Consider the following 57,503-nt stretch of genomic DNA (forward strand, 5'->3'; position numbering starts at 1 on the left):
GTGATAGAAAGCAGGAGATTTTTATGACTGCGGTCGAAATTCGCAAAGAGGGTGAGGTCGCCCTTGTCAAGATCGACAGCCCTCCGGTCAATGCCGCCGGATATGACGTACGCGTCGGGCTGGTGAATGCAATTCAGGACGCGGCATCGGACGACGCAATCAAGGTCATCGCTCTTTTTGCTGCGGGTCGAACCTTTGTGGCCGGTGCAGACATCCGTGAGTTTGGCCAGCCGCCGAAACTGCCCGGCCTGCCCGAGGTTTGCGACCTGCTGGAGGCAAGTGCCAAGCCGATAGTCTGCGTTTTGCACGGGACGACACTGGGCGGCGGTCTTGAGATCGCTCTGAGTTGTCAGGCGCGGGTCGGCATCAAGGGCCTGAAACTGGGCCTGCCCGAGGTTAATCTGGGTTTGCTGCCCGGCGCAGGTGGGACTCAGCGTTTGCCCCGGCTTGTGGATGGTAAGACGGCTTTGACCATGATCACCTCGGGCAAGCCGATCTCGGCCGAAGCGGCACTGGAAGCTGGGCTGCTGGATGATTTGCAGGATGGTGACCCCGAGGCGGTTGCCCTGGCTGCTGGTCAGCAGGTTCTGGACGGCACACTCAAAACCCGCGTTACGGCTGAACAAGACAACCGCATCACCGCAGATGAGTTGAACACGTTCCGCGCCAAGGCAAAGGGCGAATTGGTAACCCGCGCATTGAAAGCGGCAGAGGCAAGCAGCCTTCCGCTGTCCGAAGGGTTGCAGGTAGAGCGTGACCTTTTTGTCGAAGCATTGGGCAGCAATGCTCATAAGGGCCTGAAACATGCGTTCTTTGCGGAACGCGCCGTGGCGCATATCCCCGAAGCCAAGGCGGACGCACGTGACCTGAAGTCTGGTGGTGTGATTGGTGGCGGTACCATGGGGTCGGGCATTGCAACGGCGATGTTGCTGGCCGGGATGCCTGTTACGCTGATTGAAATGGAAGAGGACCGCGTTGCTCTTGCCCGTGAGACCATCACCAAGAACCTCGACGGTGCAGTCAAACGCGGAAAACTGACCGAGGGGCAGCGGGACGCCGTTTTAGGCATGCTGACCTGCACCACCGATATGGCCGCTCTGGCGGACGCAGATGTGGTGATCGAAGCGGTATTCGAATCCACGGACGTAAAACGCGAGGTTTTCGGGAAGCTGGACCAGATCTGTAAACCGGGGGCTGTTCTGGCGACGAATACTTCGTATCTGGACGTCGATAAAATCGCGGCGACAACCAGCCGGCCTCAGGACGTGATCGGGTTGCACTTTTTCTCGCCCGCCCATGTGATGCGTTTGCTGGAAGTTGTGGTAGGTAAAGAGACCGCGCCCGAAATCGTCGCCACCAGCTTTAGGCTGGCCAAGAAACTGCGCAAAATCGCCGTGCGGTCAGAGGTTTGCGACGGCTTTATCGGCAACCGTATTCTGGCACATTACCGCAAGTCTTCCGCCTATATGCAACTGGACGGTGCGCCGTTTGAACAGATCGACGCCGCGCTTGAGGGTTTTGGCTTTGCGATGGGTCCCTTTGCTGTATCGGACTTGGCAGGGCAGGATATCGGCTGGGCCACGCGCAAGCGGCAGGCAGAGTTCCGCCCGGCCGAGGAGCGCTATGTCGAGATCGCCGACCGGGTCTGCGAGCAGGGCTGGTTTGGACGCAAGAGCGCTAAGGGTTTCTATATTTATGACGGCAAGACCCGCAGCGTGAACCCTGCCGTGGCCGAGTATGCGCAGGTCGAGCGCGAGGCCAAAGGTATCTCGCCCCGCAAATTTACCGATGCCGAGATCGTGGATTGCTATATGGCCGCGATGGTGTCCGAGGCCGCGCGAGTGGTCGAAGAAAAGATCGCCCTGCGCCCCATCGACGTGGATGCGGTTTTCCTGTTCGGTTACGGCTTTCCGCGCCACTGGGGCGGACCATTGCAATATGCAGACATCACAGGGCTGGATGTTCTGGTTCAGCGCATCGAGGAATACGCGAAAGAAGACCCGTATTACTGGCAGGTTCCAGCCCTGCTGCGTGAGCTGGCCGAGGCTGGCAAATCCTTTAACGATCTCAACAAGGAGGGCTGAGGATGGACCTGAGCTTTACCCCAGAAGAAGAGGCGTTTCGCGCCGAAGTCAAAGCGTTTCTGGCCGAAAACCTGTCCGAGGCACTGGCTGCCAAGGGTCGCAATGGTGAAGAACTGACCAAGGCGGATATGGAAGGTTGGCACGCCACGTTGCAAACACGCAATTGGCTGGCCGCTACCTGGCCAGTGGAATACGGCGGCCCCGGCTGGAGCGCGGTCGAGCGCCATATCTTCGAAGAAGAATGCGCAATGGCATTTGCCCCGCGTATCGTGGCTTTTGGCGTAAGCATGCTGGGGCCGGTTCTGTTGAAATTCGGCTCGGACGCGCAAAAGGCCGAATTTCTGCCGCGCATTCTGGACGGGACCCATTGGTGGTGTCAGGGATATTCCGAACCGGGTGCCGGGTCCGATTTGGCCAGCTTGAAAACACGCGCGGACCGTGATGGGGATCACTATGTGATCAACGGTCAAAAAACCTGGACCACGCTGGGTCAGCACGCCGATAAGATCTTTTGCCTTGTGCGCACCTCTTCCGAGGGCAAGCCGCAGGAAGGGATCAGTTTTGTGTTGGTGGATATGAACACGCCCGGTATCGAGGTTCGCCCGATCAAACTGTTGGAAGGCGGGCACGAGGTGAACGAAGTGTTCTTCACCGATGTCCGTGTGCCGGTGGCCAATCTGGTGGGCGAGGAAAACAAAGGTTGGACGATCGCCAAGTATCTGCTGACCCATGAGCGGACCAATATCGCCGGAGTGGGTTTTTCACTTCGTGACTTGGACCGGCTGAAGCGGCTGTCGAAGCAGTTGCACCGGATGGGCAAACCCTTGGCTGAAGACCCGGTTTTCGCGGCTGAGATCGCCGAGGTGGAGATTGATCTGGAAGCCATGCGGGTGATGAACCTTGCGATGTTGTCCGCGGCCAAGGAAGGCGCTGCGCCGGGGATGCAAAGCTCGATGCTTAAGATTAAGGGAACGGTTATCCGTCAGCGCATCCACGGCCTGACCAAATCCGCGTTGGGGGCCGCCGCTGCGCCATTCCCGGCCACCGAGCTGTCGGACAACGCCCGCACAGTGCCCGAAGAAGCCACCGCATCGGCGGCCACGTACTTTAATAATCGCAAACTCTCGATCTTTGGCGGATCGAACGAGATTCAGCGCAACATCATCGCCAAAGACATGTTCCGGAGCTGAGCCATGGATTTCAAACTGACCGAAGACCGGCAGATGCTGTCGGACACGTTGCGCCGCTACCTTGCGGACCAGTACAACTTTGAAACGCGCAACGGCTTGATCGAAACCGCGCCGTATCATTCCCCAGCGAAATGGGCAGAGTTGTCAGAGCTTGGCCTGATCGGCGCCTTCGTTCCCGAGGATCAGGGCGGTTTCGGCGGCGCTGGTTTCGACATCACAACCGTGTTCGAGGAACTTGGCCGCGGCCTCTGTCCTGAACCTATTCTTGCCACGCTCATGAGCGTGCGTGCCGCGGCTGATTGCGGTGCCGAGCAACTGGTCGAGGACATGATCGCAGGCACAAAACGTTTGACCTTTGCGGTGTTTGAGCCGGACGCGGACAGCTTGCCGCTGATCCGAACCAGCGCAGACAAGTCCGGCGATGGTTGGGTGCTGAATGGCCGGAAATCTGTGGTCTATGGCCTGCCGGGGGCCGATGGCGCTCTGGTCGCGGCGCGAACCGAAGCCGGGGTTGGGCTGTTTCTGGTCGATAGCCCCGAAACCATCGACTATGCCATGATCGACGGCGGTGGCGCGGGGGAGTTGATCCTCGACAGCGCGGCGGCCACCTGCATCAGCGAAGATACCGGGAATATCATCGAAGCTGCACTTGACGCTGGCCGTCTGGCGCTGTGCGCCGAGGCTGTGGGTGTCATGGAGGTTCTGGTCGGCATGACGGTCGACTACCTCAAACAGCGCAAACAGTTCGGTCGCCCAATCGCAAGCTTTCAGGCGCTGCAACATCGCGCGGTGGATATGGCAATCGAGATCGAACAATGTCGGGCGATCACCATTCTGGCGGCAAGCAAGCTGGCAACGGATGAGGCGGGTAAATATGTCGCGATGGCCAAGAACCTGATCGGCCGCACCGGACTGCTGATTTCGGAAGAAAGCATTCAGTTGCACGGCGGCATCGGCATGACCTGGGAATATCCCGGCTCGCATTATGCCAAGCGGCTGTCGATGATCGACCACCAACTGGGCGACCGCTATGCTCAGTTGCACCGAGTGATGGCGGCCTGACCCATGAGCGAAGCTGTCTTGTTCGAGACCCAAGGGTCAACACTGATCATCACCATCAATGAGCCCGAGCGCCGCAATGTGCTGTCGCGCGCGGTCTATGAGCCTGTAGAAAAGGCCCTGAGCGATGCGGTTGCACCTGACTCCACGGTTCGGGCCGTGGTGATCACCGGTGCCGGGCAGTTTTTCTCGGCTGGCGGCGATTTGCGTATGCTCAAGCAGCGACGCGAAATGCCTCTGCCGGACCGAGAAGAGCAGATTGAGTTTCTGCACAGCATGATCCGAACCGTCCGTGCCTGTCCGCTGCCGGTGATCGCGGCGGTAGAAGGCGGAGCTGCGGGGGCGGGGGCATCCCTTGCTTTTGCCTGTGACATGATAGTGGCCTCAGAAGGAGCTAAATTCACCCTGGCCTATGTCAACGCGGGGCTGGTCCCGGATGGAGGGGGGTCGGGTTTCCTGTCGATGAACCTGCCACGCCAGTTGGCGTCCGAAATGTGTTTGACGGGCCAGCCGGTCTTGACCGAACGGCTGTACGCCATGGGAGTTGTAAACCGGGTTGTTGCGCCCGGCGATGCCCTGAGCGATGCGTTGGACCTGACCGAAGCGTTGTCGGGCGGCCCACGTCAGGCGCAGGCTTCTATCAAATCGCTAATTGCGGCGCCCGAACGGGAAGCATTCAACGCACATCTGCTGCGCGAGCGACGCCTTATGTCAATTGCCCTTGGCAGCGACGAAGCGCAGGAAGGTATTCGCGCGTTCGAGGAAAAACGCAAACCTGTCTTTCCTGATTCACACGGGTCTTAGGTTTGCTTGTTCCTGTTGGCCAAGGGTGGCGGAGTCCACACGCACTGACCTGCCGCCCTAACTGATTGCAGTGGCGAATATTTGGAAGTCTATCATCAGCTCCCGAGCCCGCCTGCGCGCCTGAGCGAACAAAGTTAAGGGGCGCGTTGGCCCGTACAAAGCCGGGTCTTGGTCCCTTAGCGATGTATGGTGAGCAGCGGTTCTATTCGCCTGCTGTTACGCCGTCAGAGTTCGGGCGGCCTTCGGGCAGCTCGGAAATGTTAGGCCACAGGCTTAGTATTTGTTGAGTGGTTACCGCCCAAGAGAAGTTCAGCCAAAACACCGCTCCGAGGAATTTGGCGCCATCTTCAAATAGGATGCGATACTGGCCGAGGTAGACCTGAATTGACTTCTGAAAGAAATCTATTCCGATCGAGGTCATAAAGAACAAACCCGCGATAACAAGGTGAATACTGGCCAGCCGTCCCAGATGACGGCGGTAAAGAACGACAGTACCCGCCAGGAACAAAGCGTACCCTCCAAAGAAAAACTTTTCACCAATGGGGAGCCGCTCGTGCAGCAAGAAAAAGTCATCGAGGCAGAACGCGGTCGAAAGAAATGTCAGGGCCAACAGAAATCTTCGTGACGCCATTGTATGTGGCGAGCCACTTAATAGGGCAAAGCCAAACGCAGTTACGGTCGCGCTGGCCATCCAGAACAGAACGCCCATATTCGAAAGAAACCCTGCATAAGACGGGGCTTTGAATTGTTGCGCAGGATCGCGGGTCAGGTAGCCAAAGTCTGACCCGGTCGTCCAAGAGATGCCGAAGACGATCAACAGGCTGATCAAGCCTACGGCAATGCTGAAAGGTGCAACGTCAAAAGCCGATACTTGAGTACGGTCCTGCATCAGATCAGAGCCATCTGGAAAGGCAGGTCAAATTTCGCGTTGTCATCCGATGTGGCATCGCCTGCGAAATTTATCCCTAGGTTCTTTTCATGTTTCAGCAGGGTTAGGGGAAAGAAAAACCTTGCTCGGCGGCCATTGTGAAACTCCGACCATCCTGCAAAGGCGTATTGCCAACCCAATCTTGCAAGACCCATCATACCAAAATAACCCAATGTGATTCTGTCTAAAACTGAGACTGATTTTTCAATAGTTCGCTATTTTCGGCAATATCCCTTAGCTTGTGAAAATTCACCTTACAGTTCACCGGTCGAAACCACCCGGGCAGGGGGCTCATCCGGCAGGACGTACGAACTACGCAAAATTGAAACCGCGTAACAGATGGTACGCTAATGCGCTTACTCCGCGTCTTCCATTTTGGTTGCGTTGAGTTGAGCGAACAATTCAGGCCCAACACGGTCATACAATTCCAGTTGGGTTTCGAGAAAGTCGATATGTCCTTCTTCGTCCGACATCAGGTTTTCAAACAGGTTCATCGAGACGTAATCGCCCGCATCCTTGCAGACATCTCGGGCCTCCTTGTAAAGGGCGCGTGCGCTTCTTTCGGCGGCTAGATCGCATTCCAGTGTTTCCCGCGGATTTTCACCGATCCGCAACGGGTCGAGTTTTTGAAGATTTGGATGCCCCTCAAGGAAAATGATCCGCTCGATGAGTTTGTCGGCATGTTCCATTTCCTCGATCAACTCTTCGCGGCTTTTCTTGGCCATGCTGCCAAGACCCCAGTCGTCCTGCAATCGGTAGTGCAACCAGTATTGGCTGACTGCTGTCAACTCGTGCCGCAAAGCCTTGTTAAGGTATTCTATTACTTTCTTGTCACCCTTCATCGCGGGTCTCCCTGAATCTGTCTGAAAAATGGTTTTGAACAATTCGTCTGAGTCGAGACTGTAACATCGGGAACTGCAATCTCCAAAGCGGTGCAAACCCCGCAATTTAACTGGTCGCAGGCCCGCATCGCTGAACTTAAATTAGGCACATCTTTTGAAATACCTGTCTCAGAACCCGTCGGGCAAGTTTCGGCTGGGTCAAACTGTTGCGCCCTTGATGCGAATAGCAGTTCCCAGCATGCCTGCGCATATCCCAATGATCACAGCGATGACCAGTTCGGTCATTTCTACATTGGCAAAGGACCAGTGTGCGAAAATCAATGTCTCGATCACGCCGACAATCCCACCCATCGCAGCGCCAAGCATCAGATTTCGGGTCATCATCCCCAAAGCAAGGCCAAGGATTCCGGGCAGGCCGATAATGTTGGCTCCGATGGTTCCAAGTAATTCAAGCATGTCTTGTCCCCTCTCACTCGGCCTGCGTGGTCAGGTACGACCGGATTTCAGCGCTACTGTCAGCCAGTTGACCCTGAACGGAATTCTGTGGTGTGCCGGCAAGTGTCTCTGTAACTTCTTGGTATCGTTCAAGGTATCCGGGTGGAAGGTTATGGGCGATGCCCTGATGACAGTCGATACAGGTCATGTTGTTGTCGATCGCGCGCTGATGTTCAGACGCTGCGCGTGCTTCCTGAATCGTAAAGTCCATATAATCGAAGTTGTGACAATTGCGGCATTCGCGACTGTCCGAGGCCTTCATCTTTTTCCAGACAGCCGATGCCATACTCAGGCGGTGTTCCTCGTATTTTTCGGTTGTGCTGATGGTGCCGACCATCTCGTGATACACGTCTTTGACGGCCATGATCTTAGCTTTGATCTTGTGGTTCCACTCATGAGGGACGTGGCAGTCCGAGCAAATTGCGCGGACACCAGAGTGGTTGTTGTAATGTATCGTTTCCCGATACTCGCCCAAATTGGTTTCCATCGAATGGCACGAGGTGCAGAATTCCTCGGTGTTGGTCAGTTCCAAGGTCCAGTGGAATCCGCCCCAAAACAGGATTCCAGCAAGAAAGCCTGCCAGCAGCAAAAAACCAGAACTGAAGGCAACTGCCGGTGTCCAGATTGCGTTCCATACTCGGCCTATCCAACCGCGTTTTTCAGGGGAGTCTGCCATCTCGGTGCTCCTTTCAGATCAGCTTTGGATCAGTCGGTGGACGACGGTTGAAAGAGGTTGGTAACCAGAGGTTCCGTATCCGCTTGCGGGACGTGACACTGGTTGCAGAAATACCGGGTTCCGGCGATGTGATCCAACTCGGTCCCGTCGCGATCCAGGTAGTGCGTCATCGAAAGCGTCGGCGCATTCCGCTCACCGGCCTTTGTCCAGTCGTGGCAGGATAGGCACTGATTGGTTCGCAGATCAATCTGGTACTGCGTGATGGAATGCGGAATCAACGGCGGTTGCTGGCGGTAGTTTCGGACCATTCGGCCCTCTCGGCCTTCCCATTGAAGGCTCATGTTCACAACGCTGGGCGCATCTGGCGGGGTTCCGCGCAGGTCACGAAGTTCTTGCGCAATCGCAATACTGCCAAGCGCGATGAGAAGGGCTGCTGCGGTGGCGACTATCTTGTTCATCTTGCATGTTCCTTCTTTATTGGCTGGATGACCGCCTTGGGGCGGTCATCGCTGCTTCAGGCACGCTCGACTTTGCAGGCGCATTTTTTGAAATCTGTCTGCTTGGACAGTGGGCAGGTCGCGTCAAGCGTCAGCTTGTTCGTCAACTGGCCTTCATCGAACCAAGGCATGAAGATCAGCCCCTTGGGAACCTTGTTTCGCCCCTTGGTGGATACGCGACTTGTGACTTCACCGCGCCGCGTGGAAACTTTGATTTCCTGCCCATGTCGCAAATCGCGGGCTGCGGCGTCTTCGGGGTGCATGTAGATCACGGCCAGAGGGAAGGACCGGTGCAACTCAGGAACACGGCGTGTCATGGAGCCCGAATGCCAGTGTTCAAGGACACGACCCGTACAGAACCACAGATCGTATTCCTCATCCGGCATTTCCGGAGGTGCCTCATAGGGTGCGAAGATGATCTTGGCCTTCTTGTCGGGGAACCCGTAGAACTGAACTTCGGATCCGGCCTCGACATAGGGGTCGCTGCCTTCGCGATACCGCCACAGAGTTTCTTTTCCGTCCACGACCGGCCAGCGCAAGCCGCGCTCTTCGTGATAGCGTTCAAAGGGTGCCAAGTCGTGGCCGTGTCCACGCCCAAACTCGGCGTATTCCTCAAATAGGCCCTTCTGAACATAGAACCCAAAATGGTTTGCATCGTCATTTGGGTGCCCTGGCTGAATTTCACTAAGCGGAAACTTGTCGACATTGCCGTTATTGTAGAGAACCTCGTACAGGGTTTTCCCGGCCATTTCGGGTGCCGTGGCGACAAAGTCCTCTCCCCATGCTTCTTCGACGGTGAACCGCTTGGAAAACTCCATAAGCTGCCAGAGGTCCGACTTAGCGTCGCCGGGTGCGTGAACCTGTTGCCGCCACATCTGAGTGCGGCGCTCGGCATTGCCATAGCAGCCTTCCTTTTCAACCCACATGGCCGTCGGCAAGATCAGGTCGGCAGACATCGCCGTTACGGTCGGGTAGGGATCGGACACAGTGATAAAGTTGTCGGGATTACGGTAACCCGGCCAACCCTCTTGGTTCATGTTCGGGGCCGCCTGCATGTTATTCGTGCACTGGACCCAATAGGCGTTCAACACTCCATCGTTCAGCATCCGGTTTTGCTGAACAGCGTGGAAGCCGACCTTTTCAGGAATTGTGCCCGCGGGCACTTTCCAGATTTTTTCGGCCTTCGCGCGGTGTTCTGGGTTGGTGACCACATAGTCGGCTGGCAATCTATGCGCAAAAGTTCCCACCTCACGCGCGGTACCGCAGGCGGACGGCTGACCTGTCAGTGAGAATGGCGAGTTTCCGGGCTCGGAAATCTTTCCGGTCAGCAGGTGAACGTTATACATCAGCGAGTTCACCCATGAGCCCCGCGTATGCTGGTTGAAGCCCATCGTCCACAGGCTCATGACCTTGCGGTTTGGGTCGGCATACTGCTGCGCGAGGTGTTCAAGTTTCTCGGCCGGAACACCAGACAGCTCGGCCGTGTATTCTAGGGTGTAGGGTTTCACCGACTCTGCGTATTCGTCAAAACTGATCTCGGTCAGCTTGCCAGAGTTCGGATTGGCCGCCGCCTCTTGCAGTGGATTGTCGTCCCTCAGGCCGAAACCGATATCAGTGTCAGTTTTGGTGATATTGACATGCTTGGACAGGAATTCTTCATTTACCGCGCCCGTTTGGATGATGTGGTTGGCGATATAGTTGAGGATGGCCAGATCCGTCTGCGGATTGAAAACCATCCCGTTGTCGGCCAGTTCGAAGGAGCGGTGTTCGAACGTGGAAAGTACGTGAACCTCGCAGCCTTCTTTTGTCAGGCGTGTGTCGGTCAGACGCGACCATAGGATCGGGTGCATCTCGGCCATGTTCGATCCCCAAAGAACGAAGGTGTCCGCAGCTTCCAGGTCATCGTAACAGCCCATCGGTTCGTCAATTCCGAAGGTTCTCATGAACCCAACAACAGCCGACGCCATGCAATGTCGCGCGTTGGGATCAATGTTATTTGACCGGAACCCCGCCTTCATCAGTTTGGATGCGGCATACCCTTCCCATACAGTCCATTGACCCGAGCCGAACATTCCAACGCCCTCGGGGCCTTTGTTCTTTAGGGTCTCTTTCCACTTTTCGGCCATGATGTCGAAAGCGTCGTCCCATGAGATCAGTTCGAATTCTCCATCCTTGGCGTATTTACCATCTCTCATACGCAGCATCGGCTGGGTCAGGCGATCTTCGCCGTACATGATCTTGGACAGGAAATAGCCTTTGACGCAGTTGAGGCCGCGGTTCACCTCGGCTTTCGGATCACCCTGCGTGGCGACAACACGGCCATTCTTGGTGCCAACAAGGACGGTGCATCCGGTCCCGCAAAACCGGCAGGGCGCTTTGTCCCAGCTTATGTCTGGAATGCCAATCTGCGCATTGGCCTGACCTCCGGCCAGGGGAATACCAGCGGCAGAAGCTGTTGCAGCGGCAGCAGATGCCTTAAGGAATGTTCGGCGAGATTCTGATGTAGTCATAGCTATGGCCTCCGACTGGTGGTTTGGCTTGGGGCATCAGGACGCGAAACGTTGTCCGCAATATCCTCAAAATGATGATAGGTAAGAGTGACCGAGAGCACCCCCGGGATCTGATGCAGGTCCATGATGATCTCGGATGCTAGGCGCGCGGGCGTGTCTTCGACAACAACGACGAACCGGCCTTCGGCTGTTTGCGCATGTACTTCAACGCCCGGTATCTCATTCATCACCAGCGCCGCAGCATCGGCCTGAGCCGGGGAAACATGGGTAAGGCAGCCACAAATATTCATTGAATCGGCTCCATCTGAACTTGGGTGCGCCGTTCCAGCATAATCGCATCGACAGGGCACAGCGCCACGCAGGACCCGCATCCGTTGCAGGCATCGGAATCCAGCGCGGGTTCGGCACGCCCGCCTGTCTGTAGTTTGAACCGAAGCGCATTCTGGTCGCAATTGTCTTGACAGATACGACAGCTTACACCGTTCATGGACAGGCAGCTTGAAGCCTGCACCGCAGCCCGCCAGGGCCAGTCGGCCAAGCGTTCGATATCCAAAGCATCGGTCGGGCAGGCGCGCGTGCACTCACCACAGAACGTGCAGGGGTTATCGTTTGGTTTGAAAACAGGGTAGCCGCCGGGTTCCATTGAAATCAGGTCTTCCGGGCAGGCTGACACGCATTCTGCGCATTTTGTGCAGGCATCGGCGAAACCGCTCACACAAGCACCCGGAGGTCGGACGATGTTTCCGTCCTCCCTGAGAATTTTGGCACTCAGAAACCCACGTCGGCTGGTCACTCGATCCATACTGGTTGACCTGGCTAGAGACGATTCCCTAATGCCAGTATTCCGCTTATTGTCTCAAATTGCAGCAATTTTTCACCCAAATCGCATTTCAACTACAAAAAGAGGGTCTGCGCGTTGGATTTCAGAGGATGAGCAACGACGTAAGACTTGGCAGCGGGGCTTATGCTGGCGCGCCGTTGCGCAGAACGGCTGCACACATCGCAAAGCAGACCAAATCGCCAGAGACTGTGACAAGCCGGAAAACGGCGACAGCTACGATCAGCCCGCCTGCGGGCATTACATTCGAAAGAAACAGTAGCAGTACTGCCTCGCGCGGGCCTAAACCAGCAGGTGCACCGGGTGTTACGTACCCAACCAGCCATGCACAGATGCCCGCGACAGTTGCGACAAGGAATGGGCCCTGACCCACTACCCAGACGATTGCTCCAAAAATTGCGCCGAGCCCCAGCATGAACAGCGCGCAAATCGGCACCACAATGCAAAAAGTACGGGTCAGTTCCTTGCTATTCCCCGCTATTCGCGAGGTGATGAACAAACCTGCGATCAACAAGGGAGCAGAAATGAGTGTGAGAATCCGCACTGTGTCTTCCGACCAGCCAATTGTTTGCGCGATTTGATCGACCCCCGGAGTGACGAGTGCAGCAATCAAAAGTGCCAAAACAGCGCCTGCTGGCATCGCAATTAATTCTAACAGCGTCGCCAGCCCCAATTGTTTCGCGCTTAACGGGCCGTCGCGCAGGACCATAGCGCGCCCGATCAGATGGGCCACATTACCCGGCAAATAGCGTGCAATCTGCGCCAACCCGAAAGAGCGCCACGTTCGCCGCCGGGGTTCCGCGCCGTAGACGCCAACCAGTTGGTGCCAGGTTTCGGCAGGCAGGGACAGCGTCAAAATGTAGACAAGCGTCAGGCCGAATAGTTGGACAAGTTCCGTTGAACTTGGGCGCCAATGCGAAACCTCTGTCCAATTGCGCTGAACTTCGAGCGCGATATAACCCAGTGACAAGACAAGCAACACGACCCCAGCCACACGAATTCCGCGCCTGAACCATAAGCCTGCGCGCAAGGGCGTGTTCTCTTCCATCGGCAGGCTCAGGTATGAGCCGTCAATATTGACGTCTCGTCTGAATAGGGCAGCGACGGGGTAAGCCCGGGGTAGCGATTGACGGAAAGCCCGGACTGACTGATAGCCTCGCGATATCGGGCACGCTTTGAGTTGTCGAAGACAATCATTCCACCCGGTGACAGCCGGTTTGCAGCGTGGCGCAAGCAAGCTTGGCGTGCGCGACCGTCGATAATTATCAAGTCGTATGAGCCATTCGCCTTGTCAATTTCCGATGCATAGGATGTAAAGTTTAGGCCGCGCATGTCTTGTTTCTGAGACAGGTAGATAGGGTCCGAAAGTGCGGCGTCTTTTGCGTTCGAAGGAGGTGCTAAACGCAGGTCGACCGGGCAGATATTGGTCTGACCCTGGACCCGTTCCAAAACGCGTGCGTACCAATCCGCATCATGCTCAACGCTCGTTACAGAAGCCGAGCGTCGCGCCGCCCAGATCGTGCTGGCCCCCGCGCCGTATTCAAATACACGGGCAGGTCTTGTTTTTAGGAACGCGTCGACGACTTCAATCGCATCATAGGTCCACCAGGGAACGTCCAGGGCGATCAGCCCATCTATGTCATGGATTGCCATAAGGCTTGACGCCCAATGATACCCCCTGCCGCGATGATGCCGGCGCGAGAGCCAGTCTGTGACGCTTGTTTTGTTCAGGCCCCAAGCGATGCCTCGCATCGTTGCGACGTAGCCGGATTTTGCTGCCCTCGAAAGGGTGGCGCGTGGATCGTTTGTCATACGGCGTCCTCAAGCGAAGAATGCGACCTGCAGGTTTTCGTACCTTGTTCGACGGTAAGACCAATCTGGGCCGCGCGCTTCAGGCAGGCGTCTTCGGACCACTTTTCAAAGTATTCTCCCGGCCTTTCCCTGAGCGGAGAAGCATATTTATACACCGACGCTGTCGTTGTTGCAGTTCCGACAATAAAAGCCGTCGTACCTAATCCAACGATCCAGGCTTTTGCAGCTATGCCCGGTTCGCGTCGCATACAGAAAACAGCACCCATCAGCGCCAGTGTTGCGATAACTGGCCAAAGATCCAAGCGGTATCGGAAGGTGATCGTGCCGTAGGCCAATGTCACAATAGCCGACAGCGCAACCGCAACCACAAGCCCTGCCATTTGTGTGTCGCGCCAAGCCGCGCGAATACCGAACAGCGCCAGAAGGCACCAAAGCGGCCATAGCATAACCAATCCGGTTCTTGGGCCGCCAACTCTGATATGGCCTAGAATCGGCTCCGTTACCGCCCGGTAAAGACCGAGAATCGAGTCGGACAGGCCGGTCAGGAAAGATGCTGAAGGGACGTCGAACAAGTAAAACGCTGCATTGGGAACAACGCGTAATGGGTTCAGACGACCATGCTCTTCGAAGGCTGCCGCGCGGATCGAGTCCTTGGTTTCTATTCCCCAAAAGACGTTGCCATATACAACGCGCGAGCCTTCATAGCTGCCATGGGTGATCAACGCATCCCCAAACCGCAAAGCATTTAGCCCGAGATATCCGAACCCGCCTGCGGCCAAAATCCCCATGGCGATGATCGCGGGGATGAGAAAGGCTGAACGGTCGCGCCACAAACCGTGTCCAATTGCCAAAACGACACCGGCATAAAGCCCGATTGCCACATTTGGCCGCGCGTGCACGGCGACCATCGCGCAAACGGCAAGCAAAACGACTGCCACTGACATTGGTGTCACGCCGCGCGCCGCGCGTGTCCAAACGGCAGCAAACAGCCCAGACATCGCAAACGCCACTGCAATCGGTTCGTGATAAAACGAAAGGTTGATGACCAGGGCGGGGCCTGGCCCGGCGACCCACAAGGCGGCACAAAGCGCCAGCACCAAAACGCGGCGATCCGCAGAAACTCCTGCTGTCCGGGCCAAGGTCACAAGAACATGCTGCCAGCCCAGCGTTCCGACCACGGCCCAAAACCAGATCGAAAAGCCGTTCATGGGGAAGGTCTCGAACGGCCAAGCCCAGCCAAAGGCAAAGCGTGTCAGAAGCGGCGCAACGCCATGATAGAGATAGCCCGTTCCGTCTGCGGTATAGTGACCTTCGTAGCGAAGCACGCGGGCGGGCAGGTCAAACCGACCATCCAAAATCGCAGCATAATAAGCGTCATATATCTGCCAGCCAAAAGGTTTGAGGTCGAACAAGGTCCACGAAGAAATCACAAGAAAACCGAAATAGACGGACCCCAAAACTGAAATCAGCCATAGAATACGTTTGCCCCCGGCAAACGGGGCGTTTGCCGCGCCCATATCCGTCACGTCGATCCATTCCCACGATTATTTGTGTCGATACGCAGTTCCAGTTCCCGCATTCGGCTCAGGACTTGTTCCGTAAGGCGCCGGTTTGTTGCAATCGCGTCGCTGAGAAGCGCGATGATCATGGTGATATAGCCGGCCAGAATAAAAACGCCGCCCAGGATCAAGGACTGTACGCGGCCCTCTCCGTCACCGGCGAAATAGTAGAACAGAAACCGCAGAACCGGGATTGTTCCGATGATCAACATCACCAGGCCGATTGTCAAAAAGGCGCTGAGAGGTCGATACATCGTATAGCTGCGAAGGATTGTTGTCGCCTGCTTTCGCAGAAATCCACCCATCGACGTGAACAAGCGCGAGGGGCGCTCGACGGGATTCACGTTGACGGGAACGGACGCTATTTTCAGGTTTGTCTGCCCTGCGTGGATCAGGGTTTCGGTGGTATAGCTGAACTTGGTCATGACGTTGATCGTCAGGGCAGCTTCACGGGTGTATGCGCGAAATCCAGATACTGCGTCAGTGACGTCAATCCCGGCAAGCCGCCGCACGACCGACGTTCCGAACCGCTGCAACAGGCGCTTCAATGTGGAAAATTCAGCGTTCTCGCCGGGTTTGCGATCGCCGACAACAATGTCCGCTTCCTTGCGCAATATCGGCGCCACGAGATCGGGAATGGACAAACCGGAATACTGGTTATCTCCGTCGGTGTTGACGATGATATCCGCCCCGGCCTGCAGCGCGTGATCAATTCCAACCTGAAAGCTTCGGGCAAGGCCCTTGTTGCCGCGGTTTCGCAGCACATATGTCGCCCCGTTTTCGCGCGCAATCTCTGATGTTCCGTCGGTGGACCCGTCGTCGATAACCTGAACTTCAATGCTGTCTACGCCGGGAATTTCCTTTGGGATATCGGCAAGGACCGCCGGCAGGGTCTCTGCCTCGTTGTAGCAGGGAATTTGAACTATGAGTTTCAAACCGATTTACCTTCACACTAGTCACAAGAACCCGCAGAAACTGGGCTAACCGATGGAGGAGGAAGTGGTGTAAACTTCTCCATTGATTCTAAAATTCACGCCACAATCAGTAGCAGATGTCAGTCAATGCGTTAAACAAAACCGTTGTTTTGCTCATGCTGGTCGAATGACACAGGGTTGCCAATCAGCCTTTCACCTGCCCTTGCCTTCACCTGAATGGTCCGACAGTTTATTAGAACATTAGAGGCAGGCGGAGGTGCTCTGGTCTACCACTGATGTGTTAAACGCCTTCAGAACACGGACCTGTTTCCTTGCTTTGCATAAGAAACAGCCACTTTGACCTGCTTGAAATCAACCAAATGCACGCGCTGTTTATTTGGGCCAGGTGGCAACTGTGCCAGAACAGCTTCGGAAAGTGCACTGGCTCGGTCTCGGGTTCTTCCCGATTAAGCCAAGAAATGCGCCGGCGAATGCGCGATGAACGATACGGCGCTTTTGTTGGTGCCCGTGGGTTGGGCAGCTGCAAGGGCGCAATTGATATCTAAACGCCCCATTTTGGCAGTTCCGGAACGGGTCAGGCCAATATAGGCTTATAGGTCTAGGCCGAAGTCTTTCAGCTACAAATACAACGACTGCCGCAGAGGTCATGTCCAGTTGATCAGCGGGCGACACAAGGGCGAATTGATGAACTGGGATGAATTTTCGCATTGGGGGCAGCACATTTCGAAATGGGCTGCCGATTATCACCAAACCCTGTCGGATCGCCCAGTCCGGGCGCAAACAAACCCGGGGGATATTGCCGTCCAGATTGACGCGTCGCCGCCAGACTCGGGGCAGGCGATGGAAACCATCATGGCCGATTTTGAACGGATCGTCATGCCGGGAATGACCCATTGGCAGCACCCGCGTTTCTTTGCCTATTTTCCAGCCAACGCCGCGCCACCCTCGATGTTGGCCGAGATGTTGGTGACCACAATCGCAGCCCAATGCATGTTGTGGCAAACCTCGCCCGCCGCGACCGAGGTGGAAACCGTGATGGTCGATTGGTTGCGCCAGGCGCTTGGACTGCCTGTTGGCATGACAGGCGTCATTCAGGACAGTGCGTCTTCGGCCACTTTGTCGGCGGTGTTGACCATGCGAGAGCGCGCCACCGGGTTTACCGGCAACCGTGAAGGGTTGAATACTAAAGGCGCGTTGCGGATTTACTGCTCGGATCAGGTGCATTCGTCCATTGACCGGGCCTGCTGGGTTGCCGGGATCGGGCAAGACAATCTGGTCAAATTGCCGACGCTGGGGTCAACTTACGCGATTGATCCCAACGCGCTTGAGGCGGCGATCCAAAGCGACTTAGTCGCCGGGCACGTTCCGGCCGGGATCATCGCGATCACCGGGGGTACGGGTGTAGGGGCCTGCGATGATCTGATGGCCGTTGCGGATATCGCGCAGAAGCATGACCTATACACCCATCTTGACGCTGCCTGGGCCGGGTCCGCCATGATCTGCCCCGAGTTCCGTCAGGCGTTGTGGGCCGGAGCGGATCGCTATGACAGTGTTGTCTTTAACCCACATAAGTGGCTTGGCGCCCAGTTCGATTGCGCGATCCAGTTTCTGAGGGACGCAACACCGCAACTCAACACTTTGAAAATCGAACCTGAATACCTGAAGACCACAGGGGCCGAGGTCACGAACTATTCCGAATGGACCATTCCGCTGGGCCGCAGGTTCAGGGCGTTGAAAATCTGGTTCCTGCTGCGCTCTTACGGTTTGGATGGCCTGCGCGAGCGAATTCGCAACCATGTTGTTTGGGCAAATGAGCTTGCCAACACAATCGGTGCAATGGACGGGTTCGAGATCACGACGGGACCCATCCTGAGCCTGTTTTCGTTCCGCTGCCCGGGTGACGACGTGATGCAACAACGTCTGGTGGATGCGGTGAATGACGATGGTCGGATTTATCTGACGCAGGGCATGTTCGACGGCCGCAAAATCATCCGCTTTCAGGTGGGGCAATTCGATACGACGCGGAATGATGTGTTGATGGCTGCTGATGTGATCAGCGAGGTTTGGGAGGCTTTGAATTGAAGCTTGCGACCTTGACCGCGGGCGGTCACTGGAAAATCACACGCTGGATTATCAAGGCGAGATGGCGAGTGTGATAGGTCAGGGTGGGCGCAGAGCTTCGCAATGCGGACAGGGCGTTGAGCCCGGCCAAATGCCCTCCGGGAAGTAAATTCCATGCTGATTTCAGTCCATTCGGCTCAGCCGATATTGCGTTTGCCTGAAAGCACAGGCGAAGCCAACGCCACACCCCTCAGGCGTGCAGGGCGTCAATGATCTGCCTTGGCGTCATCAGATCGCGTAAAGCGCGGTGGATGCTGTCATTAGCTTCGCTCAGGGGGGCGCCGGCGACATCAAACCCCAAAAAGCTATGCGGCAAGCTGAGTGCCAGATAGAACCGCCTGCCAGAAAAGGCCGCAGCGCAGTAATCCTTCCCCCCCCTGAAACCGTCCTGCAATGTCCGTCAAGGTGTAAGCGAATTGAGGTTTAAGATACTGACCAAGTTGGGCCGGGTCGTCAGTGTAGACCTCAAAAACCTGTTCGGCATCTTCCAGACCCAAATCCCAGCGATGGGTTGGCAAGGTATTACGGGACGCCCAGGAATAAAGCTTATTCAGGGTCTCGCCAAAATCCTTGACGAACACAGTGCGTGGCATGTCGACCGGGCAGTCGATCTCAAGCACGATTCCGGCGAACAGGGTTCTGTATTTCCGGTCGTCATTGTGATCGCGATAGCTTTCAGAGCAGCTCATCTTCAGCAGCTTGTAGTTTGTATCCCGCCATGTTCCGGTGATGGCGGTATCCTCGCGTATGCGCTCGGCTTTGGGTAAAATCTGCAGGGCAACAAGACGGCCTACTGGCATAAAGTCTGCGGGAATGAGCCTCCCCCACTGAACTGGTCCACCGTTATGTTTAGGAAACGGAGGACCACGAATGGCAAACAAGAGACCAAAGCCCGAAGAGATTGTCTCGAAGTTACGGCAGGTTGAAGTTCTGATGGGGCAAGGCATGTCCCGTCTTGATGCGATCAGGCAGATCGGCGTTGTTGAACAAACCTATTACCGCTGGAGAAAGAAGTACGGTGGAATGGGTGTAGATCAGTTGAAAGAACTCAAGCGGCTTCAGAAAGAGAACGAGCGACTGAGACGCGCGGTTTCAGATCTGACGCTGGACAAACTGATCCTGACGGAAGCCGCAAAGGGAAACTACTGAGCCCCGCTCGTCGTCGTGCCTGCATCGATCATGTTCGTAGCCATCTGAACGTTTCCGAGAGACGCGCCTGCCGCGTGCTTGGACAACACCGGTCCACGCAACGGCGTGTCCCAGAAGGTCGCGCAGACGAAGACCGATTGGTGGCCGACATGATCGAGCTGACCCGTCAATACGGTCGATATGGCTATCGCAGGATCGCTGCACTGCTGAGAGAGGCTGGCTGGTCTGTCAGTGATGGGCGGATTGAACGGCTTTGGCGACGGGAGGGGCTGAAAGTGCCAGTGAAACAACCGAAGAAAGGACGGCTCTGGCTGAACGATGGGTCGTGTGTTCGGCTACGGCCAGAGTTTCGCAACCATGTTTGGTCGTATGACTTCGTCCATTGCCGAACCGATGATGGAAAAGCCTTCCGAACGCTGAACATCCTTGATGAATACAGTAGGGAATGCTTGGCAATCAGGGTCGAGCGGAAACTGAACTCGACCGATGTAATCGACGTTCTGACGGATCTGTTCATACTTCGCGGCGTGCCGAGTTTCATACGTTCTGACAATGGGCCGGAATTTGTCGCCCAGGCTGTCCGAGACTGGATTGCTGCCGTCGGCGCCAAGACGGCTTACATCGAACCCGGCAGCCCATGGGAGAACGGATATTGTGAAAGCTTCAATGGCCGGTTCAGGGATGAGCTACTCAACGGAGAGATCTTCTACAGCTTGCGCGAAGCACAAATCCTGATCGAACAATGGAGAAAACACTACAACACAAAACGACCCCACAGTGCTCTGGGTTACCGCCCGCCAGCGCCCGAAACCATCATCCCGATGGATCACAGGCCGATGATGCACTAACAATCAACTTGGACCAGTCAGTTGAGGCTGCTCACCCCAAGAGGCTCTGGCCGAAATCCGCGAGTGGGAGAAGGGAAACACCGACAGGGTCAAGTTCGACAACCACTTCAAGCTGATGATGGATGGTGCGATCTACAGCGGCCTCTCGCAATACGGGTTCCCAGGCTACAAGGACGGGCATCAAGGCCAGTGGATGAACGAGCCTGAGGATATTTTGGAATGGGCCCGGTTCTTTTGGAACGAAGGGTTCCAGTTGCACGCCCACACCAACGGCGACGGGTCCGCAAGCCTACTGATCGAGATCGTACGCGACCTGCAGGAGGAAAAACCGCGTTTTGACCACCGCACGACGCTTGAACATTTTGCTTATGCCACGCGGGACCAGTTGCGGCAGATGAAGGCGCTGGGTATGGTGGTGTCGGCCAACCCTTACTACCAATACATCCTTGCTGACGTGTACGCGGATGTGTGGTTGGGGGCAGATGTGGCGCGCTTTATGGTTCCCTTGGGTAGTGCTGCGGACGAGGGGTTGGTAATCGGGTTACATTCCGATAGCCCAATGGCACCTCTCAGCCCGCTAACGCTGGCACAAAATGCGATGGAACGCGTGTCGATCAACGGCAATAACAATGCCGGGTCAGAACGACTGGACATAGATCAGGCCCTGCGCGCAATCACCATTGATGCCGCGTGGTTCATGCGAATGGAGGACGAGATCGGTTCGATCCGCGCAGGCAAGAAGGCAGATTTTGTTGTGCTTGAGCAAAACCCGTATGAGGTCCAGACTGCAGACTTGTCCAAGATCGGAATATGGGGAACGGTTTTCGAAGGCCAAAAATACCCGATTGTAAAGGAAGCCAGCATGAAGCCAAACAACGACCTTGTGAAAGTCCCAAACCCATCGGCTGTGTTCTGTGAAGAAAGCGGCGGGACCTATGAAATCCGCGATGGTGCTAATGGTGGAAAGACCGGGATTTGTATTCTTCCATCAGGTGAAGAAGTCGACGCTTGGGAGTTTTTCCGAGAGAACGCGCCGACTGACGGATAATATCAACATTTAGAAGTTGGCGCTGAGGGAAAGCCATTCCCGCGATTTAACTGCCCAGATACCCGGTTCGTCGCACGGAGTCTGAGTTCGATCGCGCGACGCCCAAGTCTAACCTCTTGATAAATGAGCCGTCGATAGATCATGTTAACGAACAAGGCCTATCTGATGTACTGAACACGGAGCCCTGAATGCGGCTGATCAGGATTTTGTTGACTGTAGTGGTGGTGATCACAATCGCCGTGGTCGGGCTAAAGCTGGCATTTCCACTTCCTGAGAAAAACTATTCTGAGCAAACTCTCAAACAAGATCCCGACTGGGACGGACCTTTAGGCGCCACTATTAAACAAGCGATCGAACGAAACCCCGGCCTTGACGGGGTGCGGCCTTTGGGCAATGGACGCGCCGCCTTTGCGGCCAGGGCTATATTCGCAAGGCAAGCGACGTCTTCTATCGACGCTCAGTACTACATTTGGCAGGACGATGTTACTGGTCTGATGCTTCTTGATGAGCTTAGGGCCGCAGCCGAGCGTGGCGTGCGGGTCAGATTGCTGGTCGATGATAACGGCATCTCGGGGTTGGATGGCTTGCTTGCTGAACTGGATGCTCTGCCCAACGCGCATGTGCGCATTTTTAATCCCTTTACGCTGAGAAACCCCAAACTTCTGTCTTATGCATTCGACTTCAGTCGCTTGAACCGTCGGATGCATAACAAATCAATGACTGTGGATGGGGTCGCCACGATAGTCGGAGGCCGCAATATCGGTGACATCTATTTCGATTATGGGGCTGGCACGCACTATCTGGATGTAGATACGATCGCCATTGGCCCAATTGTCGATGAGGTGTCGCAGTCATTCGACGCGTATTGGAACAGCTCATCATCCTATGACGCGGCCTTGTTTCTGGAGCCCACCGCGGGAAAAAGCCTGCAATCCAAGGCGGATGCCGCACGAAAAACCGCTGTTGGTGCAGGCTATCAAAAAGCGATCCAAGACAATGAACTTGCGGACCGGATGGCTGCGCGTGATCTGAAGGTCGAGTGGAGCGAAGTTACCCTTTTCGTGGACGACCCAGCCAAAGGGTTGGGCCAAGCAGACAGTGAAAATCTGATCGTCGAGCAACTGATAGCATTCGCCAACGACTCTCAAACCTCACTGGACCTTGTTTCAGCATATTTCATTCCCGGCAAACGCGGTGCCGAAGTTTTGGAAGGACTAGCCAGGTCTGGGGTTAAAGTCCGTGTCTTGACCAACTCATTGGACGCGACCGACGTTATGCCGGTTCATGCGGCCTATATGCGCTACAGGGAAGATTTGCTGAATAGCGGCGTAGAACTTTTGGAGCTTCGGGCTTTACGGCAGGAACATCGCGAACGAAGCCTGCCAGAAATGCTGGCGGGGTCGGCATCAGGATTACATGCAAAGGTATTTGGATCGGATGGCAAACGTGTCTTTATTGGTTCATACAACCTCGATCCCAGATCCGCGCGATTGAACACTGAAATGGGGCTCATGATCGAAAGCGCGGCGATCGCTGAATCACTGGCCGAGAAATTGGCTAACACCGATTTTTCGTATCGCGTTGAGTTGAATGAAGACGATGAGATTGTCTGGCTGCAAGAAGAACAAGACGGGACGGTCACCGTTTACACCGCGGACCCGGAAACCAGCGGCTTCCAACGCGCCCTAACGGCGGTCGTAAGGTGGCTGCCCGTTGAGTGGATGCTTTGACCCCGCTGTTGAAGCTGGCCTGAACCTTCTTCCAAGCCAGCCCCGAAGGTTTTACTGAAGATAATTTGGGCCACGAACGCCTTGGGCTCAGGACCCATTGAATTCCGTTTGGCTGAGTGATTCATCGCGTTCAAAACGAGCGGTGAACATGCCTGATGTTTTTTTGATTATGAGACGAGCAGATGTCGCGCCTTGAGCCTTTCTTGCCAAGGTCCAAGGGCAAACCTTACGTTGATCACTGGCGTGTCTTGAATTGGATTATCTTTATCAATCACAATGGGTTACGGTGATGAAATGCGCCAAGGGAATACGGACTACACTCGGCACTCTATAATCCTTGGAAGCGATGGGGTGACAAAGGGATACGCGCAGTCAGGACATTCACAGGCTCTGATGGTATTATTTTATCCGACGCATTTATGCTGGCCAGTAATTCTCTGAGGGAGGAAACGGCATGATAATGCGCATTTTTCAAGTCCAGATAAAAGAAGGTAAGGAAGACGAATTTACGGAATTCTTCCACAAAATCGCAATTCCAATGATGAAAGAAACTGCAGGGATTGTTCAGGTTTTACCGGGTGCTCCGCACAGCGAAAGCCCAAGAGAATTCAGTTTCGTGATGGTCTGGAAAGATTTGGCCTCGCTTAAGAAGTTTGTTGGCGAAGACTATAGCTCTCCGCATATTGATCCAGCCGAAGCCGAGTTGGTCGAAAGCAGGTTAATCAAGCACTACGAACTGGTTGAGTGAGCTGTAGGTCAAACGATCCAATAAAACGGGCCGCAATCGCCGCCTGCACAGACCCTCCGACCAATTCAAACCGACCGCAGAGTTTTTTAGATGCAAACCTTACCGACAAAATGAGCGGGTGAGGGAATAGGGATTCCCAAAAATGTTAGGAAAACTCGATGCTTTGGGAAGGCGCTAAATCAATACAGGCAATTGATTTTATTGGTCGGAGTGAGAGGATTCGAACCTCCGACCCCTGCCTCCCGAAGACAGTGCTCTACCAGGCTGAGCTACACTCCGACCGTGGCGGGGGGTCTATACCCGGCGATTTGGATGCGCAAGGGGGATTTTGTGCGTCGCGCACCGAAATGGCTGAGGACGACTTGAACACAGTAGTTTGCTCCATGTCAGGCCAAGGGCTTTGTTTGATAAAGCCGGATTTTGGTGCCGCCGTGATCCACCACCGGTCCCGCAGGTAAAAAGGGTAGACGAGTCGAGCGCGCCAACGAGGCATTACTTGTGACCAATCCGACTCTCCAGCCGACGAACTTTGAGGTCAGGACCTTGCCCAGCGTCCCATAGACGGAACGCAGACGTTTTTCATCACCAATCCTTGCACCATAAGGGGGGTTGATGATTACGAGCCCAGCTTGGTCCGTCGGGGGTTTGATGTCGCTGACAGATCTCGTTTGAAATCTGGTTACACTGGCGACGCCTGCACATTCGGCGTTAGAAGTCGAAGCGTCGACGGCTCCTGCGTTTCGGTCCGAGCCGAAAAACATGACATCTGCTTCTGAGGGCGCATGTTGGGCCCGCATGTCGGCCCAGATGGCGGGATCAAAAGTCTTGAGACTTTCGAACGCGAATGAGCGCGATCGACCCGGGTTCAGGTTCAAAGCAATTTCCGCCGCTTCGATCACAAAGGTTCCCGATCCGCACATTGGGTCAAGTACCGGCTCAGTTCCGTCGAACCCACATTCGCGCAGCAACATAGAGGCCATTGTCTCGCGCATTGGTGCCTTTGCGACCGTAGGTTTATGACCGCGCTTGTGCAGAGGGTCTCCGGATGTGTCTACAGAAAACGTGCAGATATCTTTTTCGATACGCAACAATATGCGCAAACTGGCTTCAGGTGACACCTGAACGCCAAAAGTTTCGGTAATCGCACGCTCGATCCTCTGGCGCGCGGCACCGGCGTGATAAATTCGGGACTTGCGGCTGGTTGCCTCAACCCGGACAGGAACATCGGGGCGCAGAAACTGAGACCAGGGAAATTTACGCGCCCGTTTGTCAAGTTGGGCCAAATGCACAGCAGGAAAGCTACCCAACCTGACCAGAACCTTGTTTGCGCCACGAAGACACAGGTTCGCACGCCACACCTCGGACCATGTCCCTCGGCAAATCACCCCGCCAGGAACGGCGGTGACATCGGCGAATCCCTTCTGTTGCGCTTCGGCACGAAGCGGTGCTTCAAGGCCGGGCGTGGCCACCAAAAAAATCTCTAGTGTGTCAGCGTGTTCCATTCTGGGTGCTTACACCGGAAGCATTCCGGGCGCGATACGCAATTTAAGAAGGCTTAAAATAAGGCTGTTCTTCCGAAAGTGAAATTCCGATGCCGATTTTAGCCGTAACGGGTTTGCGTTTGTCAGCATCCGCGCGTAAAGGGTCCGTGATCGAAAGGAAGCCATAGATCAGGACTGAGCGCCGCGCGCTTTTTTTTGCTCCAAGGCTCCCACGTTCACAGCGTTTTGTGCCACTATGTGAGTGCCAAAACGGAGTGGTGCAGCAACAAGGCTTGGAAGACCGTAGCGACATGCAAACTTTCAAACTGAAAAAGGGGTTGGAATTGCCGGTGCAGGGCGCCCCGGAGCAGACAATTCAACCCGGTCCGGAATTTTCGACCGTTGGGGTTCTGGGTGGTGACTATCTTGGCCTGAAACCACGGATGCTGGTTCAGGAAGGCGATGAGGTACAACGGGGGACGCCGCTGTTCTGCCACAAGGACATGCCCGAAGCGATGATGGTTGCGCCTCTGACCGGGAAGGTCGTCGCGGTCAACCGTGGCGCGCGTCGTGTTTTGCAGAGCGTCGTGATCGAGGTGTCAGACCCAAACGATGTGGGTTTGGATTTCTCGGCGACGGGTAACTCGGACAGCGCCGAAGGTGTTATTGCCAAGCTGTGCACCTCTGGTCTTTGGACAGCTTTCCGCACGCGCCCCTATTCGAAAATGCCTGCACCGGGCTCTAAGCCTGCGGCGATCTTTGTCACCGCAATGGACAGTGAGCCCCTTTCCGGTGACGCGGCCGTCATCATAAACGACGCGGGCGAGGCATTTGTCGAGGGGCTGAAGGCGGTATCGCTTCTGACGGATGGCAAAACGTATCTGTGTCAACAGGAAGGGGATTCGCTGCCGGGGTCTGATCTTGCGGATGTCGAAGCGGCAGCATTTTCCGGCCCGCATCCGGCTGGTCTGGCTGGGACTCATATCCACTTTCTGGAACCTCTGGCCGGCGAAAAGCAGGTTTGGACGATCGGATATCAGGATGTAATCGCGATTGGCCGGCTGATGCAGACAGGACATCTGGACCCGAATGTTGTGATTGCCCTGTCGGGCCCCGGTGCACGCCACCCACGCTTGATCCGAACGGTCATGGGCGCGTCGACAGATGACCTGACCCGGGACGAGATCGAAATTGACGGCACCGCGCGGATTATTTCGGGCTCGATCCTCTCGGGAAAACTAGCAGACGGCCCCACCGCGTATCTTGGCCGTTTTGCGCGCCAGATTTCGATCATCCGCGAAGACCCTGACCAGATTCCGATGGGTTGGATACGCCCAATGCCGTCAAAATACGCCGTTCAACCGGTTCTGGGTTCTGCCTTTGCCAAAAAGCTGTTTGCATTTACGTCCAATCTGAATGGCGGCCGCCGTGCAATGGTTCCAACGGGCACGTTCGAAGAACTGATGCCGCAGGATTATCTGCCGACACAGTTGCTGCGGGCGCTGTTGGTCATGGATACGGATACGGCCCAAGCGCTTGGGGCGCTGGAACTTGACGAAGAAGATCTGGGCCTGGTCGGTTTTGCCTGCCCAGCAAAATATGAATATGGGCTGGCGCTGCGCGACTGCCTGACCAAGATTGAAAAGGAGGGCTGATCCACATGGGTTTGCGCAGCTTCTTCGATCGGATCGAGCCGAACTTTACCAAGGGCGGCAAGTACGAGAAGTATTTCCCCGTCTACGAGATGGTCGAAAGCTTCATCTACACACCGAAAACCGTCACCACCGTTGCCCCACACGCACGGTCCTACGTGGATATGAAGCGGATCATGACCTATGTCGTGATCGCCACTATCCCCTGTATCCTGTGGGGGATGTGGAACACGGGCTATCAGGCAAACTCGGCCATTGCCACGCTGGGGCCGGATGCCGCGACCGGCTGGCGTATTGCTTTGCTGCAGATGTTCGGCATTTCGTTGGATCCGTCCAGCCTGTTTGCCAATGTGTTGCACGGGTTGCTTTATTTCTTGCCGATCTACATCACGACACTGGTCGCGGGCGGTATTTTCGAGGTCATCTTTGCCACCGTGCGCGGGCATGAGGTTAACGAGGGCTTCCTTGTCACATCGATGCTCTACACGCTGATCCTGCCCGCATCGACACCGCTGTGGCAGGTGGCTTTGGGCATCATCTTCGGCGTTGTCATCGGCAAGGAAGTGTTTGGCGGCACCGGTAAGAACTTCCTCAACCCCGCACTGGTGGGGCGGGCGTTCCTGTATTTCGCCTATCCTGCGCAAATGTCGGGGGATTCAGTCTGGACCCCGGTCGACGGTTTTTCCGGGGCGACCGCGCTGGGTATCACCGCAGCCGAAGGCGTTCAGGCGCTGGCGGCTGATGGGATTACCTGGGCCAATGCGTTCTTCGGAACAATTCAAGGCAGCTTTGGTGAGACATCGACGCTGGCGTGTATGATTGGTTTGGCCTTCCTGTTGATGACAAGGATTGCCAATTATCGCCTGATCCTCGGCTGCCTGGCGGGCACGATCGGCTTTACCCTGCTGCTGAACCTGATCGGGTCGGACACCAACCCCATGTTCGCGATGCCCTGGTACTGGCACATCGTTCTGGGCGGGTACGCCTTTGGTCTGGCCTTCATGGTTACAGAACCCGTTTCCGCCAGCCACACCAATATGGGCCGTTACATCTATGGCGCCTTGATCGGTGTCATGGTTGTGATGATCCGCGTGATCAATCCGGCTTTCCCCGAGGGCATGATGCTGGCCATCTTGTTCGGCAACGTCTTTGCACCGCTGATCGACTATTTCGTCGTTCAGGCAAACATCAAACGGAGGGCGCGTCGCCATGTCTGATACGCAATCCCCAGAACCGAAAGGCGCGATTGCCAAGTTCCTTGCGGCCTCGCCTGATTCAGTTGGCAAAACGATCTTTGTCGCGGTTGCCGTATGTCTGGTGGCCTCAATGGTTGTGTCTGCGGCGGCAGTCAGCCTGCGTCCTGTGCAGGAAGCGAACGCGCTGAAAGACAAGCAGGTCAACGTGCTGCAGGTCGCAGGCGTCTATGAGCCGGGCGTCGACGTTTCCGAGGCATTTGCCGCGTTTGAACCACATGTGCTTGAACTGTCGACCGGTCAGTTCGTGGACGATCAGTTCGATGCCACCACGTTCGATGACATCGCTGCGGCCAGTGATCCTGACCTCAGCATCGCGCTGGACAATGACCCCGCAGGCATCGGACGCCAATCCAAATACCGCGTGATTTACCTGTTGCGGGACGATTCCGGTGAACTGGACAAGGTGATCCTGCCGCTGCATGGATATGGCCTTTGGTCCACACTTTTTGGCTTTATCGCGTTGGAGAATAACGGCAACGATATCTTCGGCCTACAGTTCTATCAGCATGGTGAAACGCCGGGCCTTGGGGCCGAGGTAGATAACCCGCGCTGGAGGGCGCTGTGGAACGGCAAGAAGCTGCGCGATGATGCGGGTGAGCTTCAGATTACCGTCGCGAAGTCGCAGCCTGCCGCTGGCCCTGATTTTTATGTGGATGCACTGGCAGGGGCAACGCTGACCTCGGTGGGTGTTGATAACCTTGTAAGGTTCTGGATGGGGGATGCGGGCTACGCTCCGTTCCTGGCCAAACTGCAAGCAGGAGAAATCTGATGTCTCAGACCAAAAAAGAGATGCTGGTCGACCCGCTTGTCGACAACAACCCGATTACGCTGCAGGTGCTGGGCATCTGTTCGGCGCTGGCGGTGACCTCGTCGCTGCAGGTATCCTTCGTGATGGCGCTGGCGGTGACGTTCGTGACCTCGTTCTCGTCCTTCTTCATCTCGTGCCTGCGCAACCAGATCCCCGGCTCGATCCGTATCATCGTGCAGATGGTGATCATCGCCTCGCTGGTGATCCTGGTGGATCAGGTGCTGAAAGCCTATGCGTTCGAAATTTCGAAAACACTGTCGGTTTTCGTGGGTCTGATCATCACCAACTGTATCGTGATGGGCCGGGCCGAGGCATTTGCGATGAAGAACCCGCCCGTCGCGTCGTTCATTGACGGTATGGGCAACGGTATGGGCTATGGCCTGATCCTGCTGCTGGTCGGTTTCATTCGTGAACTTTTTGGCGCCGGGTCTCTGTTTGGCATCACCATTCTGGAGACCGTGAACAACGGTGGCTGGTACGTGCCCAACGGCATGCTGCTGCTGCCGCCGTCAGCGTTCTTCATCATCGGTCTGATCATCTGGGCCTTCCGCACATGGAAGCCGAACCAGGTGGAAGAGCGTGAATACAAAATTCAGCAGGTAGAGGCCCACTGATGGAAGGTCTGATCTCACTGGCTGTAAAGGCCATTTTTGTCGAAAACCTCGCGCTCAGCTTCTTTCTGGGGATGTGTACCTTCATCGCCGTGTCCAAGAAGATCTCGACCGCGCTGGGTCTGGGCATCTCGGTTATGGTGGTGCAGGCCATCACCGTGCCCGCCAACAACCTGCTGCTGAACTATCTGCTGAAACCGGGCGCGCTGGCCTGGGCAGGCTTCCCGGATGTGGACCTGACCTTCCTTGGCCTGATCTCATATATTGGCGTGATTGCGGCGATGGTTCAGATCCTTGAGATGGTTTTGGACAAGTATTTCCCGCCGCTTTACAACGCGCTGGGGATCTTCCTGCCCTTGATCACGGTGAACTGCGCGATCCTGGGTGGTTCGCTGTTCATGGTGGAGCGCGACTATAACTTTGCCGAGGCGGCGACCTATGGTCTGTCCTCCGGCTTTGGCTGGGCGCTGGCGATCACCGCGATGGCGGGCGTGCGCGAAAAGCTGAAATACTCGGACATTCCCGACGGCCTTCAGGGTCTGGGGATCACCTTCATCACCGCAGGTCTGATGGCGATGGCCTTCATGTCCTTCTCGGGCGTGAAACTGTAAGGAGGGCGCAATGGAAACTTTTAGCTTAGGCGTAGCCCTTTTCACCGTAATCGTCATCGCGCTGGTGACAATCATTCTGGCCGCGCGCTCTAAACTGGTGTCGACCGGGGACGTGAACATCACCATCAACGGTGAGAAAACCATCTCGGTCCCCGCCGGTGGCAAACTTCTGCAAACCCTTGCGGCCGAGAAATTGTTCGTACCCTCCGCCTGCGGCGGCGGCGGTACCTGTGCGCAGTGCCGGGTGCGGGTGCATTCGGGCGGCGGTTCGATCCTGCCGACCGAAGAAAGCCATATCACCAAGCGCGAGGCCGCCTGTGGCGACCGCCTGTCCTGTCAGGTTGCGGTCAAGCAGGACATGGATATCGAAGTCCCAGAAGAGGTCTTTGGCGTCAAGAAATGGGAATGCACCGTTCGCTCGAATGAAAACGTGGCGACCTTCATCAAGGCACTGACACTGGACCTGCCCGAGGGTGAAGATGTGAACTTCCGCGCAGGTGGTTACATCCAGATCGAAGCCCCCGCGCATGCGTTGAAATACACCGATTTCGACGTGGAAGAGGAATACCGCGAGGATTGGGACAAGTTCAATCTTTGGCAATACGAATCCGTCGTGGCCGAACCGATCGAGCGCGCCTATTCGATGGCCAACTACCCGGACGAAAAGGGCATGATCATGCTGAACGTCCGCGTGGCTTCGCCGCCTCCGGGTTCGGATGGTATCCCGCCGGGTCAGATGTCATCGTACATCTTCAACCTGAAACCGGGCGACAAGGTCACGATCTCGGGTCCGTTTGGCGAGTTTTTCGCCCGCGACACACAGAAAGAGATGGTCTTTATCGGCGGTGGTGCAGGCATGGCCCCCATGCGCAGCCACATCTTCGATCAACTCAAGCGTCTGGAAAACCGCGACCGCAAGATCAGCTTCTGGTATGGCGCGCGGTCGAAAAAAGAGATGTTCTTTGTCGAGGATTTCGACCAACTGGCCGCAGAGTTCGACAATTTCGATTGGCACGTCGCCCTGTCGGACGCGCAGCCCGAGGACGATTGGAAAGGCTATACCGGCTTCATCCACAACGTGCTGTTCGATGAATATCTCAAAAACCACCCCGCGCCCGAGGATTGCGAGTTCTACATGTGTGGCCCGCCGATCATGAACCAGTCGGTCATCAACATGCTGCTGGATCTGGGTGTGGATCGCGAAGACATCATGCTGGACGATTTCGGCGGATAAGACAGAAAAACCGGCGCTTCCGAGCGCCGGTTTTTTTACAGCCGCAGGTCGCTGGCCTCGGGCGGCAGGCAGGATTTGACGTCGAACAACACGCTTTGATCCTTGCCAAGGGCGCGTATCTTAGCGGGTTCGAGCGTCAGAAATTCCCGATGTGCAACGGCCAGAACGATGCCGTCGTAACCCCCAGTTTCCGGCTGCTTGATCAATGAAATTCCGTATTCAGCCTGCGCGGCGGCAGGATCGGCGTGGGGATCATAGACATCGACCGTGACGCCATAGTCCTGCAGTTCGTGAATGATATCGACAACGCGGGTATTGCGCAGATCGGGGCAGTTTTCCTTGAAAGTCAGCCCCATCACCAGCACACGGGCAGCGGCAACATTGATCCCGTCGCGCATCATCCGTTTGACCAGTTGCGAGACCACATAGCCGCCCATGCTGTCATTCAACCGTCGCCCAGCCAGAATGATCTGCGGGTGATGGCCCACGGCCTCGGCCTTGTGAGTCAGATAATAGGGGTCAACGCCGATACAATGCCCGCCAACCAAACCGGGGCGGAAAGGTAGAAAGTTCCACTTGGTTCCCGCTGCGCGCAGAACCGCTTCCGTGTCGATATCCATCCGGCCAAAGATCATCGCCAGTTCGTTGACCAGCGCGATGTTCAGGTCGCGCTGCGTGTTCTCGATCACCTTGGCAGCCTCGGCCACGCGAATGCTTTCAGCCTTATGGGTGCCTGCCGAAATGATGCGAGCGTAAAGCGCGTCCACCAGATCGGCCACCTTGGAGGTCGAGCCGGATGTAACCTTGCAGATGTCCGCGATCCGGTGCGCCTTGTCGCCGGGGTTGATCCGCTCGGGGCTGTAACCGGCAAAAAAATCACGATTGAAGGTCAGACCGGACACGCGCTCAAGAACCGGTACGCAGTCTTCCTCGGTGGCTCCGGGGTATACCGTGGATTCATAGATCACCAGATCACCGGGTTTCAACACGTGGCCAACGGTTTCCGACGCGCGCAGCAAAGGCGTCAGATCAGGCTGCTTGCCAGCGGTGATCGGTGTGGGGACGGTGACGATATAGGTATCGCAGGCCGCAATCTCTGACGGATCAGAGGTGAACGTCAGGCCAGTTGCGGCTTTTAGGTCATCGGGTTCAACCTCTTGCGTGGAATCGTGCCCGGCACGCAACGCGTCTATTCGGTCGGGGTTAATATCAAACCCAACCACCGGAGCTATCTTCCCGAACGCCACGGCCAGAGGCAGGCCAACATAGCCCAGTCCGATCACGGCAATTCTGCGCAGAGTTTGGATCGGTTTCAAACATATGCGTCATTTTTCATGATAGTCGCGGAACCATTCGACAAAGCGTGCAATCCCGTCCTTGAAATCTGTTTGTGGCCGATAGCCCGTCAATTCCTGCAACAGATCGTTGTTCGCCCACGTTGCTGGCACATCCCCCATTTGCATGGGCATGTAGTTGCGGATGGCTTTCTTTCCGACGGCTTCTTCGATGGCTACGATAAAATCCATCAGCCGCACCTTGTCGCCATTGCCGATATTGACCACACGCCACGGCGCGGCGGGGGACAGGCTGTCGCCCTCGGCGATATCGTCGGCACTATCCGGCCGCACAGGCGGCACGTCGATCAACAGCCGAATACCCCGCACCAGATCGTCTACATAGGTAAAGTCACGATACATGTCACCGTGGTTGTAAATGTCGATGGGGCGGTCGTCCAAAATCGCGTCCACGAATTTGTACAAAGCCAGATCCGGACGCCCCCAAGAACCATATACCGTGAAAAACCGGAACATGGTCGTCGGTAGGTTCCATAGATGCGCGTAGGAATGACCCATCGCCTCGTTTGCCTTCTTGGTGGCGGCATAGATCGTCAACGGCGTGTCGGCCTTTTCAACCTCGGTAAAGGGCATCTCTTCGTTCGCGCCATAGACAGACGACGTCGACGCCATCAACAGGTGTTCGACTTTGTGTTCGCGCGCCACCTCCATGACGTTGAACGTGCCCACAACATTCGAGTTGATATAGCTTCGCGGATCCTCGAGACTGTAGCGCACCCCGGCTTGAGCGGCGAGGTGCACGATGATTTCCGGCTGAAACTCGTCCGCGACCTGCACAAGACGGTCGTGGTTTTCCAGCAAATCCTCGGTGGCCGAGAAACCCGGCGTCTGCAACAGCATCTGGTGGCGTCGCTGTTTGAGTGTCACGTCGTAGTAATCGGTCATCCCGTCATAGCCGTGCACCCGAAACCCTTCGGACAACAGCAGCTTTGCCAGATGGAAACCGATGAAACCCGCCGTACCGGTGACCAGAACCCGTTTCATGCAACCCTCGAACCTATCGCAGACTTTTTCGCATCAGGGATACTGTCACTGGCCCAAGGTCAAGGGGTTTCTCAGCCCACGATCATTTGCTTCATGCGCAACGCTTCGTATTCCAGCTCTTTCAAGCGAAAATGGACAACGTCGCCAATGGTAATGACACCGCGCAGATTTCCATCACTCAGAACTGGCATGTGGCGGAATCTGCCTTCGGTCATGGTTTTCAGTACATCGTTCAACAAATCTTCTGGCGCGCAGGTTTTGACCTCGCGGGTCATCAGGTCTTCGACCGATTGCGGAAGTGTCTGACCGGGGGTGTCTGCCATCCGGCGCACGATGTCGCGCTCGGACAGAATACCGTGCAGTTTCCCGTTCTGATCGGTCACAACGACAGCCCCGATCCGCTTTTCCTTGAGGATGTTTACAACCGAGTGGATCGTATCGTTCGGCCGCACTGCAAAAACCGCGTCGCCTTTGCCTTCCATCAATTTCGCAACTGTAGTCTGGGAATGGGAAAGGTTGGATTCCACGGACTGGCTACGCGTCGCGGTTTCGGCCTTGTCGCCGCGCGTTGGGGGCTGATAAGAGCTTGGTGCCATGGGAAATCTCCTCTTCTTTTGTAGTTTACCTTAGCGCAGCTTTGCGACCTGTATAAGGTTCAATTGCCCCAAGCGTGAAAAACCGCCTAACACACAGGATATTCGACCTTTTGTCTGACCTTTACCTGACCCCCCCTGTTGCCGCATTGATCTTCTTCGTTGTGGTCGTATGCGGCCACAATTTCCGCATGACATGGAAAAAGCAGGCCCCGGGTTGGCAAAAGAAGGCTTGGCTGTTTGGAGTTCCGGCAGGAATTGGCCTGCTTGTGCTGGGGTTCATGCCCTTGAAAATGTAAGGCTGGTTTGACTCTGGCAAAGGCCACTGGCATACGCCGATCACGCTTTTCCACAGGAGATTCCCGCATGCGTCTTTTGCCTATTCTGGCTGTTGCGACACTCGTATCCGGCTGTTTGTTCGACAAAGAGCCGGACGTCGTGCGTTTGTCTGGCGAGACGATGGGAACGACCTTCAACATCACAGCAATTGGCGACGATGTCGACGAAGAAGCCCTTGCCGTAGCGGTTGAGGAAACCTTGGCAGACGTAAATACCAAGATGTCCAATTGGGACGAAAATTCTGAAGTTTCCAAGTTTTCCAAGTCGCAGAGCACCGAGCCGACGCAGGTTTCAGATGAATTTGCCCTGGTCATCGCGGCGGCCAATGACGTCCACGAAAAATCTGGCGGTACATTCGATGTAACGCTTGGACCTCTGATTGAACTCTGGGGATTCGGACCGCGTAAACCCGAAGACCCTGTTCCAACGGACGAAGACATTCAGGCCGCATTGAACAGTGTCGGGCAGGCGCGTCTTTTGACATTGGATCGTGAGGCCGGGACTTTGGTCAAGTCGGATGCCGGGGTCGGGATCAATTTGTCGGCCATAGCAAAAGGTTACGGGATTGATGCCGTTGCAGGCACCCTGCGGGATGCGGGGATTGAGGATTACATGGTCGAGATCGGCGGCGATCTGGTCACCATGGGTGAAAACGATAGGGGCGAGGCTTGGCGGATCGGGATCGAGAAACCCGAAGCAGGGGCGCAGAACCTGCAGTTGATCGTGCAATTGGACGATCTGGGCATGGCGACGTCCGGCGACTACAAGAATTTCTTCGAACAGGACGGTGTGCGCTATTCGCATATCATCGACCCGACCACAGGGCGGCCGATCACGCATCGTACCACATCGGTGACCGTACTGGCCGAAAACGCGATGATGGCGGATGCGTGGGCGACGGCGATGCTGGCACTGGGTCAGGAAAAAGGTATGGAACTGGCCGAGAAGCATAAACTTGCCGTGTATTTCATCTCGCGGGATGTGACAGGCGGCGAAGATGCCTATATCACAGTACATAGCACCGCGTTCAAAGACGCTTTGGGCACCAACTGAAAGCAGGAACAGATATGAGCACCTTTATTCTGGCATTTATCCTGTTGGCCCTTGTGATGGTGGGCATGTCACTGGGTGTCATGTTGATGGGGAAGACCATCAAAGGTAGCTGCGGCGGCCTGAACGCAATCTCGGGTGCTGATAAATGCGTGGTTTGCCAGAAAGACGTCGACCCAAACAGCCCGCTGCGCGATCAATTGCAATGCAAGCGCGCCAAGAAAATGCTGGAACAGATGGAACGCGAAGCGCAGGTGTGATTTGCGCTTAACCGACGGGCAGGGGTTAGCTAATCTGCGACCCTGACGATCGGGGAGGCATCGCGTTGGCCAAAGCTAAAAACATTCTGTTCATAATGTTTGACCAGCTCCGCTGGGATTACCTGAGTTGCTACGGCCACCTACACTTACACACCCCAAATATTGACCGATTGGCAGCGCGTGGGGTGCGTTTTGATCGCGCCTATATCCAGTCGCCGATCTGCGGGTCGTCGCGCATGTCCACCTATACCGGGCGCTATGTGCATTCGCACGGTGCGTCCTGGAACGGCATTCCGCTCAAGGTAGGTGAAATGACAATGGGGGATCATCTGCGCAAAGCCGGGATGGAGTGTTGCCTGGTCGGGAAGACTCATATGCGGGCAGATGCCGATGGCATGGCGCGGCTGGGTCTGGAGCCTGACAGCCTGATCGGCGCGCGCGTAGCAGAATGCGGCTTCGATGTGTTTGAACGCGACGACGGGATGCTTCCAGAAGGGCCGGATGGGTATTACGACCCTGACGGCGCGAAGGAATACAACAAGTTTCTGACCGCCAAGGGTTATGAGAGTGACAATCCCTGGCATGACTTTGCCAATTCCGGTTTGGATGCGGACGGCAATGTCTTGTCGGGCTGGTTTCTGAAAAACTCGACCGAGCCCGCCAACATCGCCGAGGAAGACAGCGAAACGCCGTACCTGACCGGACGGGGGATCGAGTTCATGAGATCTCATGCCGGTCCGTGGTGTTGTCACCTGAGCTTCATCAAACCCCACTGGCCATACATTGTGCCGGAACCTTACGCCTCGATGTATGGGCCTGAACATATGCTGCCCGTTGTCCGCGCTGAAACCGAGCGGCAGAACGCCCATCCGATCCTCAGGGCCTTTATGGACACCAAGGTGGGGCAGGCTTTTTCCCGCGAAGACGTTCGGGACGCCGTGATCCCGGCCTATATGGGATTGATCAAACAGGCGGACGATCAGATGGGCCGCTTGTTTGAGTGGATGGAAGAGACCGGTCGGATGGACGATACCATGATCGTTCTGACCTCGGACCACGGAGATTTTCTGGGCGATCACTGGATGGGGGAAAAGACGTTCTTCCATGATGCCTCGACCAAGGTTCCCCTGATCATTTACGACCCTTCGCCCGAAGCCGACAGCACGCGCGGAACGGTTTGTGATGCTCTGGTCGAATCGATCGACCTTGCCCCAACTTTCGTTGACGTAACTGGCCAAGAAATTGCGTATCACATTCTGGAAGGGCATTCCCTGTTGCCGATCCTACACGGTCTGCGCACGGAAACACCTCGGGATGTAGTGATCTGCGAATACGACTATTCTGCGTCTCCGATTGCGGACAAGCTGAACGCGTCAGTTCGGGATGCCGTGATGTTCATGGTCGCCAACAAAAAGTGGAAACTGATCCACTGCGAAGGCGGGCATCGCCCATTACTGTTTGATCTGGAGAATGACCCGAATGAACTGAACGATTTGGGTGGCTCTGCGGATCATGAAGACGTTATCGCGGACATGTATTCGCATCTTTTCAGATGGACACGTCGCCAGTCGCAGCGCACCACCCGGTCCGAGCAACAGTTGATCGAAATGCGCACCAAAAGCCGAGGGCGCGGAGTCGTGGTCGGGGTCTACGATGAAAACGACGCTCCGCTGGAACTGACGGTGAAGTACCGGAGCCGGACAGCACGGCCTTACCGGGAGCTCACCAGCAAAGACTAGCCCGCTGTATGAATTCTTAGGCTTAACGGAATAAAGGCGGTTCACCCGCCGCAGGCCAGACGATACAAGACCAACCAAGAGCAGATAATCCGGAGAGCCGAAATGACCGCCCCCAAACCAGTTGTCCTGTGTATTCTTGATGGTTGGGGTCTGTCAAAGGACACGACCGCCAATGCACCCTTGCTGGCGAACACGCCAACCTTTGACAAGATCATGGCGAACGGGCCGCACGCGACCTTGATCACGCATGGCCCGGATGTTGGGCTGCCCAGTGGTCAGATGGGCAATTCCGAAGTTGGCCATACCAATATCGGTGCCGGGCGCGTTGTGGCGATGGATCTGGGGCAGATTGATCTGGCGATTGAAGATGGCTCGTTCTTCGAAAACGAGGCGCTGCAAGCCTTCATCACCAAGGTGAAAGCGTCAGGTGGCACGGCACACCTGATGGGTCTGGTTTCGGACGGGGGCGTACACGGGCACCTGAACCATATAGTCGCCGCGGCAAAGGCGATCACGGATGCCGGAGTTCCGGTGGCTTTGCACGCTGTAACCGACGGCCGCGATGTGGCCCCAAAATCTGCGTTTACCTACGTTGCAGAACTGGAAGGCCGGTTGCCGGAAGGTGCACGTATTGTGACAGTCAGCGGGCGCTATTTTGCGATGGACCGCGACAACCGCTGGGAACGCGTCAGCGAAGCATACGGCGCGATGATCAAAGGGCAGGGGCGAGCGGCAGCCACAGCGCATGGCGCGATTGACCACGCATACAACCAGTCAGAAACCGACGAGTTCATTGTGCCGACGGTGTTGGCTGAATTCGATGGCGTAAAAGACGGAGACGGGTTCTTCTGCTTGAACTTCCGCGCTGACCGCGCGCGCGAAATATTGCGCGCCATCGGGGAACCCGGCTTTGGTGACTTTGAAACGGGGCCGCGCCCGCAGCTATCCGCGCTTTTGGGCATGGTCGAATATTCCGACGGCCACAACGCCTATATGACCACCGTCTTCCCTAAGCGCGATATCGTAAACACGCTGGGCGAATGGGTGGCCAAACAGGGACTGCGCCAGTTCCGTCTGGCAGAGACCGAAAAATACCCGCACGTCACCTTTTTCCTGAATGGTGGCAAGGAAACCCCGGAATCGGGCGAGGATCGCTTTATGCCCAAATCGCCCAAAGTCGCGACCTATGACCTACAGCCCGAAATGTCTTCTGCAGACGTCACAGCCAAATTCGTTGAAGCAATTGAAGAAGGTTATGACCTGATTGTCACAAACTATGCCAACCCGGATATGGTTGGACACACAGGCGATCTACAGGCCGCGATCAAGGCATGCGAAGCGGTGGATCAGGGGCTCGCACAGGTAGTTGCGGCGCTTGAAAGGGCGGGCGGGGCGATGATCGTGACGGCTGATCACGGAAACTGCGAGGTGATGGTCGACCCAGAAACCGGTGGACCCCACACTGCTCACACGCTGAACCCGGTGCCGGTTGCTTTGATTGGCGGCCCATCCGGTGCGTCGCTGCGGGATGGGCGTTTGTCTGATCTGGCACCCACGCTTCTAGCCCTGATGAATATTGACCAGCCGCCAGAGATGACCGGGCAGAGTTTGTTGTCATGACGCTTCGCGCGCTTATTCTGGCGATGGCTCTCACGTCGCCTGCCAGCGCACAGACTGATCCGTCGACGGCTGCGCTGAACGCCGCGCGCAAACTTGAACAGGCGTCAATTGCACTGACCGAAGCTGACAGTGCCCGAGATCGCGTACGCGCACTGACTGCGACAATACAGGCCTATGAAGCCGGGCTTTCAGCAATGCGGGACGGTTTGCGCCGGGCCGCCACGCGTGAGGCCCAATTGACCGCCGAACTGCACGCACGCGAAGAGGATGTGGCCCAGCTATTGGGTGTCCTTCAAACCATTGAGACAACCGCGCCGCCGGTTCTCATGCTGCACCCGTCTGGCCCGTTGGGGTCGGCGCGCGCCGGGATGATGCTGTCCGAAGTCACTCCGGCCTTGAATGCCCGCGCACAGGCATTGGCCGAAAACCTGCATGAGGTTCAGACGCTGCGCCTTTTGCAGCAGAACGCGTCTGAAACCCTGACCGAAGGGTTGGTTGGGGTGCAGACCGCGCGCACCAAGTTGAGCGAAGCGATCTCTGATAGAACGGACTTGCCCCGCAGATTTGTAGAAGACCCGATCCGCACCGCCATTCTGATTTCCTCGACCGAAACTCTGGAAGGGTTTGCCAGCGGATTGTCGGAAATATCGGAAGGTGAAATCGCGCAGACCGATGCGAATGTTTCAAACCGACAAGGCCAGATCGCTCTGCCAGCGCGGGGTGTCATTTTGCACCACGCCAACGAATCTGATGCTGCAGGTGTCACCCGACCAGGTATCGTCCTGGCAACCCGGCCACGCGCGATTGTCACGTCGCCAACTGCCGCAACCATTCGATATCGCGGGCCTTTGTTGGAACTTGGCAACCTGATAATTCTTGAACCTCAGCCGGGACTGCTGTTCGTTTTTGCAGGCTTGCAGGAGGTTTATGGCGAGACCGGACAAGTGATCCCCGAGGGCACTCCGGTCGGGTTGATGCCCGGGGAAACACCAGAAATAGGCGCTATTTTGTCAACAAGCGGTGATGGCACTGGAACTGAGCGGTCAGAAACGCTCTATATAGAGGTAAGACAAGATAACAGCCCCGTGGACCCGGAATCTTGGTTTCGGACCGACAAGGATGGATAAACGAGTATGAAGAAATTTGTGATGGCCGGTTTGGCCGGAACCCTGGCAGGTATCGTCGCAACGACACAGATTGCCGGTCCCCTGCTTGCTCAAGAGGCCGAAAACAAGGCCAGCGTGTATGAGCAACTGGACCTGTTTGGCGATATTTTTGAACGCATTCGCGCGCAATATGTCGAAGAGGTTGAGCCCGAAGAACTGATTGAAGCCGCGATTGACGGGATGCTGACATCGCTGGACCCGCATTCAAGCTATCTGTCGCCTGATGACGCCGAGCAGATGCGCGTCCAAACCCGGGGTGAGTTCGGTGGGTTGGGCATCGAGGTCACACAGGAAGAAGGCTTTGTAAAAGTCGTCTCACCCATCGACGGTACTCCGGCGGATGAGGCGGGGATCGAGGCAGGAGACTTCATCACGCATGTTGATGGCGAAAGCATCTTGGGGCTGACGCTGGATAAGGCCGTTGACCTGATGCGCGGCCCTGTCGGGTCCGAGATTATCATCACGGTCGTCCGGGAAGGTGAAACTGATCCTTTTGACGTCACCATCATCCGCGACACGATCAAGCTGACTGCTGTGCGCGCCCGGACCGAAGGCACAAGCGTCGTGCTGCGTGTAACCACTTTCAACGACCAGACCTTCCCCAATCTGGAAGAAGGATTGAATGAGCAGATCGCCGAAATCGGCGGTATCGACAAGGTCAACGGCGTTGTCCTCGACCTCAGGAACAACCCGGGCGGGCTGTTGACGCAGGCGATCAAAGTGTCTGATGCCTTCCTGAACGAAGGCGAGATTGTCTCGACCCGCGGCCGTGACGCAAATGATGGCGAGCGGTTTAATGCAACGCCGGGCGATCTGGCCGAAGGCAAGCCAATTGTCGTGCTGATCAATGGTGGATCTGCATCAGCGTCCGAGATCGTCGCAGGTGCGCTTCAGGATCACCGCCGTGCGATTGTTGTTGGGACTAAGAGCTTTGGTAAAGGGTCGGTACAGACCGTCATGCCTCTGCGGGGCGACGGCGCAATGCGCCTGACCACGTCGCGCTACTATACCCCGTCGGGCCGCTCGATTCAGGCGCTTGGTGTCAGCCCGGACATCATCGTCGAGCAACCGCGTTCGGCGCCAGAAACAGAAGAAGACGAAAGCGATGCGCGCACCCGGTCCGAGGCTGATCTGCGTGGCAGCCTGAACAATGACAGTCTGAGCGAAGATGAGATTCGCCAGATAGAGGAAGATCGCGCCAAGGCCGAGGAAACGGCTGAACTACGGGAAGAGGATTATCAACTGGCCTATGCCATTGACATTCTCAAGGGTCTTTCAGCGTTTAGTCCAAACGGGCCATCCCAATAAAATACCAGGGCCGCCAACTGGCGGCCCTTTTTCTTTCCCTCAGCTTTCGACGCTGCGCAGCTTGTCTTCGTCTAGCATCATCGCCAGAACGACACCCACCGAAACAGATATGGCGGCAAAGACAAACGCCATGTTCATACCGGTGTCGAACGCTGCAGCGATTGCGGACTTAACGCTTTCCGCTTCTGCCGAACTGAGCTTGGACATGACCGCCTTTGCTGAGTCCGTTGTCAGGGTTCCCCCGTTAATGGCCCTTTGATCCGCCTCTGACATGTTGATGCCGTCCTCGGAAAGCCTTTTGCCAAGACTGGACAGGCTGGTGACATACATGATCGCCGTTGCACAGGCGACCGAGATCGCCCCATAGACCAGGTGGGTCATAAAGCTTAATCCGCCTACCAGCCCCGCGCGTTCAGGCTTGACGGCGCAGACAGCGGCCGTGCCGGAGGGCCCGACAGTAAGCGTGGCACCCAAGCCAATCATCGCCATGCCGGGCAAAATCTGGAAATAGCCAAGGCCACTGGGCATCACGACGATACTGACTGCACCCACGGTTGCGATGAGATAACCCCAGAGCAGCAGGCGTTTGGGGCCAAAGTCATTATAAAGCGTACCCGAAACGATCGACCCGACGGCCAACAAAACGGTCAGCGGGGCAAGGCCAAGCGCCGAATGAAACACCGACCAGCCCAGAACCTTTTGCATATATTGCGGGAAATACAGCAATCCGACAAAGGCCGCCGATACATTGAACATGTTAAGGCCCAGCGTAATTCGGAACTCGCGGTTCTGCATCATTTGCGGCATCAGCAACGGCTCTTTCACACGCTTTTCGACCATCGGGAAAAAGAAAAACAAGACGGCGCTGACGAAGAACAGCATTAGTAACGGGACTGACGTCCATCCCCAATCGGCACCCACGTCCAGCCCGTAGAGCAGTAACAAAACCGCAAAGGAAAGAAGGCCCATACCAGCGAAATCCAGGTGCTCGCCCTTTTTGTGCTGAGTTTCACGCTCCATCAAAACAAGAGCTGTCACCATCGAAATGGTCGAGAAGACGACATTTGCCAGAAAGAACATCCTCCAGTCACCAAAGCTGACGGCCATGCCGCTGATCATCGGACCGAAGACATTGCCGGTGGTTACGCTGGCAAGGATCAGACCCATGATCATGGCTCTGTGTTCTGGTTTGGAAACCTTGGTGGCACCGAAGGCCAAAGTGCAGGGCCACACGCATCCTGCGCCGATCCCCTGCAAGGCACGTGACGCGATCAGAAAATCCAGGCTTGGCGAAACAAAACACATGACCGAGGAAAACAGAAAGATTGAAAGGCCAATCAGCATCATCCTGCGATGGCCAAACATATCCCCCATGCGGCCACCCGCGACCATGGTCATGGCAAAAAACAGGGCATAGATATTCAGCACCCACTGAGTGCTGGTGATATCAGCGTCAAAGCTGTTTTCGATCGCGGGTACCAATATCAAGGCACCCGTAAAGTCGATGCCGATGCCGAACCCTGTCACCATCAGCGCGATAACCTTGATTATGCTGGCTCGGTCCATGAACGCACCCTGTTCCCGAAAAATGCATCTATGATGCATGGAAACAAGCCGAAAGATAGGGTTATGCGGTCTCCGGGGGGTCGATTGCCTAGTCGCCCGACGTCTGTACCCGGCGGAAAGCGCGCTTCAACATATCCAGTTCGGCGCGCAGCAAGTTGACCTCGGCTCTTATGTCGTCAGCCGCCGCCGTTCCAGCGATCACAGTGAAATCAGCAAGTTTCTGTGACGTTTCCCGGTCCACGATTAGAAAACTGTGGACCCCGTCGGACAAGGCTGCGGTGGGGACTTCTACGCTCAGAGCCCATCCGCCTTTGGTCGGAGACAAGGCAACACCATCCAGTTCTTGCCCCAGATACCGAACTTCGATCCGAGGTTCCGTTTCTGCTGAAAGGTGCCCGTGCCAGATGCCGTTTTCCAGTCGGATGGGCGTCAGAATAGGGGGTGTCATATCCAAGTAACTCACAAATCGGCACGGAAGTGGCGGCAGAAGGTCAGGTCGCGCAGAATGATGCGGTTCATTGCGGGATTGTCCATGATCAAGTCCAGCCAAACCTTATCAATGCGCCGTTCATTCAAAGGTAAATGCGCAAGATCGAAATCTGCCACGCTGCAGGTGTGGGATATGTCAAGCGGACGCAGGACCTGATCGGTATTTGGGCCGTGCTGGATATTCAGCCGCGCCATGATGCTTGATGGGCGCTCTGCCTCGGCATGCACGTCAACCCGCACCAGATGTTGTTTGCTGAATCCTTGCGTGGCCTCAACAGGCAAATCAACGGTCAGGGACAGAAATGATCCGGTGAACCCGAATACTTCAAGGCTCAGTCCAAATGCGGCAAGGTCGGCGTCCCGCGTGTTTCGCGTTTGTCGGATTCCAATCTCGGACAAACGGCAGTCATGAAACAAAGACACATGCTGATCCACCGTGACTTTACGAGGGGCCGATGCCACACCGGAACGCGGCAGCGGTCCCCGCCAAAGATCCGGCCGCCAGTACCAATCTGTTCCCAGCGGCTTAGGAAACTGAGACGAGCCAATCAGCGGGCGCATCAGTTGACCGTCTGCTTCGTGAATCAAGTGGTCGAGGTGACCGCGCAGCCTGCGCGCCTCGTCTCGTTGTGCGCGCAAAGTCGCGGGCGCGGCGTCTGATGCAGACTGTGCAGCCTGACGCCAACGCGCAAGAACTTTGCGGTGTATATAGCGATCCAGAAGTCTGCCCATAATCCTATCGCCTAAGGTACTTCTCTTTAGTCAAAGACAGCGATCAGGATAAAGCGGAATTCGAACAAACAGGATTAATTTTCGCGAAACGCCATTACGCTTTGGGCTGGGCAGTCCGGTGGCGTTCTGATACGTCAGGCGGCGTTCTTGCAATCAACCGGGTCTATGCGTACCGTCCGGCACCTGATTGCTGTGGATCATCCGAAAAACTGCATACCAATTTTTGATACAAGGCCGGGGCATGGAACCCACTCTTTTTTCATTCATCTGGAAATATTCAAAGAAACAACAGCTTGTGTTGCTGGTTCTGACTGTATTCTCGTTTCCGTTTCTTTATGCCTCGCTCGAACTGCCAAAGCAGATCATCAACGATGCCATCGGTGCGCCCAGTGATAGCGTGACGGTAATGGGCGTGACGTTCACGCAGGTGCAGTATCTTCTGATCCTCTGCGTTGCGTTTCTGGCGACCGTGATTGCCAGCGGATTGATGAAGATGCGGATCAACACAATGAAGGGCGTGCTGGCCGAACGGATGCTGCGCCGCCTGCGCTTTACGCTGATCCATCGTACCATGCGGTTTCCCAAGTCCTATTTTGCCACCACCAGTCAGGGTGAGTTGGTATCCATGATCACATCCGAGGCCGAGCCGATGGGCGGGCTGATGGGCGACGCCATCGCACAGCCGGTGTTTCAGTTTGGTCAGATGATGACTATTGTCACTTTTCTGTTCATGCAAAGCGTCTGGTTTGGTTTGGCCAGTATCGCACTGATCCCGCTGCAGGCCTGGCTGATCCCTAAGCTACAGCGGCAGATCAACCTTCTGAACAAAGATCGCATTCAGGAAGTGCGCAGACTGAGTTCCGAGATCGGCGAAAGCGCGGCAGGGATCAGTGATCTTCGCACCAATGGCGGTTGGCGGTATCGCCTGGCACAGTTCAGTCACCGTTTGGGAACCTTGTTCGAAATCCGTTTCAAGATCTACAACAAGAAGTTCTTCATGAAGTTCCTCAACAACCTGATCACGCAGATCACGCCGTTCCTGTTCTATTCAGTAGGCGGGTATCTTGCGATCAAGGGCGAGGTGACTGTGGGCGCGCTTGTCGCCGCATTGGGTGCTTACAAGGATCTCAGCGGCCCGTGGAAAGACCTGCTGACCTATTACAATCAGGTGCAGGACATGTCGCTGCGGTGGGAAGTTGTGACCGAGCGTTTTGCGCCTGACAACATGATCCCCGAAGAGTTGTTTTTGGGCGAACCCGAGACCATTCCTCATCTCACGGGCGCGATTCAGCTTCAGAACATCACCGTTCGCGATGGTGACGGAAAGACGGTCCTGGAAGACATCGACTTGACCATACCCAAGGGTGCCCGTGTGGCCATCAAGTCATCAAACGCGGCCGAACGCAGCGCTTTGGCACAATTGCTGACCCGGGAAATTTTGCCGGTTCAGGGGGACGTCGTCATAGCAGGGCACGATCTTCAGGGCTTGCATCAGGCTGTGATCGCGGCGCGGATCGGATATGCATATTCTCGCCCTTACCTGTTTGATGGCACGCTGGGGGACAACCTGCTTATGCCGCTGCGAACCCATCCTCAGCATGAGGAAGACGCAAAAAAGGCCCCTAGCCGATGGCAGATCGAAGCGGAACGCGCCGGAAACCCAGTGGATTCCTTGTCTGATGACTGGATTGATCCCGGACTGGCCGGTCTGGAAGATGCCGAAGAAATCCGCGATTGGTGGTTCCAACTTGTTGAAGCGATGGGCATTGACGAGTTCATGTTCCGCCGCACGTTGCGCAGCCAGTTCGACCCGGTTCAGCACCCGACACTTGCGCGTGACATCGTGGGTTTGCGCGACGTTGTTGCCGAGCGGCTTAGGGACAGAGGGTTGGATCGCTATGTTTACCGGTTCGACCCGGATCGGTTCAATCCAGCCGTTCCCTTGGGCGGCAACCTGCTTTATGCGGCTCCGTCGCGGAACATTTCTCCGGATATTCTGGCCGGTGACGGACGGTTCATGTCCATGCTGCGCGCGCATGAGTTGGACGATGACGCGATGGGTATCTCAAGCGCGGTTCTCAAGACACTTAACCGCACGTTTGGGCGCGACGGGACAGACCACCCGCTGTTCCTGCGCCTTGGTATGACCAAGGAGATGTACTATCGGCTGCTGGATATCGAGGAACGGCGCATTGCTAAGGGCGACGACGCGATCAGCGAACGCGAGCGCGCATTGCTGCTAACGGTCCCTTTCCTGTTGACGGCCGAGCAGATCGGCCCGGATTTCCCGGATGAATACAAAGAAAAGATCCTTTCGATCCGAAGCAATCAGGCTGAACGGCTGCGAACATCAATGGATGGCATGTTCATCCCCGTAGACCCTGATGCCTATATCGGGCGCATGACGGCTATGGAGAATGCTCTGTTTGGTCGGATTTCACTGACGGCAGGGGCCCATGCGGATGAGATCGAGGATGTTGTTGCGGAAACCATGAACGAGGCCGGTTTACGTCGCCGAGCAGCGGCCATCATCTATGACCTGCCATCCGGCTTGGGTGGAAACAACTTGCCGACGGTCTTCCAGGAAAGGGCCGCCTTCTCGCGTGCGGGGATCAAGCGCCCCGATGTGCTGATCCTCGACAAGGCGCTGGCCAGCCACGATTCCGAAAGCCGCCTGCGCACGCGACTGAAGCTGCGCGAGTTGTTGCCGGATTCGATCATGATCTTCATGGAGGACAGCTTTGCCCATCCCGAAGCCTATGACCTGTTCGTCGAGATCAAAGATGGGCGCATCGACGGTGTCTCGAAAGCGACCGCCGAGGAAGACGCCAGCGTTGTCGGCGATCTGGGCCGCAAGCTGAAGATCATTTCATCGACCGAACTGTTCGCCGGAATAGATGCCAAAAACCAGCGCCTGTTGGCGTTTTCGGCGCAATGGTATGATGTGGCAGCCGGGCAGGTGATATTCTCTCACGGGCAAGCGCCGGATGCGGCGTATCTTTGCATTTCCGGTGAGGCCAGTCTTGAATGGCCCGAAGACGGCGGCGGTTCCCGTCCGATTTCAACGGTCGGGCCGGGCCGGTTGATCGGCGATCTTTCAATCATAACCAATGATCCAAGGCAGTTGAATCTGGTCGCGGTCAGCGACTGTTCGTTCCTTCGAATCGGTGCGGAGGAACTTCGCGCTGTCGTCGAAAGCGATGCAGGTGTGGCCGTTCAATTGCTTGAAACCGTTGCGGGTTATCTGAATTCTCTGGCAGATCAAATAAACGCCACCAAAGATTCAACCGAATTCTGGGAAGAGTTTGACCTAGCAGAAGGTGAAAGTGACCGTGTCTGAACCCCGCCCAGCGTACTACGCCGCACATGAAGGTCTGGTTGCCGAAGCGCGCCCAAAGCCCGAGCTTTGGCGCCTGCTTGTCGGCTTGGGCTTGGTCGCTGTTGTGGTCACCGTACTGAACCTCGTTCTATTCAGCGTGGTTGTGGGCTTTGGGTCAAATGCGGTGGCCGAAGGGTTTTTGACAGGGTCTACACCGCTGGCGATGATTATTTTATTGTCTAGTTTTGGCTTCGTCACGCTAGGCGTCAGGATGGCGGTTCGGCGGCTTCAAAATAGGTCGCTGGGTTCTGTTCTTGGCTCATTTCGAAGAAGTGCGCGCCAATTCTGGGTTGTGTTTCGCGCGCTGCTGATCCTTGGTTTGGTGATCGCAGTCCTGCCACCCTATGACATGGGGGCTCCGTTGACCCCTAATCTGGGTCTCTCCACGTGGTTAATGCTGTTGCCGCTGTCGCTGCTAGCGGTACTGATTCAAACCAGCGCCGAGGAAGTGCTGTTTCGCGGGTACATACAACAAAGCCTTGCAGCTCGGTTCCAGTCCCCCATCATTTGGATGGGACTACCGTCCCTGTTATTTGCCCTCGGCCACTACGCGCCGGCTGCTGCAGGGGACAATGCGGGGCTGATCGCGTTGTGGTCTTGCATGTTCGGCCTGCTTGCGGCTGACCTCACGGCGCGGTCCGGCACACTGGGTCCGGCTATCGCCTTGCATTTCTTCAATAACCTTATTGCGCTGCTGCTGATCTCGTTGCCAGACAACTTGAGCGGCCTGGCCCTTTTCATTCTGCCCTATGACATGTCCGACACGGATATGGTGCGCGGATGGTTATATGTAGACTTCGCCGTCATGATCGTCGGCTGGCTGACAGCACGCCTTGCGCTCAGGCGTTGATTGCATTTCTTTCCGCAGCGTCTTATTTGACCTCAAAGCCGCACTAGCAAGGTTCCGATATGAACTGGATCACAAATTACGTCCGCCCCCGGATCAACTCGATCTTCTCGCGTCGGGAAGTGCCCGAAAACCTTTGGCACAAATGCAACGAATGCGGGACGATGCTGTTTCACCGCGAGCTGGCGGAAAACCAAAATGTCTGTACCCAGTGCGACCATCACATGGCGATCACGCCGCGGGACCGGTTCAAGCATCTTTTTGATGGCGGAATCTTCATCGAGGTAGACGTTCCCGCCCCCAAAGACGACCCGCTGCAGTTTCGGGATCAGAAAAAATATCCCGATCGCATGAAGGCGGCCCAGAAAAAGACGGGCGAAAAAGAAGCGATGCTTGTTGCCAAGGGTGAAATCGGACGCACGCCGATTATTGCCGCCGCACAAGACTTTTCCTTCATGGGTGGGTCGATGGGCATGTATGTCGGCAACGCCATCATTGCCGCCGCGCAAGAGGCCGTAAAACTCAAGCGCCCACTGATCCTGTTCTCGGCTGCGGGTGGCGCACGGATGCAGGAAGGCATACTAAGCCTGATGCAAATGCCGCGTACAACGGTGGCAGTCGAAATGCTCAAGGAAGCCAACCTGCCTTACATTGTCGTGCTGACCCATCCGACGACCGGCGGGGTTACGGCATCATATGCGATGCTGGGCGACGTGCATATCTCAGAACCCAACGCTCTGATCTGTTTTGCCGGGCCGCGCGTTATTGAACAAACAATTCGCGAAAAGCTGCCCGAAGGGTTCCAGCGCGCGGAATACCTTTTGGATCATGGGATGTTGGACCGGGTAACCACGCGTACAGAAATGCGTGAGGAACTGATCACCATCACGCGGATGTTGATGAATCAACCTCCTGCGGTCAAAGGTGACCTTCCAGCCCCCAAACCTGAAGAAGCACAGCCCGGCAATCCGGCTGACACTGCACAAGAGAAATGACCCCTCAGTCGTCGGACCTCATCCTCGAACGGATGATGGCGCTTCACCCCAAGATCATTGACCTGACCTTGGACCGCGTATGGCGTTTGCTGGTCGCATTGGACTATCCGCAGGAAAAACTACCGCCCGTCATCCATATTGCCGGAACAAATGGCAAGGGGTCGACCCTGGCCATGATCCGCGCCGGGTTGGAAGGGGCAGGTCTTAAGGCCCATGCCTATACCTCACCTCACCTGGCACGGTTTCACGAACGCATCCGCCTCGCCGGAGAATTGATTTCTGAACCTGCACTTACCGAAGTACTGGACGAGTGTTACGCCGCGAATAACGGCGATACCATCACGTATTTTGAAATAACAACCTGCGCCGCGCTGCTAGCATTTGCACGCACGCCTGCGGATTACACCCTGCTCGAAGTCGGATTGGGTGGACGTCTGGACGCGACAAACGTCGTGCACAATCCTGCGGTCACAGTAATCACCCCTGTATCCATCGACCATGAACAGTTTCTGGGGAATACCCTTGGAAAAATAGCGGCCGAGAAGGCGGGCATCATCAAACCCGGGGTCCCTTGTATCGTTGGGCCGCAACAAGATGAAGCGCTGGAGGTGATTGAATACACCGCCGCTCGCCTTGGCGCACCCCTGTTGATTCATGGCCAGCACTGGCATGTCGTCGAAGAAAACGGGCGTCTCGTGTATCAGGACGAAACAGGTCTCCGTGACCTGCCACTGCCGAACCTCCTGGGCGCGCACCAGATTCAGAACGCAGGCGCGGCCCTTGCCGTCATGCGTCATTTGGATCTGGGGGACGACGCGTATGAGGCCGCAGTAACAAAGGCCGAATGGCCCGCACGGATGCAACGGTTAAAGTCGGGTTCCTTGGTCGAGCAAGCCCAAGATGCTGAACTATGGCTGGATGGCGGTCACAACGCCGCCGCGGGTGTTGCGCTTGCGGATGTGCTTGCGAAACTTCCGTCACGCCCAACGCATATGATCTGCGGCATGCTGAACACAAAAGATGTAACCGGGTACCTAAAGCCCTTGGCCAATCAGTGCCAAAGCCTGACGGCCGTTTCAATTCCGGGCGAGGCCGCAACCCTTAGCGCGGATGAAACCGCCGCCGCCGCCGCCCAGGTAGGACTGGCAACGACCACTGCAGACAGCGTCACAGATGCCCTTCAGTCCATTGTCGGCAATGATCCTCAGGCTCGCGTCCTGATCTGCGGTTCCCTCTATCTGGCTGGGAACGTCCTGCGCGAAAACGCCTGATACTTCACCTGGCCTAAAAATATCCCGGGGGAGGCGCGGCTTGCCGCGGCGGGGGCAGAGCCCCCTAATTCCCCCAATCCTGATCATGCATTTCCCGCAGACGTGACGCGGTACGCTCAAATTCAAAGGTGCCTTCACCTTCGACATACAGCATCTCCGGCTCAGCCGCTGCCGAGCAGATCAGCCGCACTTTGGCCTCGTACAACGCATCAATCAACGTCACAAAGCGCTTGGCTTCGTTAAAGTTGTTCCGCGACAGACGGGGGATATCCTCTAGCACCAGAACCTTGACCGCCTCTGCGATGGCAAGATAATCCGCAGGTCCCAGCATCCGGCCGCAAAGATCATAGAAGCTGGCCCGCGCAACGCCATTCCGAAACTCAGGTAACTCGACCGCACGGCCATTGACCTGCAGTATCAGCGGATCTGCAACGCCGCCGGACAGGTCGTTCCAGACCGAGCGGATGTTCTGCCGTGCTTCAGGTCCAATGGGTGAGAAATAGACAGGCGCACCTTCCAAACGGTTTTGGCGATAATCCGTTGGCGAGATCAGCTCCCACACCTGCAGCTGTTCCTTGATATGGGCAATGAATGGCAGGAAGAGTTGCCGGTTCAAACCATCCTTGTACAAGTCGTCAGGGTGACGGTTCGACGTCGTGATCACGACAACCCCACCTGCGTGCAGCAGATCGAACAGACGCCCAACGATCATGGCATCCGTGATATCCGTGATCTGCATTTCATCAAATGCCAGCAACCGAACCGACTTGACGACGGCGTCCGCAACTGGGGCCAAGGCATCTTCAACACCATCGTTTCTGGCCTTGTGCATACCGGCATGAATTTCCTGCATGAAGGCATGAAAATGCACGCGCCTAGCCGGAATGCCGTCAAGAGCGTCGACGAACATGTCCATCAACATGGACTTGCCGCGCCCAACGCCGCCCCACAGATACAATCCTTTAGGCGGCGGGGGTGGCTTGCGAAACAAACCGCGCTTTACCGGTTTCGCCAACGTTGAGCGGATGCGTTCAAAATGCGGTAGAACTGCCTCTTGCGCGTCATCCCGTGTGAGGGTTCCATCTGCGACGCGAGCCTCATAAAGCGAAATCAAATCCGTCATAGCCCGAGGCATACCCTCTGCATCGCGCATTGAAAAGCAGCCAGACCTGCCCTGCATCAATTTTGCTTATCTACGGCCCCAAAACTTCTGAATTGACCGGACTAATTTTTGATTTAGCGTCTGCCTTCCAATGTCATGAGGTTTCAATGCCCCAGCCACCGCGCCTTCTGAATCCTATCCTGATCGTCGGTTGTATTATCGTGACGGTCAGTTTCGCCGTGCGCGCGTCATTTGGTGTGTTCCAGATCCCGATTGAACAAGAGTTCGGATGGCTGCGCACAGATTTTTCGATGGCTATCGCGATTCAGAATCTGGCATGGGGAATCGGACAGCCCATATTTGGCGCTATTGCGGAAAAAACCGGCGACCGGCGTGCCATCGTGTTGGGGGCACTGACTTATGCCGCTGGTATGGTGCTGTCGGCGTGGTCGGTGACGCCGCTCGAACATCAGATGTATGCTTGGCTTGTTGGGTTCGGCATTGCCGGGACGGGATTTGGCCTTGTGCTTGCCGTCGTTGGTCGCGCCTCTTCGGATGAAAACCGGTCAATGTCTCTTGCCTTGGTAACCGCCGCCGGCAGTTGTGGGCAGACAATTGGTGCTCCGGCAGCCGAATGGATGCTGACATTTCTTCCTTGGCAGCAAGTATTTATCGTCTTCGCCATCGCGATTCTTGCGTTGATTTTGACGCTGCCTTTCATGCGGGCACCGCAAACGGTGTCGAAGGCAGAATTACAGGAAAGCATGGGGGAAATATTGGGGCGGGCCCTTCGCGATCCTTCCTACACCCTCATTTTTCTTGGGTTCTTTAGCTGCGGGTATCAGCTTGGGTTTGTGACAGCCCATTTCCCTGCCTTCGTGACCGAGATGTGCGGCCCGATCATGTCGGGGGGTATTTTACATTCCATTGGCATCAAAACGACATCGGCGCTGGGGGCCGTGTCCATCTCTTTGATTGGTCTGGCGAATATCGGAGGGACCTTGCTGGCGGGATGGGCCGGAAGTCGCTATCCCAAGAAATACCTTCTGGCGTCCGTCTACACCGCGCGAACTTTTGCGGCCGCAGCCTTCATTATCTTTCCGATCACACCACTTTCCGTGGTTGTCTTTTCGTTGGTCATGGGTTCGCTTTGGCTCGCAACCGTGCCGCTGACCTCGGGTCTGGTCGCGCATCTTTATGGTCTGCGCTACATGGGCACCCTTTACGGGATTATCTTTTTCAGCCACCAGCTTGGCAGTTTTCTGGGTATTTGGCTTGGGGGACGCCTTTATGATCAATATGGCGATTACACGCTGGTTTGGTGGATTGGGGTCGCAATCGGGGCATTCAGCGCAATCGTTCACCTGCCTATACGTGAAAACAGGGATGCAGTCCCCGCCTGAGCTAGACGGCTTCTTCGGGCTTCAACAGCCCTTCTTTGACAAGGCGGTCAGCCCACCCCTGCGCGCCCTCAAAGTGGTGCGTCTGCCATCCACGTGAATGCGCCGTTTCAATGTTTTCAAGGCGATCGTCGGTGAACAACAAAGTATCGGGTGAAAGGCCGCAGTCTTCTTCGACCATTTGGTAGATAGGGACGTGCGGTTTGACCGCTTGCAGCCTTCCCGAAACATAGTGCCTGTCGAACTCGTTCAGAAATGGGTAGACCGTTGTCGCATAGTCAAAATTCTGTACTCCAAAATTGGTCAGAGCAAAAACTGGCACGCCTTTTCCCCGCAAAGCACGCTGTAAACGGACCGAATGCGGAATTTCGGGCGCGGCCAGTTCGATCCACTTATCGTGCCACATCCGAATTTCTTCGCGCCACTTGGGGTATTTCTCGGCCCAGTCATAGATCGTGTCCGTGAAGTGATGTCCTTGATCCACAAGGTCGTTCATTCCATGTAGATCGACTTCTTCAAACATGGCCCGGCGACGGTCTTCGCCGATCACCTTGTCGTAGTAACGTTCGGGCTGCCATTCGATAAGGACATTTCCGATGTCAAAAACTACGGCTTCAACCGCCATGGGCACACCTGTTCTGAAGGTTTACGTCGGCGCCAACTGAATCAAGCCAGGCGCCGATTGACAAGACCCAACCGCAGCGCAAAACGCCCCCCGGCGCGAGGACTATGCTTTTTGCGCTGCCCTCAATTCCCGTTCCAGCGCGTCCAGAAACCGCGATCTGTCGGCTTTGCCAAAGGGTTTGCCGCCACCGCCAGCACCAAGCGGATTGGCGGCGCGAAGGTCTGCCATCAGGTCACGCATAGCCAGTTGTTGTCCAATATTGGCTGCGGTGAACGCTTCGCCGTTGGGGCGTAATACGCGCGCGCCAGCCTCAACACATTTCGCGGCAAGCGGGATATCGGACGTGACAACCACATCGCCTGCGCCACAACGTTCAGCGATCCACTTATCGGCCTCATCCGCACCCTCAGATACGATAACAATTTGCACCAGTGGATTGGCCGAAGGCCGCAAGCCACCATTGGAGACAAGAGCCATCTGTACCTTGTGCCGCGTAGCGACGCGTTCAGCCTCGGCTTTAACCGGACAGGCGTCGGCGTCGATGAACAGCGTCGTCACGCGTTCTTCGCCTTTTTTTCGGCTGATGTCTTGCGCACCTTGAACTCATCCGGAATGGGCATTCGGTTGAAAGCATCCAGACCTGCGATTTTGTACGCCTCGGCCAGCGTCGGATAGTTGAACGTATTCTGTACGAAATAGTCCACCGTTCCCTTCAGGTTCAGCACCGCCTGCGCGATGTGGATCAGTTCGGTCGCGCCTTCGCCGACAATCTGCACGCCAAGAACCCGCCGGGTTTTTAGCGAGAACAGCATCTTCAGCATACCATGTTCCAAGCCCATGATATGCCCGCGAGAGGTTTCGCGGAATCGTGCCACGCCGACCTCGTATGGGATGCCGCGCTCCTGCAGTTCTTCCTCGGACATGCCGCAGGTGGAAATCTCGGGCACCGAATAGATGCCATAGGGATACCACGGGCTTTCCGGAAGGGTAGGGGTCTCCAAGGCGTGACACGCGGCGACGCGGCCCTGCTGCAGCGATGTCGATGCCAGCGAAGGATGCCCGATCACGTCGCCCGTCGCATAGATATGCGGCACGGCAGTCTGATAGGTTTTGCGGTCCACATTGATCCGGTTGCGGTGGTCTGTCTCAAGCCCCACAGCAGACAAGTTCAGGGCCGAAGTCGCACCCATTCGGCCAGCCGCAAATAGCAGCATCTCGGACCGCACGTGACGCCCATTGGCCAATGTCACCTCGACATGGCCGCCTGCGTCTTCGATCTTTTCGACCGCAGAACCCAGACGCAGGTCCACGCCGTTCTCGCGGATCTGGTGAGTGAAATCGTGGATCAGGCGGCTGTCGATGAAATCCAGAAACGTGTCGCGCGGTTCGATCAGCGTAACCCGCACGTCCAGCGCCGAAAACATGGTGGCATATTCCACCCCAATCACACCCGCGCCAATCACGCAAAGCGACCTTGGGATTTCGGCCATTTCAAGAAAGTCATCCCCATCGACCACGGTCTTGCCATTAAATGGCACATAGTCGGGGCGGTAAGTTTTGGTCCCGGTCGCGATCAGAAACTTTGCGGCGGTCAGGCGGGTCGTGTCACCAGCGTCGGTCGCAACCTCAACCTCATGCGGGCCGACAAATCGCGCCAGCCCATTCAGGGTTTCCACATGGTTTCGGTTGAACTGATGTTCCAGAACGTCAACTTCATGATCCAGCGTCATGTGCAGACGCGCCTTGAGGTCGTCGGCGCGGATCTGATCCTTCACCCGGTACGAGCGGCCATAAAAGCTGCGCTCGCGCCAGCCCGACAGGTTCAGAACCGTTTCACGCAGGGTTTTTGACGGGATCGTACCGGTATGTACTGACACGCCGCCGAACCGATCCTTTCGGTCGATCACCAGCACCCGGCGTTTCAGCTTACCCGCCTGAATCGCTGCCGACCGCCCCGAGGGGCCAGACCCGATGATGATCAGGTCGTAATCAAAGTCGCTCATGCCTCAGTCTCCGTACAGCGCCTCTGCGTGAAAGGTGATGTGATCTTCCATGAAGGTCGATACAAAGAAATACGAATGATCATAGCCCGGCTGAAGGCGATAGGTGGCCTGCTGGCGACGCTCTGCAATGGCTTCTGCCAGCGCCTCGGGGCGCAGCAGGTCGATGAACTGGTCACTGGCCCCGGTGTCGATCAGGACAGGTCCGTCAAAACCCTTTTCCTTCATCATCAGCGAGGCATCATGCTTGGCCCAGGCGCCCTCATCATCCCCTAGATAGGCGGCCAGTTGTTTGCGGCCCCAATCCGCCCCCGTCGGATTCGAGATCGGCGCAAAGGCCGAAACTGAACGGTACCGCCCCGGCAAGTTCATCGCCAGCGTCAGCGCACCATGGCCACCCATGGAATGCCCAGTGATGGCCTGACGATCCATATCAATCGCGAAATGCTCTGCCAGCAGCGCGGGCAGTTCCTCGGCCACATAATCCCACATCTTAAAGTGGGGGGCCCATGGGGTTTGCGTCGCGTTGACATAAAACCCGGCGCCCTGACCCAGATCGTAATCCTCGTGATCAGCCACGCCTTCACCGCGCGGCGAAGTATCGGGAAACACGACCGCAATTCCCTGTTCAGCCGCCCACGACTGCGCCCCGGCCTTCGTCATTGCGTTTTCATGGGTGCATGTAAGCCCGGACAGATACCACAGTACAGGGACGGGTCCGTCTTTTGCTTCGGCGGGCAAGAACAAGCCAACGGTCATGTCGCAGTTACACGCGGAGGAGGTATGGCGATAGACGCCTTGCACGCCCCCGAAACAGGCGTTTTCCGAAAGGGTTTCCATCTGGCTCGTGTCCTTACGTTAGGTTCGGGCCATGGCTACCCTTACCAAGCCGCTGCGTAAAGCCTGTGCGCGACGGGTTAAGGGGATAATTCGAAGCGCAGAAACCTAAAGCGTTCCCACCCACGCAATCACGACGGGTACAGTCAGAATACTTGCGGCAGTAGAAAGAAGGATTGCCGTCGATGCTCTATGCGGCGCAACGCCGTAATGTGCGGCAAGCATATAAACGTTTCCCGCAACCGGCAGAGCGGCCGCAGCGATGGCTATTGACGCAGGAAATGTCGCGACGGGGATCACCCAAATCAGGACGATTGCGA

Annotated in this window: 54 protein-coding genes, 1 tRNA gene and 1 pseudogene (2 of these 56 cut by a window edge); 29 read left to right on the forward strand and 27 right to left on the reverse strand. The window is 56.1% G+C overall.

The features are described 5' to 3' along the window. The 5 genes in view from ACT2B1_RS18895 to ACT2B1_RS18915 are tightly spaced (at most 19 nt apart) and all read left to right on the forward strand, a layout consistent with a single transcriptional unit that may run on beyond the window. Positions 1–4, forward strand: the 3' end of a protein-coding gene (locus ACT2B1_RS18895) for an IclR family transcriptional regulator (protein ID WP_481669153.1). The gene continues 722 nt to the left of window position 1, outside the view; 4 of the gene's 726 nt are visible here — the last part of the coding sequence; the start codon falls outside the window, past its left edge; its stop codon occupies positions 2–4. Between the two features lie 19 nt (positions 5–23). Beyond that, entirely contained in the window at positions 24–2,084 is a 2,061-nt protein-coding gene (locus ACT2B1_RS18900; RefSeq protein ID WP_481669154.1) for a 3-hydroxyacyl-CoA dehydrogenase NAD-binding domain-containing protein, read from the forward strand. 2 nt (positions 2,085–2,086) lie between these two features. After that, on the forward strand, positions 2,087–3,274 hold the full coding sequence (locus tag ACT2B1_RS18905) for an acyl-CoA dehydrogenase family protein (protein WP_171125576.1): 1,188 nt from the start codon (positions 2,087–2,089) through the stop codon (positions 3,272–3,274). A 3-nt stretch (positions 3,275–3,277) separates the two neighbouring features. Then, on the forward strand, positions 3,278–4,336 hold the full coding sequence (locus ACT2B1_RS18910) for an acyl-CoA dehydrogenase family protein (RefSeq protein ID WP_171241296.1): 1,059 nt from the start codon (positions 3,278–3,280) through the stop codon (positions 4,334–4,336). Positions 4,337–4,339: 3 nt separating this feature from the next. Further along, positions 4,340–5,137, forward strand: a complete 798-nt coding sequence (locus ACT2B1_RS18915) for an oxepin-CoA hydrolase, alternative type (RefSeq protein WP_481669155.1) — start codon at positions 4,340–4,342, stop codon at positions 5,135–5,137. Positions 5,138–5,339: 202 nt separating this feature from the next. Here the strand turns inward: ACT2B1_RS18915 and ACT2B1_RS18920 are convergent, their stop codons facing one another. The 12 genes from ACT2B1_RS18920 to ACT2B1_RS18975 all read right to left on the reverse strand — a co-directional run bounded on the left by ACT2B1_RS18920 (position 5,340) and on the right by ACT2B1_RS18975 (position 16,229). Then, on the reverse strand, positions 5,340–6,026 hold the full coding sequence (locus ACT2B1_RS18920) for a hypothetical protein (protein WP_171125582.1): 687 nt from the start codon (positions 6,024–6,026) through the stop codon (positions 5,340–5,342). Positions 6,027–6,421: 395 nt separating this feature from the next. Beyond that, a complete protein-coding gene (gene bfr / locus ACT2B1_RS18925; RefSeq protein ID WP_481669156.1) occupies positions 6,422–6,907 on the reverse strand; it encodes a bacterioferritin in 486 nt (161 codons plus the stop codon). A 198-nt stretch (positions 6,908–7,105) separates the two neighbouring features. Further along, positions 7,106–7,363, reverse strand: a complete 258-nt coding sequence (locus ACT2B1_RS18930; RefSeq protein WP_171125586.1) for a hypothetical protein — start codon at positions 7,361–7,363, stop codon at positions 7,106–7,108. Positions 7,364–7,376: 13 nt separating this feature from the next. Next, the gene (locus ACT2B1_RS18935) at positions 7,377–8,078 is read right to left on the reverse strand and encodes a NapC/NirT family cytochrome c (protein WP_171125588.1); all 702 of its coding nucleotides are present in this window, start codon (positions 8,076–8,078) and stop codon (positions 7,377–7,379) included. Between the two features lie 29 nt (positions 8,079–8,107). Next, the gene (locus tag ACT2B1_RS18940; protein WP_171126737.1) at positions 8,108–8,536 is read right to left on the reverse strand and encodes a nitrate reductase cytochrome c-type subunit; all 429 of its coding nucleotides are present in this window, start codon (positions 8,534–8,536) and stop codon (positions 8,108–8,110) included. A 56-nt stretch (positions 8,537–8,592) separates the two neighbouring features. Next, entirely contained in the window at positions 8,593–11,085 is a 2,493-nt protein-coding gene (napA, locus tag ACT2B1_RS18945; RefSeq protein WP_171125592.1) for a nitrate reductase catalytic subunit NapA, read from the reverse strand. A gap of 2 nt (positions 11,086–11,087) precedes the next feature. Then, positions 11,088–11,375: a chaperone NapD gene (locus tag ACT2B1_RS18950; RefSeq protein ID WP_171125594.1), complete on the reverse strand. Its 288-nt coding sequence runs from the start codon at positions 11,373–11,375 to the stop codon at positions 11,088–11,090. Next, on the reverse strand, positions 11,372–11,800 hold the full coding sequence (locus tag ACT2B1_RS18955; RefSeq protein ID WP_371808267.1) for a ferredoxin-type protein NapF: 429 nt from the start codon (positions 11,798–11,800) through the stop codon (positions 11,372–11,374). The genes ACT2B1_RS18950 and ACT2B1_RS18955 overlap by 4 nt, the downstream gene beginning before the upstream one ends. 247 nt (positions 11,801–12,047) lie before the next feature. Beyond that, positions 12,048–12,971, reverse strand: a complete 924-nt coding sequence (locus ACT2B1_RS18960) for a hypothetical protein (protein ID WP_171125598.1) — start codon at positions 12,969–12,971, stop codon at positions 12,048–12,050. Between the two features lie 8 nt (positions 12,972–12,979). Beyond that, on the reverse strand, positions 12,980–13,735 hold the full coding sequence (locus ACT2B1_RS18965) for a class I SAM-dependent methyltransferase (RefSeq protein WP_171241300.1): 756 nt from the start codon (positions 13,733–13,735) through the stop codon (positions 12,980–12,982). Further along, the gene (locus ACT2B1_RS18970) at positions 13,732–15,261 is read right to left on the reverse strand and encodes a hypothetical protein (RefSeq protein WP_171241301.1); all 1,530 of its coding nucleotides are present in this window, start codon (positions 15,259–15,261) and stop codon (positions 13,732–13,734) included. Before ACT2B1_RS18970 ends, ACT2B1_RS18965 begins: the two co-directional genes overlap by 4 nt. Beyond that, positions 15,258–16,229, reverse strand: a complete 972-nt coding sequence (locus tag ACT2B1_RS18975; RefSeq protein WP_171125604.1) for a glycosyltransferase family 2 protein — start codon at positions 16,227–16,229, stop codon at positions 15,258–15,260. Before ACT2B1_RS18975 ends, ACT2B1_RS18970 begins: the two co-directional genes overlap by 4 nt. A gap of 684 nt (positions 16,230–16,913) precedes the next feature. Between ACT2B1_RS18975 and ACT2B1_RS18980 the strand changes: the two genes are divergently transcribed. Further along, a complete protein-coding gene (locus ACT2B1_RS18980) occupies positions 16,914–18,311 on the forward strand; it encodes a pyridoxal phosphate-dependent decarboxylase family protein (RefSeq protein ID WP_481669157.1) in 1,398 nt (465 codons plus the stop codon). A 344-nt stretch (positions 18,312–18,655) separates the two neighbouring features. Here ACT2B1_RS18980 and ACT2B1_RS18985 read toward each other — a convergent pair whose 3' ends face one another. Continuing rightward, entirely contained in the window at positions 18,656–19,150 is a 495-nt protein-coding gene (locus ACT2B1_RS18985; RefSeq protein ID WP_481669158.1) for a hypothetical protein, read from the reverse strand. A gap of 70 nt (positions 19,151–19,220) precedes the next feature. On the opposite strand from ACT2B1_RS18985, the gene ACT2B1_RS18990 reads away from it, so the two are divergent. The 5 genes and pseudogenes from ACT2B1_RS18990 to ACT2B1_RS19010 all read left to right on the forward strand — a co-directional run bounded on the left by ACT2B1_RS18990 (position 19,221) and on the right by ACT2B1_RS19010 (position 23,873). After that, positions 19,221–20,347, forward strand: a protein-coding gene (locus tag ACT2B1_RS18990) for an IS3 family transposase (protein ID WP_480721046.1) whose coding sequence is annotated in 2 segments (ribosomal slippage) — positions 19,221–19,485 and positions 19,485–20,347 — 1,128 coding nt in all. Because the reading frame shifts where the segments join, the coding sequence is not laid out codon by codon here. A 46-nt stretch (positions 20,348–20,393) separates the two neighbouring features. After that, complete coding sequence (locus ACT2B1_RS18995; protein ID WP_481669254.1) at positions 20,394–21,395, forward strand: amidohydrolase family protein; 1,002 nt, start codon at positions 20,394–20,396, stop codon at positions 21,393–21,395. A gap of 188 nt (positions 21,396–21,583) precedes the next feature. Then, a complete protein-coding gene (locus tag ACT2B1_RS19000; RefSeq protein WP_481669159.1) occupies positions 21,584–23,125 on the forward strand; it encodes a phospholipase D family protein in 1,542 nt (513 codons plus the stop codon). 182 nt (positions 23,126–23,307) lie between these two features. After that, positions 23,308–23,496: pseudogene (locus ACT2B1_RS19005) on the forward strand (transposase); the annotation flags it as partial. 83 nt (positions 23,497–23,579) lie between these two features. After that, complete coding sequence (locus tag ACT2B1_RS19010; RefSeq protein ID WP_171125634.1) at positions 23,580–23,873, forward strand: antibiotic biosynthesis monooxygenase family protein; 294 nt, start codon at positions 23,580–23,582, stop codon at positions 23,871–23,873. Positions 23,874–24,075: 202 nt separating this feature from the next. Here the strand turns inward: ACT2B1_RS19010 and ACT2B1_RS19015 are convergent. Together ACT2B1_RS19015 and ACT2B1_RS19020 are read right to left on the reverse strand one after the other, a co-directional pair. After that, positions 24,076–24,152, reverse strand: a tRNA-Pro gene (locus ACT2B1_RS19015). A 107-nt stretch (positions 24,153–24,259) separates the two neighbouring features. Further along, the gene (locus tag ACT2B1_RS19020) at positions 24,260–25,375 is read right to left on the reverse strand and encodes a THUMP domain-containing class I SAM-dependent RNA methyltransferase (protein ID WP_171241311.1); all 1,116 of its coding nucleotides are present in this window, start codon (positions 25,373–25,375) and stop codon (positions 24,260–24,262) included. Positions 25,376–25,665: 290 nt separating this feature from the next. Between ACT2B1_RS19020 and ACT2B1_RS19025 the strand changes: the two genes are divergently transcribed. From ACT2B1_RS19025 to nqrF, 6 genes are read left to right on the forward strand one after another with little or no spacing between them, the layout of a single operon-like run. Continuing rightward, on the forward strand, positions 25,666–27,009 hold the full coding sequence (locus ACT2B1_RS19025) for a Na(+)-translocating NADH-quinone reductase subunit A (RefSeq protein ID WP_481669160.1): 1,344 nt from the start codon (positions 25,666–25,668) through the stop codon (positions 27,007–27,009). 5 nt (positions 27,010–27,014) lie between these two features. After that, the gene (locus ACT2B1_RS19030; RefSeq protein WP_481669161.1) at positions 27,015–28,223 is read left to right on the forward strand and encodes an NADH:ubiquinone reductase (Na(+)-transporting) subunit B; all 1,209 of its coding nucleotides are present in this window, start codon (positions 27,015–27,017) and stop codon (positions 28,221–28,223) included. Next, positions 28,216–29,031, forward strand: coding sequence for a Na(+)-translocating NADH-quinone reductase subunit C (locus ACT2B1_RS19035; protein WP_171125641.1), 816 nt, complete (start codon positions 28,216–28,218; stop codon positions 29,029–29,031). Before ACT2B1_RS19030 ends, ACT2B1_RS19035 begins: the two co-directional genes overlap by 8 nt. After that, positions 29,031–29,684, forward strand: a complete 654-nt coding sequence (locus tag ACT2B1_RS19040) for an NADH:ubiquinone reductase (Na(+)-transporting) subunit D (RefSeq protein WP_171125643.1) — start codon at positions 29,031–29,033, stop codon at positions 29,682–29,684. The genes ACT2B1_RS19035 and ACT2B1_RS19040 overlap by 1 nt, the downstream gene beginning before the upstream one ends. Beyond that, entirely contained in the window at positions 29,684–30,292 is a 609-nt protein-coding gene (gene nqrE / locus ACT2B1_RS19045) for an NADH:ubiquinone reductase (Na(+)-transporting) subunit E (protein ID WP_050603817.1), read from the forward strand. Before ACT2B1_RS19040 ends, nqrE begins: the two co-directional genes overlap by 1 nt. A 10-nt stretch (positions 30,293–30,302) precedes the next feature. Continuing rightward, positions 30,303–31,526 (forward strand): NADH:ubiquinone reductase (Na(+)-transporting) subunit F, encoded by a 1,224-nt coding sequence (nqrF, locus tag ACT2B1_RS19050; RefSeq protein WP_171125645.1) that lies wholly within the window; start codon positions 30,303–30,305, stop codon positions 31,524–31,526. 35 nt (positions 31,527–31,561) lie between these two features. Here the strand turns inward: nqrF and tviB are convergent, their stop codons facing one another. The 3 genes from tviB to ACT2B1_RS19065 form a co-directional block, all read right to left on the reverse strand. Beyond that, positions 31,562–32,842, reverse strand: a complete 1,281-nt coding sequence (tviB, locus tag ACT2B1_RS19055) for a Vi polysaccharide biosynthesis UDP-N-acetylglucosamine C-6 dehydrogenase TviB (RefSeq protein WP_481669162.1) — start codon at positions 32,840–32,842, stop codon at positions 31,562–31,564. A 9-nt stretch (positions 32,843–32,851) separates the two neighbouring features. Then, on the reverse strand, positions 32,852–33,865 hold the full coding sequence (locus tag ACT2B1_RS19060; RefSeq protein ID WP_481669163.1) for an NAD-dependent epimerase/dehydratase family protein: 1,014 nt from the start codon (positions 33,863–33,865) through the stop codon (positions 32,852–32,854). A gap of 71 nt (positions 33,866–33,936) precedes the next feature. Continuing rightward, positions 33,937–34,461 (reverse strand): CBS domain-containing protein, encoded by a 525-nt coding sequence (locus ACT2B1_RS19065; RefSeq protein WP_171125651.1) that lies wholly within the window; start codon positions 34,459–34,461, stop codon positions 33,937–33,939. Positions 34,462–34,571: 110 nt separating this feature from the next. On the opposite strand from ACT2B1_RS19065, the gene ACT2B1_RS19070 reads away from it, so the two are divergent. From ACT2B1_RS19070 to ACT2B1_RS19100, 7 genes are all read left to right on the forward strand, one after another. Beyond that, the gene (locus ACT2B1_RS19070) at positions 34,572–34,757 is read left to right on the forward strand and encodes a hypothetical protein (RefSeq protein WP_171125653.1); all 186 of its coding nucleotides are present in this window, start codon (positions 34,572–34,574) and stop codon (positions 34,755–34,757) included. Between the two features lie 67 nt (positions 34,758–34,824). Then, positions 34,825–35,850, forward strand: coding sequence for an FAD:protein FMN transferase (locus tag ACT2B1_RS19075; RefSeq protein WP_481669164.1), 1,026 nt, complete (start codon positions 34,825–34,827; stop codon positions 35,848–35,850). A gap of 14 nt (positions 35,851–35,864) precedes the next feature. Further along, entirely contained in the window at positions 35,865–36,107 is a 243-nt protein-coding gene (gene nqrM / locus ACT2B1_RS19080; protein WP_170356551.1) for a (Na+)-NQR maturation NqrM, read from the forward strand. Between the two features lie 65 nt (positions 36,108–36,172). After that, positions 36,173–37,846 carry a sulfatase-like hydrolase/transferase gene (locus ACT2B1_RS19085; RefSeq protein ID WP_171125657.1) on the forward strand — a complete coding sequence of 558 codons (1,674 nt, stop codon included), beginning with the start codon at positions 36,173–36,175 and terminating at the stop codon, positions 37,844–37,846. A gap of 102 nt (positions 37,847–37,948) precedes the next feature. After that, entirely contained in the window at positions 37,949–39,466 is a 1,518-nt protein-coding gene (gpmI, locus tag ACT2B1_RS19090) for a 2,3-bisphosphoglycerate-independent phosphoglycerate mutase (protein ID WP_481669165.1), read from the forward strand. Then, positions 39,463–40,593: a murein hydrolase activator EnvC family protein gene (locus ACT2B1_RS19095; protein WP_171126778.1), complete on the forward strand. Its 1,131-nt coding sequence runs from the start codon at positions 39,463–39,465 to the stop codon at positions 40,591–40,593. The genes gpmI and ACT2B1_RS19095 overlap by 4 nt, the downstream gene beginning before the upstream one ends. A 6-nt stretch (positions 40,594–40,599) precedes the next feature. Beyond that, complete coding sequence (locus tag ACT2B1_RS19100) at positions 40,600–41,940, forward strand: S41 family peptidase (protein WP_171125663.1); 1,341 nt, start codon at positions 40,600–40,602, stop codon at positions 41,938–41,940. A gap of 39 nt (positions 41,941–41,979) precedes the next feature. Here the strand turns inward: ACT2B1_RS19100 and ACT2B1_RS19105 are convergent, their stop codons facing one another. From ACT2B1_RS19105 to ACT2B1_RS19115, 3 genes are all read right to left on the reverse strand, one after another. Further along, positions 41,980–43,506, reverse strand: coding sequence for an MFS transporter (locus tag ACT2B1_RS19105; RefSeq protein ID WP_481669166.1), 1,527 nt, complete (start codon positions 43,504–43,506; stop codon positions 41,980–41,982). 88 nt (positions 43,507–43,594) lie between these two features. After that, positions 43,595–43,954 (reverse strand): hypothetical protein, encoded by a 360-nt coding sequence (locus ACT2B1_RS19110; protein WP_171241315.1) that lies wholly within the window; start codon positions 43,952–43,954, stop codon positions 43,595–43,597. Positions 43,955–43,965: 11 nt separating this feature from the next. After that, the gene (locus ACT2B1_RS19115) at positions 43,966–44,727 is read right to left on the reverse strand and encodes a DUF6478 family protein (RefSeq protein WP_171241316.1); all 762 of its coding nucleotides are present in this window, start codon (positions 44,725–44,727) and stop codon (positions 43,966–43,968) included. Positions 44,728–44,968: 241 nt separating this feature from the next. On the opposite strand from ACT2B1_RS19115, the gene ACT2B1_RS19120 reads away from it, so the two are divergent. The 4 genes from ACT2B1_RS19120 to ACT2B1_RS19135 are packed head-to-tail and all read left to right on the forward strand — an operon-like array spanning position 44,969 to position 51,219. Continuing rightward, a complete protein-coding gene (locus tag ACT2B1_RS19120) occupies positions 44,969–48,067 on the forward strand; it encodes an ABC transporter transmembrane domain-containing protein (RefSeq protein WP_481669167.1) in 3,099 nt (1,032 codons plus the stop codon). Further along, complete coding sequence (locus tag ACT2B1_RS19125; protein ID WP_481669168.1) at positions 48,060–48,956, forward strand: CPBP family intramembrane glutamic endopeptidase; 897 nt, start codon at positions 48,060–48,062, stop codon at positions 48,954–48,956. The genes ACT2B1_RS19120 and ACT2B1_RS19125 overlap by 8 nt, the downstream gene beginning before the upstream one ends. A 59-nt stretch (positions 48,957–49,015) precedes the next feature. Then, positions 49,016–49,948 (forward strand): acetyl-CoA carboxylase, carboxyltransferase subunit beta, encoded by a 933-nt coding sequence (gene accD / locus ACT2B1_RS19130; protein WP_481669169.1) that lies wholly within the window; start codon positions 49,016–49,018, stop codon positions 49,946–49,948. After that, positions 49,945–51,219 (forward strand): bifunctional folylpolyglutamate synthase/dihydrofolate synthase, encoded by a 1,275-nt coding sequence (locus ACT2B1_RS19135; RefSeq protein ID WP_481669170.1) that lies wholly within the window; start codon positions 49,945–49,947, stop codon positions 51,217–51,219. Before accD ends, ACT2B1_RS19135 begins: the two co-directional genes overlap by 4 nt. 64 nt (positions 51,220–51,283) lie before the next feature. Here the strand turns inward: ACT2B1_RS19135 and zapE are convergent, their stop codons facing one another. Continuing rightward, complete coding sequence (gene zapE, locus ACT2B1_RS19140) at positions 51,284–52,342, reverse strand: cell division protein ZapE (RefSeq protein WP_171241321.1); 1,059 nt, start codon at positions 52,340–52,342, stop codon at positions 51,284–51,286. A 146-nt stretch (positions 52,343–52,488) separates the two neighbouring features. On the opposite strand from zapE, the gene ACT2B1_RS19145 reads away from it, so the two are divergent. Further along, on the forward strand, positions 52,489–53,724 hold the full coding sequence (locus tag ACT2B1_RS19145; RefSeq protein WP_481669171.1) for an MFS transporter: 1,236 nt from the start codon (positions 52,489–52,491) through the stop codon (positions 53,722–53,724). Position 53,725: 1 nt separating this feature from the next. On the opposite strand, the gene ACT2B1_RS19150 is transcribed toward ACT2B1_RS19145, so the two are convergent. The 5 genes from ACT2B1_RS19150 to ACT2B1_RS19170 form a co-directional block, all read right to left on the reverse strand. Further along, entirely contained in the window at positions 53,726–54,346 is a 621-nt protein-coding gene (locus ACT2B1_RS19150; RefSeq protein WP_171241323.1) for an HAD family hydrolase, read from the reverse strand. Positions 54,347–54,448: 102 nt separating this feature from the next. Further along, positions 54,449–54,904: a YaiI/YqxD family protein gene (locus ACT2B1_RS19155; RefSeq protein ID WP_171125684.1), complete on the reverse strand. Its 456-nt coding sequence runs from the start codon at positions 54,902–54,904 to the stop codon at positions 54,449–54,451. Beyond that, a complete protein-coding gene (sthA, locus tag ACT2B1_RS19160) occupies positions 54,901–56,349 on the reverse strand; it encodes a Si-specific NAD(P)(+) transhydrogenase (protein ID WP_171241324.1) in 1,449 nt (482 codons plus the stop codon). The genes ACT2B1_RS19155 and sthA overlap by 4 nt, the downstream gene beginning before the upstream one ends. A gap of 3 nt (positions 56,350–56,352) precedes the next feature. Then, positions 56,353–57,186 carry an S-formylglutathione hydrolase gene (gene fghA, locus ACT2B1_RS19165; protein ID WP_481669172.1) on the reverse strand — a complete coding sequence of 278 codons (834 nt, stop codon included), beginning with the start codon at positions 57,184–57,186 and terminating at the stop codon, positions 56,353–56,355. Between the two features lie 105 nt (positions 57,187–57,291). Next, positions 57,292–57,503, reverse strand: partial view of an AEC family transporter gene (locus ACT2B1_RS19170; RefSeq protein ID WP_481669255.1) — the 3' end only. 718 nt of this gene lie beyond the right edge of the window; only the last 212 of its 930 coding nucleotides appear in the window; its start codon lies off the right edge, out of view — the gene reads right to left on this strand; it ends in the stop codon at positions 57,292–57,294.

It is taken from the genome of Ruegeria sp. S263 (assembly GCF_056780525.1).

Coding starts and splice junctions, on each gene's coding strand:
- ACT2B1_RS18980 (WP_481669157.1), top strand. CDS start 16,914: ATGAACTGGGATGAATTTTCGCATTGGGGGCAGCACATTTCGAAATGG.
- nqrM (WP_170356551.1), top strand. CDS start 35,865: ATGAGCACCTTTATTCTGGCATTTATCCTGTTGGCCCTTGTGATGGTG.
- bfr (WP_481669156.1), bottom strand. CDS start 6,907: ATGAAGGGTGACAAGAAAGTAATAGAATACCTTAACAAGGCTTTGCGG.
- accD (WP_481669169.1), top strand. CDS start 49,016: ATGAACTGGATCACAAATTACGTCCGCCCCCGGATCAACTCGATCTTC.
- ACT2B1_RS19135 (WP_481669170.1), top strand. CDS start 49,945: ATGACCCCTCAGTCGTCGGACCTCATCCTCGAACGGATGATGGCGCTT.
- ACT2B1_RS18935 (WP_171125588.1), bottom strand. CDS start 8,078: ATGGCAGACTCCCCTGAAAAACGCGGTTGGATAGGCCGAGTATGGAAC.
- ACT2B1_RS19060 (WP_481669163.1), bottom strand. CDS start 33,865: ATGAAACGGGTTCTGGTCACCGGTACGGCGGGTTTCATCGGTTTCCAT.
- gpmI (WP_481669165.1), top strand. CDS start 37,949: ATGACCGCCCCCAAACCAGTTGTCCTGTGTATTCTTGATGGTTGGGGT.
- ACT2B1_RS18985 (WP_481669158.1), bottom strand. CDS start 19,150: ATGCCAGTAGGCCGTCTTGTTGCCCTGCAGATTTTACCCAAAGCCGAG.
- ACT2B1_RS19110 (WP_171241315.1), bottom strand. CDS start 43,954: ATGACACCCCCTATTCTGACGCCCATCCGACTGGAAAACGGCATCTGG.
- ACT2B1_RS19030 (WP_481669161.1), top strand. CDS start 27,015: ATGGGTTTGCGCAGCTTCTTCGATCGGATCGAGCCGAACTTTACCAAG.
- ACT2B1_RS18900 (WP_481669154.1), top strand. CDS start 24: ATGACTGCGGTCGAAATTCGCAAAGAGGGTGAGGTCGCCCTTGTCAAG.
- ACT2B1_RS19040 (WP_171125643.1), top strand. CDS start 29,031: ATGTCTCAGACCAAAAAAGAGATGCTGGTCGACCCGCTTGTCGACAAC.
- ACT2B1_RS18930 (WP_171125586.1), bottom strand. CDS start 7,363: ATGCTTGAATTACTTGGAACCATCGGAGCCAACATTATCGGCCTGCCC.
- napA (WP_171125592.1), bottom strand. CDS start 11,085: ATGACTACATCAGAATCTCGCCGAACATTCCTTAAGGCATCTGCTGCC.
- ACT2B1_RS18905 (WP_171125576.1), top strand. CDS start 2,087: ATGGACCTGAGCTTTACCCCAGAAGAAGAGGCGTTTCGCGCCGAAGTC.
- ACT2B1_RS19035 (WP_171125641.1), top strand. CDS start 28,216: ATGTCTGATACGCAATCCCCAGAACCGAAAGGCGCGATTGCCAAGTTC.
- ACT2B1_RS19065 (WP_171125651.1), bottom strand. CDS start 34,461: ATGGCACCAAGCTCTTATCAGCCCCCAACGCGCGGCGACAAGGCCGAA.
- ACT2B1_RS19095 (WP_171126778.1), top strand. CDS start 39,463: ATGACGCTTCGCGCGCTTATTCTGGCGATGGCTCTCACGTCGCCTGCC.
- zapE (WP_171241321.1), bottom strand. CDS start 52,342: ATGACGGATTTGATTTCGCTTTATGAGGCTCGCGTCGCAGATGGAACC.
- ACT2B1_RS19010 (WP_171125634.1), top strand. CDS start 23,580: ATGATAATGCGCATTTTTCAAGTCCAGATAAAAGAAGGTAAGGAAGAC.
- ACT2B1_RS18950 (WP_171125594.1), bottom strand. CDS start 11,375: ATGAATATTTGTGGCTGCCTTACCCATGTTTCCCCGGCTCAGGCCGAT.
- ACT2B1_RS18940 (WP_171126737.1), bottom strand. CDS start 8,536: ATGAACAAGATAGTCGCCACCGCAGCAGCCCTTCTCATCGCGCTTGGC.
- ACT2B1_RS19000 (WP_481669159.1), top strand. CDS start 21,584: ATGCGGCTGATCAGGATTTTGTTGACTGTAGTGGTGGTGATCACAATC.
- ACT2B1_RS19075 (WP_481669164.1), top strand. CDS start 34,825: ATGCGTCTTTTGCCTATTCTGGCTGTTGCGACACTCGTATCCGGCTGT.
- ACT2B1_RS18915 (WP_481669155.1), top strand. CDS start 4,340: ATGAGCGAAGCTGTCTTGTTCGAGACCCAAGGGTCAACACTGATCATC.
- ACT2B1_RS18920 (WP_171125582.1), bottom strand. CDS start 6,026: ATGCAGGACCGTACTCAAGTATCGGCTTTTGACGTTGCACCTTTCAGC.
- ACT2B1_RS18910 (WP_171241296.1), top strand. CDS start 3,278: ATGGATTTCAAACTGACCGAAGACCGGCAGATGCTGTCGGACACGTTG.
- ACT2B1_RS19150 (WP_171241323.1), bottom strand. CDS start 54,346: ATGGCGGTTGAAGCCGTAGTTTTTGACATCGGAAATGTCCTTATCGAA.
- nqrE (WP_050603817.1), top strand. CDS start 29,684: ATGGAAGGTCTGATCTCACTGGCTGTAAAGGCCATTTTTGTCGAAAAC.
- ACT2B1_RS18960 (WP_171125598.1), bottom strand. CDS start 12,971: ATGGAAGAGAACACGCCCTTGCGCGCAGGCTTATGGTTCAGGCGCGGA.
- ACT2B1_RS19025 (WP_481669160.1), top strand. CDS start 25,666: ATGCAAACTTTCAAACTGAAAAAGGGGTTGGAATTGCCGGTGCAGGGC.
- ACT2B1_RS19020 (WP_171241311.1), bottom strand. CDS start 25,375: ATGGAACACGCTGACACACTAGAGATTTTTTTGGTGGCCACGCCCGGC.
- nqrF (WP_171125645.1), top strand. CDS start 30,303: ATGGAAACTTTTAGCTTAGGCGTAGCCCTTTTCACCGTAATCGTCATC.
- ACT2B1_RS19100 (WP_171125663.1), top strand. CDS start 40,600: ATGAAGAAATTTGTGATGGCCGGTTTGGCCGGAACCCTGGCAGGTATC.
- ACT2B1_RS19115 (WP_171241316.1), bottom strand. CDS start 44,727: ATGGGCAGACTTCTGGATCGCTATATACACCGCAAAGTTCTTGCGCGT.
- ACT2B1_RS19145 (WP_481669171.1), top strand. CDS start 52,489: ATGCCCCAGCCACCGCGCCTTCTGAATCCTATCCTGATCGTCGGTTGT.
- fghA (WP_481669172.1), bottom strand. CDS start 57,186: ATGGAAACCCTTTCGGAAAACGCCTGTTTCGGGGGCGTGCAAGGCGTC.
- ACT2B1_RS18965 (WP_171241300.1), bottom strand. CDS start 13,735: ATGACAAACGATCCACGCGCCACCCTTTCGAGGGCAGCAAAATCCGGC.
- ACT2B1_RS19120 (WP_481669167.1), top strand. CDS start 44,969: ATGGAACCCACTCTTTTTTCATTCATCTGGAAATATTCAAAGAAACAA.
- ACT2B1_RS19105 (WP_481669166.1), bottom strand. CDS start 43,506: ATGGACCGAGCCAGCATAATCAAGGTTATCGCGCTGATGGTGACAGGG.
- sthA (WP_171241324.1), bottom strand. CDS start 56,349: ATGAGCGACTTTGATTACGACCTGATCATCATCGGGTCTGGCCCCTCG.